This is a genomic window from Sphingomonas crusticola, from assembly GCF_003391115.1.
Taxonomy (GTDB): domain Bacteria; phylum Pseudomonadota; class Alphaproteobacteria; order Sphingomonadales; family Sphingomonadaceae; genus Sphingomonas_I; species Sphingomonas_I crusticola.
This window is the reverse complement of record NZ_QTJP01000001.1, coordinates 1-57242: the sequence shown is the minus strand read 5'-3', so window position 1 is coordinate 57242 and position 57242 is coordinate 1. Positions and strand designations below refer to the sequence as shown.

The 57242-nt window shown below is 65.3% G+C and carries 53 protein-coding genes, 1 tRNA gene and 1 other RNA gene (1 of these 55 running past the window's edge); 31 read left to right on the top strand and 24 right to left on the bottom strand.

The genetic code is table 11. From position 1 onward, the window contains the following. The 3 genes from DX905_RS00270 to rpoH form a co-directional block, all read left to right on the top strand. On the top strand, positions 1–265 hold the 3' portion of the coding sequence (locus DX905_RS00270; protein WP_116089545.1) for a serine hydrolase domain-containing protein. It extends 1019 nt beyond the left edge of the window; 265 of the gene's 1284 nt are visible here — the last part of the coding sequence; its start codon lies off the left edge, out of view; its stop codon occupies positions 263–265. 31 nt (positions 266–296) lie between these two features. Continuing rightward, positions 297–1250: an RluA family pseudouridine synthase gene (locus DX905_RS00265; protein ID WP_420822146.1), complete on the top strand. Its 954-nt coding sequence runs from the start codon at positions 297–299 to the stop codon at positions 1248–1250. 69 nt (positions 1251–1319) lie between these two features. Beyond that, positions 1320–2228 carry an RNA polymerase sigma factor RpoH gene (rpoH, locus tag DX905_RS00260; protein ID WP_116089544.1) on the top strand — a complete coding sequence of 303 codons (909 nt, stop codon included), beginning with the start codon at positions 1320–1322 and terminating at the stop codon, positions 2226–2228. A gap of 130 nt (positions 2229–2358) precedes the next feature. On the opposite strand, the gene DX905_RS00255 is transcribed toward rpoH, so the two are convergent. Beyond that, positions 2359–3156 carry a transporter gene (locus tag DX905_RS00255; RefSeq protein WP_116092212.1) on the bottom strand — a complete coding sequence of 266 codons (798 nt, stop codon included), beginning with the start codon at positions 3154–3156 and terminating at the stop codon, positions 2359–2361. Between the two features lie 85 nt (positions 3157–3241). On the opposite strand from DX905_RS00255, the gene mtgA reads away from it, so the two are divergent. After that, on the top strand, positions 3242–3964 hold the full coding sequence (gene mtgA / locus DX905_RS00250; RefSeq protein ID WP_116089543.1) for a monofunctional biosynthetic peptidoglycan transglycosylase: 723 nt from the start codon (positions 3242–3244) through the stop codon (positions 3962–3964). Between the two features lie 133 nt (positions 3965–4097). Here the strand turns inward: mtgA and DX905_RS00245 are convergent, their stop codons facing one another. From DX905_RS00245 to ffs, 5 genes are all read right to left on the bottom strand, one after another. Next, positions 4098–4430 (bottom strand): YbaB/EbfC family nucleoid-associated protein, encoded by a 333-nt coding sequence (locus DX905_RS00245; protein ID WP_116089542.1) that lies wholly within the window; start codon positions 4428–4430, stop codon positions 4098–4100. Next, entirely contained in the window at positions 4430–6061 is a 1632-nt protein-coding gene (locus tag DX905_RS00240) for a DNA polymerase III subunit gamma/tau (protein WP_116089541.1), read from the bottom strand. Before DX905_RS00240 ends, DX905_RS00245 begins: the two co-directional genes overlap by 1 nt. A gap of 84 nt (positions 6062–6145) precedes the next feature. After that, complete coding sequence (locus DX905_RS00235) at positions 6146–7009, bottom strand: sigma-70 family RNA polymerase sigma factor (RefSeq protein WP_205412168.1); 864 nt, start codon at positions 7007–7009, stop codon at positions 6146–6148. Beyond that, complete coding sequence (locus DX905_RS15870; RefSeq protein WP_205412166.1) at positions 7006–7470, bottom strand: carboxymuconolactone decarboxylase family protein; 465 nt, start codon at positions 7468–7470, stop codon at positions 7006–7008. Before DX905_RS15870 ends, DX905_RS00235 begins: the two co-directional genes overlap by 4 nt. 306 nt (positions 7471–7776) lie before the next feature. Beyond that, an RNA gene (ffs, locus tag DX905_RS00225) (signal recognition particle sRNA small type) lies at positions 7777–7874 on the bottom strand. A gap of 298 nt (positions 7875–8172) precedes the next feature. Between ffs and DX905_RS00220 the strand changes: the two genes are divergently transcribed. Further along, positions 8173–9114 carry a TonB family protein gene (locus tag DX905_RS00220; RefSeq protein WP_162875390.1) on the top strand — a complete coding sequence of 314 codons (942 nt, stop codon included), beginning with the start codon at positions 8173–8175 and terminating at the stop codon, positions 9112–9114. A gap of 95 nt (positions 9115–9209) precedes the next feature. Here DX905_RS00220 and infC read toward each other — a convergent pair whose 3' ends face one another. From infC to lptF, 3 genes are all read right to left on the bottom strand, one after another. Beyond that, positions 9210–9752 (bottom strand): translation initiation factor IF-3, encoded by a 543-nt coding sequence (gene infC, locus DX905_RS00215; protein ID WP_116089538.1) that lies wholly within the window; start codon positions 9750–9752, stop codon positions 9210–9212. A 142-nt stretch (positions 9753–9894) separates the two neighbouring features. Then, on the bottom strand, positions 9895–10989 hold the full coding sequence (gene lptG, locus DX905_RS00210) for an LPS export ABC transporter permease LptG (protein ID WP_116092211.1): 1095 nt from the start codon (positions 10987–10989) through the stop codon (positions 9895–9897). 2 nt (positions 10990–10991) lie between these two features. Beyond that, positions 10992–12191 carry an LPS export ABC transporter permease LptF gene (gene lptF, locus DX905_RS00205; protein ID WP_116089537.1) on the bottom strand — a complete coding sequence of 400 codons (1200 nt, stop codon included), beginning with the start codon at positions 12189–12191 and terminating at the stop codon, positions 10992–10994. A gap of 119 nt (positions 12192–12310) precedes the next feature. Here lptF and DX905_RS00200 point away from each other — a divergent pair, with 119 nt between their 5' ends. Genes DX905_RS00200 through DX905_RS00190 form a run of 3 tightly spaced genes read left to right on the top strand, consistent with a single transcriptional unit; the run spans position 12311 to position 14765 of the window. After that, positions 12311–12829 carry a DUF2141 domain-containing protein gene (locus DX905_RS00200; protein WP_116092210.1) on the top strand — a complete coding sequence of 173 codons (519 nt, stop codon included), beginning with the start codon at positions 12311–12313 and terminating at the stop codon, positions 12827–12829. Positions 12830–12837: 8 nt separating this feature from the next. Beyond that, complete coding sequence (locus DX905_RS00195) at positions 12838–13818, top strand: diacylglycerol/lipid kinase family protein (protein WP_116089536.1); 981 nt, start codon at positions 12838–12840, stop codon at positions 13816–13818. After that, positions 13815–14765 (top strand): hypothetical protein, encoded by a 951-nt coding sequence (locus DX905_RS00190; protein ID WP_240320660.1) that lies wholly within the window; start codon positions 13815–13817, stop codon positions 14763–14765. The genes DX905_RS00195 and DX905_RS00190 overlap by 4 nt, the downstream gene beginning before the upstream one ends. 3 nt (positions 14766–14768) lie before the next feature. Here DX905_RS00190 and DX905_RS00185 read toward each other — a convergent pair whose 3' ends face one another. Next, positions 14769–15611 (bottom strand): hypothetical protein, encoded by an 843-nt coding sequence (locus DX905_RS00185; protein ID WP_205412164.1) that lies wholly within the window; start codon positions 15609–15611, stop codon positions 14769–14771. 127 nt (positions 15612–15738) lie between these two features. Between DX905_RS00185 and DX905_RS00180 the strand changes: the two genes are divergently transcribed. Together DX905_RS00180 and DX905_RS00175 are read left to right on the top strand one after the other, a co-directional pair. Continuing rightward, complete coding sequence (locus DX905_RS00180; protein ID WP_116089534.1) at positions 15739–17910, top strand: primosomal protein N'; 2172 nt, start codon at positions 15739–15741, stop codon at positions 17908–17910. Positions 17911–18189: 279 nt separating this feature from the next. Beyond that, the gene (locus tag DX905_RS00175; RefSeq protein WP_116089533.1) at positions 18190–18876 is read left to right on the top strand and encodes a TMEM175 family protein; all 687 of its coding nucleotides are present in this window, start codon (positions 18190–18192) and stop codon (positions 18874–18876) included. A gap of 1 nt (position 18877) precedes the next feature. On the opposite strand, the gene DX905_RS00170 is transcribed toward DX905_RS00175, so the two are convergent. The 3 genes from DX905_RS00170 to DX905_RS00160 are packed head-to-tail and all read right to left on the bottom strand — an operon-like array spanning position 18878 to position 22669. Continuing rightward, positions 18878–21421 (bottom strand): excinuclease ABC subunit UvrA, encoded by a 2544-nt coding sequence (locus DX905_RS00170; RefSeq protein ID WP_116089532.1) that lies wholly within the window; start codon positions 21419–21421, stop codon positions 18878–18880. A gap of 49 nt (positions 21422–21470) precedes the next feature. Further along, positions 21471–22268 carry an aldo/keto reductase gene (locus tag DX905_RS00165; protein WP_275896084.1) on the bottom strand — a complete coding sequence of 266 codons (798 nt, stop codon included), beginning with the start codon at positions 22266–22268 and terminating at the stop codon, positions 21471–21473. A gap of 56 nt (positions 22269–22324) precedes the next feature. Beyond that, positions 22325–22669, bottom strand: coding sequence for a putative quinol monooxygenase (locus DX905_RS00160; RefSeq protein WP_116089531.1), 345 nt, complete (start codon positions 22667–22669; stop codon positions 22325–22327). A gap of 431 nt (positions 22670–23100) precedes the next feature. On the opposite strand from DX905_RS00160, the gene DX905_RS00155 reads away from it, so the two are divergent. From DX905_RS00155 to DX905_RS00140, 4 genes are read left to right on the top strand one after another with little or no spacing between them, the layout of a single operon-like run. Next, the gene (locus tag DX905_RS00155; RefSeq protein ID WP_116089530.1) at positions 23101–24009 is read left to right on the top strand and encodes an ABC transporter ATP-binding protein; all 909 of its coding nucleotides are present in this window, start codon (positions 23101–23103) and stop codon (positions 24007–24009) included. Next, positions 24009–24761, top strand: coding sequence for an ABC transporter permease (locus tag DX905_RS00150; protein WP_240320659.1), 753 nt, complete (start codon positions 24009–24011; stop codon positions 24759–24761). Before DX905_RS00155 ends, DX905_RS00150 begins: the two co-directional genes overlap by 1 nt. Positions 24762–24793: 32 nt before the next feature. Beyond that, on the top strand, positions 24794–25897 hold the full coding sequence (locus DX905_RS00145; RefSeq protein WP_162875389.1) for a sensor histidine kinase: 1104 nt from the start codon (positions 24794–24796) through the stop codon (positions 25895–25897). Next, the gene (locus tag DX905_RS00140; RefSeq protein ID WP_116089527.1) at positions 25894–26499 is read left to right on the top strand and encodes a response regulator transcription factor; all 606 of its coding nucleotides are present in this window, start codon (positions 25894–25896) and stop codon (positions 26497–26499) included. Before DX905_RS00145 ends, DX905_RS00140 begins: the two co-directional genes overlap by 4 nt. A gap of 241 nt (positions 26500–26740) precedes the next feature. Here DX905_RS00140 and DX905_RS00135 read toward each other — a convergent pair whose 3' ends face one another. Then, entirely contained in the window at positions 26741–28801 is a 2061-nt protein-coding gene (locus tag DX905_RS00135) for an alkaline phosphatase D family protein (protein ID WP_116089526.1), read from the bottom strand. Positions 28802–29141: 340 nt separating this feature from the next. Then, a complete protein-coding gene (locus DX905_RS00130) occupies positions 29142–30368 on the bottom strand; it encodes a chymotrypsin family serine protease (protein ID WP_116092207.1) in 1227 nt (408 codons plus the stop codon). Between the two features lie 197 nt (positions 30369–30565). Here DX905_RS00130 and DX905_RS00125 point away from each other — a divergent pair, with 197 nt between their 5' ends. From DX905_RS00125 to DX905_RS00110, 4 genes are all read left to right on the top strand, one after another. Beyond that, a complete protein-coding gene (locus DX905_RS00125) occupies positions 30566–31654 on the top strand; it encodes a radical SAM/SPASM domain-containing protein (protein WP_162875388.1) in 1089 nt (362 codons plus the stop codon). Between the two features lie 56 nt (positions 31655–31710). Beyond that, on the top strand, positions 31711–33246 hold the full coding sequence (locus DX905_RS00120) for a hypothetical protein (RefSeq protein ID WP_116089524.1): 1536 nt from the start codon (positions 31711–31713) through the stop codon (positions 33244–33246). Between the two features lie 118 nt (positions 33247–33364). Beyond that, positions 33365–33727, top strand: coding sequence for an RcnB family protein (locus DX905_RS00115; protein ID WP_420822126.1), 363 nt, complete (start codon positions 33365–33367; stop codon positions 33725–33727). A gap of 153 nt (positions 33728–33880) precedes the next feature. Next, positions 33881–34585 (top strand): hypothetical protein, encoded by a 705-nt coding sequence (locus DX905_RS00110; RefSeq protein WP_116089522.1) that lies wholly within the window; start codon positions 33881–33883, stop codon positions 34583–34585. A 27-nt stretch (positions 34586–34612) separates the two neighbouring features. Here the strand turns inward: DX905_RS00110 and ada are convergent, their stop codons facing one another. Beyond that, positions 34613–35641, bottom strand: a complete 1029-nt coding sequence (gene ada, locus DX905_RS00105; protein WP_116092206.1) for a bifunctional DNA-binding transcriptional regulator/O6-methylguanine-DNA methyltransferase Ada — start codon at positions 35639–35641, stop codon at positions 34613–34615. Between the two features lie 413 nt (positions 35642–36054). Between ada and DX905_RS00100 the strand changes: the two genes are divergently transcribed. The 5 genes from DX905_RS00100 (at position 36055) to DX905_RS00080 (ending at position 40911) form a co-directional block, all read left to right on the top strand. Continuing rightward, positions 36055–36609 carry a F0F1 ATP synthase subunit delta gene (locus DX905_RS00100; protein ID WP_116092205.1) on the top strand — a complete coding sequence of 185 codons (555 nt, stop codon included), beginning with the start codon at positions 36055–36057 and terminating at the stop codon, positions 36607–36609. A 2-nt stretch (positions 36610–36611) separates the two neighbouring features. Beyond that, positions 36612–38141 (top strand): F0F1 ATP synthase subunit alpha, encoded by a 1530-nt coding sequence (gene atpA, locus DX905_RS00095; protein ID WP_116089521.1) that lies wholly within the window; start codon positions 36612–36614, stop codon positions 38139–38141. Between the two features lie 13 nt (positions 38142–38154). Beyond that, complete coding sequence (locus DX905_RS00090; protein ID WP_116089520.1) at positions 38155–39039, top strand: F0F1 ATP synthase subunit gamma; 885 nt, start codon at positions 38155–38157, stop codon at positions 39037–39039. Positions 39040–39064: 25 nt separating this feature from the next. Beyond that, the gene (gene atpD, locus DX905_RS00085) at positions 39065–40528 is read left to right on the top strand and encodes a F0F1 ATP synthase subunit beta (RefSeq protein ID WP_116089519.1); all 1464 of its coding nucleotides are present in this window, start codon (positions 39065–39067) and stop codon (positions 40526–40528) included. A 122-nt stretch (positions 40529–40650) separates the two neighbouring features. Continuing rightward, complete coding sequence (locus DX905_RS00080) at positions 40651–40911, top strand: ATP synthase F1 subunit epsilon (protein ID WP_116089518.1); 261 nt, start codon at positions 40651–40653, stop codon at positions 40909–40911. 45 nt (positions 40912–40956) lie between these two features. Here the strand turns inward: DX905_RS00080 and phaR are convergent, their stop codons facing one another. Next, on the bottom strand, positions 40957–41523 hold the full coding sequence (phaR, locus tag DX905_RS00075) for a polyhydroxyalkanoate synthesis repressor PhaR (RefSeq protein ID WP_116089517.1): 567 nt from the start codon (positions 41521–41523) through the stop codon (positions 40957–40959). 193 nt (positions 41524–41716) lie between these two features. Here phaR and DX905_RS00070 point away from each other — a divergent pair, with 193 nt between their 5' ends. Together DX905_RS00070 and DX905_RS00065 are read left to right on the top strand one after the other, a co-directional pair. Beyond that, positions 41717–42610 (top strand): alpha/beta fold hydrolase, encoded by an 894-nt coding sequence (locus DX905_RS00070; RefSeq protein WP_338053745.1) that lies wholly within the window; start codon positions 41717–41719, stop codon positions 42608–42610. A gap of 30 nt (positions 42611–42640) precedes the next feature. Continuing rightward, positions 42641–43816, top strand: coding sequence for an acetyl-CoA C-acetyltransferase (locus tag DX905_RS00065; protein ID WP_116089515.1), 1176 nt, complete (start codon positions 42641–42643; stop codon positions 43814–43816). Positions 43817–44063: 247 nt separating this feature from the next. Here DX905_RS00065 and DX905_RS00060 read toward each other — a convergent pair whose 3' ends face one another. Beyond that, positions 44064–45653: an MFS transporter gene (locus tag DX905_RS00060; protein ID WP_240320658.1), complete on the bottom strand. Its 1590-nt coding sequence runs from the start codon at positions 45651–45653 to the stop codon at positions 44064–44066. A gap of 171 nt (positions 45654–45824) precedes the next feature. Here DX905_RS00060 and DX905_RS00055 point away from each other — a divergent pair, with 171 nt between their 5' ends. Together DX905_RS00055 and DX905_RS00050 are read left to right on the top strand one after the other, a co-directional pair. Beyond that, a complete protein-coding gene (locus DX905_RS00055) occupies positions 45825–46103 on the top strand; it encodes a GNAT family N-acetyltransferase (protein ID WP_116089514.1) in 279 nt (92 codons plus the stop codon). Positions 46104–46221: 118 nt separating this feature from the next. Continuing rightward, positions 46222–46947, top strand: a complete 726-nt coding sequence (locus tag DX905_RS00050) for a prolyl hydroxylase family protein (protein ID WP_116089513.1) — start codon at positions 46222–46224, stop codon at positions 46945–46947. Between the two features lie 37 nt (positions 46948–46984). On the opposite strand, the gene DX905_RS00045 is transcribed toward DX905_RS00050, so the two are convergent. From DX905_RS00045 to DX905_RS00025, 5 genes are all read right to left on the bottom strand, one after another. Next, positions 46985–47542: a L,D-transpeptidase gene (locus DX905_RS00045; RefSeq protein ID WP_240320657.1), complete on the bottom strand. Its 558-nt coding sequence runs from the start codon at positions 47540–47542 to the stop codon at positions 46985–46987. Positions 47543–47719: 177 nt separating this feature from the next. Continuing rightward, positions 47720–50374: a two-partner secretion domain-containing protein gene (locus tag DX905_RS00040; RefSeq protein WP_240320656.1), complete on the bottom strand. Its 2655-nt coding sequence runs from the start codon at positions 50372–50374 to the stop codon at positions 47720–47722. Next, positions 50374–52035, bottom strand: coding sequence for a ShlB/FhaC/HecB family hemolysin secretion/activation protein (locus DX905_RS00035; RefSeq protein ID WP_116089511.1), 1662 nt, complete (start codon positions 52033–52035; stop codon positions 50374–50376). The genes DX905_RS00040 and DX905_RS00035 overlap by 1 nt, the downstream gene beginning before the upstream one ends. A 533-nt stretch (positions 52036–52568) precedes the next feature. Next, positions 52569–52644: transfer RNA gene (locus tag DX905_RS00030), tRNA-Ala, on the bottom strand. A 105-nt stretch (positions 52645–52749) separates the two neighbouring features. Then, entirely contained in the window at positions 52750–53175 is a 426-nt protein-coding gene (locus DX905_RS00025; RefSeq protein WP_338053744.1) for a TIGR02300 family protein, read from the bottom strand. On the opposite strand from DX905_RS00025, the gene aroA reads away from it, so the two are divergent. Genes aroA through DX905_RS00005 form a run of 4 tightly spaced genes read left to right on the top strand, consistent with a single transcriptional unit; the run spans position 53175 to position 56002 of the window. Further along, entirely contained in the window at positions 53175–54518 is a 1344-nt protein-coding gene (gene aroA / locus DX905_RS00020; protein ID WP_116092202.1) for a 3-phosphoshikimate 1-carboxyvinyltransferase, read from the top strand. The two genes, DX905_RS00025 and aroA, sit on opposite strands and share 1 nt — an antisense overlap. Further along, the gene (locus tag DX905_RS00015) at positions 54515–54769 is read left to right on the top strand and encodes a CBU_0592 family membrane protein (RefSeq protein WP_116089509.1); all 255 of its coding nucleotides are present in this window, start codon (positions 54515–54517) and stop codon (positions 54767–54769) included. Before aroA ends, DX905_RS00015 begins: the two co-directional genes overlap by 4 nt. After that, entirely contained in the window at positions 54766–55401 is a 636-nt protein-coding gene (gene cmk / locus DX905_RS00010) for a (d)CMP kinase (RefSeq protein ID WP_116089508.1), read from the top strand. The genes DX905_RS00015 and cmk overlap by 4 nt, the downstream gene beginning before the upstream one ends. A gap of 16 nt (positions 55402–55417) precedes the next feature. After that, positions 55418–56002: a peptidylprolyl isomerase gene (locus DX905_RS00005; RefSeq protein ID WP_116089507.1), complete on the top strand. Its 585-nt coding sequence runs from the start codon at positions 55418–55420 to the stop codon at positions 56000–56002. Between the two features lie 514 nt (positions 56003–56516). Here the strand turns inward: DX905_RS00005 and DX905_RS15865 are convergent. After that, complete coding sequence (locus tag DX905_RS15865) at positions 56517–56678, bottom strand: hypothetical protein (protein WP_162875386.1); 162 nt, start codon at positions 56676–56678, stop codon at positions 56517–56519. Between the last annotated feature and the right edge of the window lie 564 nt (positions 56679–57242).

Below are 57242 nucleotides of genomic sequence, written 5' to 3'. Positions count from 1 at the left end.
AGGCAATGTCGGTTTTGGGCTCGACTTCGCGGTCCGCGTTGGGCCTGCCCTTGCGCCCGCGGAAAATCGCGGCACGACCGGCGAATTCTTCTGGGACGGCGCCGCATCGACCTTGTTCTGGGTCGACCCGGCCAACCGGCTTGCCGCGGTCTTTTTCGCCCAGACCAGGCCCAATGACGAACGGCTGCATCGCGATTTCAGACGCGCCGTCTATGGCGACGATTATAATCAAGCGGTGGAAGGGGGCGGCGTCGCGCGCCCTTGAAAATACGCCGCAACGCACCATATCGGGTACAGTGGACGCGGGGGTGTCAATCAAACATGCGGCAATGCCGCCCGAAATGGCCGGTTGGCGTCTCGACCGGGCGCTGGCGGTGGCCATTCCCACTCTGTCGCGCGAGCGGCTGAAAAGCCTGATCTCGGCGGGCGCGGTCACGGTTGGGGACCGGGTCGTACGCGATCCGGCGGCCAAGGTGATCGGCGGCAGCGCCGCGATCGTGGCCGTCCCCGATCCGACGCCGGCCCATAATCTGGCGCAGGACATTCCGCTCGTCGTCGCGTTCGAGGATGAACATCTGATCGTCGTCGACAAACCGGCGGGGCTGGTCGTCCATCCGGCCTGTGGCAATCTCGACGGGACGCTGGTCAACGCGCTGCTGCACCATTGCAAAGGCTCCTTGTCGGGCATTGGCGGGGTCGAGCGCCCCGGCATCGTCCATCGCATTGACAAGGATACGTCGGGGCTGATGGTCGCCGCTAAGACGGATCGCGCGCATGCCGGCCTTGCCGCGCAATTCGCGGACCATTCGATCGACCGGCGCTACAAGGCGATCGTCTCGGGCCGGCCGAACCCTGCACAGGGCCGGATCGAAGGCAATCTCGGCCGCAGCCCGTCCAATCGCAAGAAGATGGCGATCGTCGGCCCGGGGCAAGGCAAACATGCTATAACCCACTATAGGACGCTCCAGGCGCTTGACGCGGCCGCCTTGGTGGAATGCCGGTTGGAGACCGGGCGCACCCATCAGGTGCGCGTGCATATGGCCTCGATCGGCCACGCTTTGCTGGGCGACCAATTTTACGGCGGGGCTGCGCGCCGCCATCGTGACCTGCTAGCGCGGCTTGGCTTCGCGCGTCAGGCGCTCCACGCGGCGCGGCTCGGCTTTCGCCATCCGGTGACAAGCCAGGCTTTGTCGTTCGAAAGCAACATGCCGGCAGACATGCAGGAACTGTTCAGCCATCTTTTGGTATAAATCACTGAGACGATAGGTCAGGGCTGACGACCTATCGGGACCCAAGCGGTCCAGGGAGAATTGAGTATCATGGCCAGCGGCAAAAATTCGGTGGCAACCATCCCGGCACTGGGCGGCGAGGCGAGCCTCAACCGCTATCTGTCGGAAATCCGCAAATTTCCGCTCCTCCAGCCGGAGGAGGAATATATGCTCGCCAAGCGCTTCCAGGAACATGGCGATCCTGAAGCGGCGGCGAAGCTCGTCACGTCGCACCTGCGACTCGTAGCCAAGATCGCGATGGGCTATCGTGGTTATGGCTTGCCCGCGTCCGAGCTCATCTCGGAAGGCAATATTGGCCTGATGCAGGGCGTGAAGAAGTTTGAGCCCGATCGCGGCTTCCGCCTCGCGACCTATGCGATGTGGTGGATCCGCGCCTCGATCCAGGAATATATCCTGCGCTCGTGGAGCCTGGTGAAGATGGGCACGACGGCTGCGCAGAAGAAGCTGTTCTTCAACCTGCGCCGCATGAAGAGCCAGATCGACGCCTTCGAAGACGGCGATCTCAAGCCTGAGCATGTCACCAAGATCGCGACCGATCTCGGCGTCAGCGAGGAGGACGTCACCTCCATGAACCGCCGCATGGCGATGGGCGGCGATACGTCGCTCAACGTCATGGTCGGCGAGGATGGCGACGCGCAGTGGCAGGATTGGCTGGTCGACACCGATCCGCTGCAGGACGAACGCCTCGCCGATGCGCAGGAAAAGGATGTCCGCCACGACATGCTGAGCCAGGCGATGGATGCGCTCAACGATCGCGAGAAGCATATCCTCGCCGAACGACGTCTGGCCGACGATCCCAAGACGCTGGAGGAACTCTCCCAGGTCTATGGCGTCAGCCGCGAACGCGTCCGCCAGATCGAGGTCCGCGCTTTCGACAAGCTGCAAAAGGCGATGATGCGCATCGCCGGCGAGAAGCGCTTGCTGCCGGCGATGGCCTGAGTAGCCTTACCGAAGTACCGAAGTCCTGCCGTCACCCCAGCGAAGGCTGGGGTCCATGACTATTGCCCAGAGAATTGTCGGGATGGATCAGATAGATGGATGCCAGCCTACGCTGGCATGACGGCAAGGCTTAAAACTTCTCAGTAACTCCAAAATATAATTCCACGTCCGGCGAGGCATGGTTCAGACCAGCCTGCGCGCCGGCGTCGAACTGCAGCCTGTCTTTCGGCTGATAGGCGACGTAAACCCCTCCCAGCGCCTGACTCGAATGACCGGACGGATCGCGATCGCGAATGACCTGCGCCTCCACCGACATATTCCATTTCTCGCTGAGCTTGACGCCCAGCCCGGCGGCGCTGCCATAGGCGGTGTGGCGGCCGTTGCCATCTTCGTCGACGGCGGCATCCACCTCCGGTGTGATCTCCAGCTTGAGCTGATCGGAAAGATCGTAATTGACCGGGATCAGCAGGCCCGCGCTCCAGTCGCCCGCGCCTACCTGATGGCGGCCGGTCGGCAGTGTCGCATAAGGAAGCAGCGCCACGGAAAAGCCGTCCCCGTCAGGATGCGTCACACTCTGCTTCAACCCCAGCGTTACGTCACCGATTCCCGACGATTTGCTGACCGAACCGCTAATCCGATCCCGGATGCGCACATGGCCGTAAGCAGTCCACTCAAGCCTGAGCTCGGTGGTGTCGCCGATGCCGTAGCGAGCGAGAACGTCGCCCGCGAGCAGCGTGTCGGTGCGAGTGTCGGGCTGCTTGTCGAGCGTCCAGTCGCCCACGCCCGCCTCGATCTGCAAATGTCCCTGATCGACGATGCAGGGCGGAGTATCGAGCCCGGGCCGTTCGGAGCAAAGCTCGCGCAACTGATCCGCCGCCGAGGCGGGCGCGCCGGCGAGGAGTGCGGCGACGGCAAGCAATGCTTTCATGAGGATCGTCCCGATGATGTCGGCGCTGCAACGAGCCGCGTCATCGCCCGTTCCAGCACGCGATTCCATTCGCTAGAGCGAGCCCATGGCCCCTATCGCGCGCTCGCGCCGTCCCGCCCGTCGTCGCTCCTGGCTCCGCCGCATCCTCGGCTGGATCGTGCGGCTCGTCCTCGGCTTCATCCTGCTGTCGCTGCTGATGGTCGCGATCTACCGCTTCGTGCCGCCGCCGATCACGCTGACGCAGATCGGCGACATCACCGAAGGCCATTCGCTGCACAAGGACTGGATGCCTCTATCGGCGATGGATCCCGATATGGCCCGCGCCGCGATCGCGGCCGAAGACGGCAATTTCTGCACCCATCACGGCTTCGATCTCAAGGCGATCGAGAAAGCCTTCAAGGCCAACGAGGCGGGTCGCAGGCTGCGCGGCGGCTCCACCATCAGCCAGCAAACCGCCAAGAATGTCTTCCTGTGGCAAGGGCGCTCTTACCTGCGCAAAGGCCTGGAAGCGTGGTTCACCGTGCTGATCGAGCATCTGTGGGGCAAGAAAAGGATCATGGAAGTCTATCTCAACGTCGCCGAGACCGGCATCGGCACCTACGGCGCCAATGCGGGATCGCAGCGTTACTTCCATCACGATGCCAGCCGCCTCAGTCCAACCGAAGCGGCGCGGATCGCGGCGATATTGCCGCAGCCTGCCGAACGTGCGGCAATCGCCCCGCAAGGGCGGGTGCTGCGCTACGGCAACCGTCTGGTACGGCGCGTCGGCATCGTCCAGCGGGGCGGCTATGATCGCTGCCTGCGCTGAGGCAGTTTGTTCTGCCTCGGCGGGATGACGCTCGCAGAAACTTCCGTCATTGCGAGCGAAGCGAAGCAATCCAGTTATGCGTGCCTGGATCGCCGCGGCGCCTCTGGCGCCTCGCGATGACGGCTTCCTAGTCTTAAAACGGCAGCTTGAAACCCGGCGGCAGCGGCAGACCTGCGGTCATCTTGCTCATCTCGGCATTGCCGGCGGCATCGGCCTTGGCGCGCGCATCGTTGATCGCAGCGGCAACCAGATCTTCCAGCATCTGCTTCTCGGATGGCTGCAGCAGGCTGTCGTCGATCTCCACGCCAAGGATACGACCCTTGGCGGTCGCCTTGATCTTGACCAGCCCGCCGCCGGCGGCGCCCTCGACCTCGATCTTGTCGAGGCCTGCCTGCGCATCGCTCATCTGCGACTGGATGTTCGCAGCCGCTTCCTGCGCGGCTTTCATCAGTTCGTTCATGTCCATTATGATCCGCTCCGTACCTCTTCGATCAATTCTGCATCCGGGAAAACCGAACGCACCGCGGCGACCATCGGCGCATTGAGTATCTCGTCGCGCGCCGCCTGGGCCGCCGCCTGCTCCTTTTCACGCATGCTCGGCCGCCCGATGCCTTGCGAGACGGTGATCGTCCACCGCACGCCTTCCTCGCCGAAGCGCGGATTGAGGCAATTCTGCAGCTCCTGCGCGAAGGCGGCATTGATGGCATTATGCTCCATCAGCATGATCTCGGGCGGCTCGAAGCGGATCACCCGGGCATCCTCGAAGCAGGCGGCCAGCCGGCGCGCGCCCTTGGCGACGAGCATGTCGTGAAATTCCTGTGGCGTTGCCGGCAAGACCAGCAGCGGCGCCTGAGGCGAGGGAGCGGCAGGCGCAGGCGTCGCGGCCGCGGCAATGGTTTCCCCGCTTTGCAGCCGCCGCGCCAGCTCGCCGGGATCGGGCAATTGGCTGGCATGCACCACGCGCAGCAGCGCCATCTCCGCGGCCTCGCGCGGCTGCGGTGCGGCCAGCACCTCGCCATGCCCCTTGAGCAGCAGCTGCCACAGGCGGTGGAGCGTGGCGTAGCCCATCCGGCTTGCCCAATCGGCATAGGCTTCGCGCTCTTCATGACTGAGCGCGGGATCCTCCGATCCGCCCGCCTTGGAACGCGTGATCCCGTGCACCACTTCCAGCAGGCCGCGCAGCAAGGCGGTCGGCTCGACGCCCAGCGAATCCTGCTGCTCGACCGCGGCAAGTACGCCGGGCACATCGGAAGCCAACATCGCGGCGAACAGCCGCCGGATCGCGCCGCGATCGGACAGGCCGAGCATGTCGCGGACCTGATCCGCCCGGACGCCGCTACCGTCCATCCCGGCATGCGCGATCGCCTGATCGAGGATCGAGAGGCCGTCGCGCGCCGATCCTTCCGCCGCGCGCGCGATCAGCGCCAGTGCCTCGGGCTCCGCTTCGACATGCTCCGCCTGCGCGACGTGCGCGAAGTGCGTAGCCAGCAGATTGGCGGGAATACGTTTGAGATCGAAACGCTGGCAGCGCGACAATACCGTCACCGGCACCTTGTTCACCTCGGTGGTGGCAAACAGGAATTTCACGTGCGCCGGCGGTTCCTCCAGCGTCTTGAGCAGCCCGTTGAAGGCCGCCTTCGACAGCATGTGGACCTCGTCGATGATGTAGACTTTGTAGCGCGCCGACACCGCCGAATAGCGCACGGCCTCGATGATCTCGCGGACGTCGTCGATGCCGGTATGGCTCGCGGCGTCCATCTCGACCACGTCGATATGGCGACCCTCGGCGATGGCGACGCATGGCTCGCATATTCCGCATGGATCGATGGTCGGGCCGCCCTGCCCGTCCGGGCCGATGCAGTTCAATGCCTTGGCGATCAGCCGCGCGGTCGATGTCTTGCCGACGCCGCGCACGCCGGTGAGCAGGAAGGCATGCGCCAGCCGGTCCCGCTGGATCGCATTGCCCAGCGTCTGGACCATCGCGTCCTGCCCGATCAGCTCGGAAAAACGCTGCGGCCGGTATTTGCGCGCGAGCACGCGATAGGCGGCGGATGGCTGCGGCTGCGGCGGTTCGTCGAGGTTGAGGGAGTCGGCCATTGTCTCCCTATTTAGGGGGCGGCGGCCGCTTTGTCGAAGCGCGAGTGGCGATGCGCCGAAGCGCGACACATCGATCATTATCGATCATTGCAGGCGCGTCCGTTCCAGATGACCAAGCTTGTCGGGATTGCGCATGACGTAGATCGCACGAATCTGGTCGCCCTCGATCAGCAGGGCGGTGGTTTGCAGAATACCGTCGGCTTCGCGTGTTACGAAGCCCGGCAGGCCATTGACGAAACCATAGCTGACGACCGCTGACATGCCTTTAGCGTAGAAGCGCACCAGTGACCCATGCAGCTTCATGACGGCGCTGATACCGTGGATCGGCTTGATCCCGGCGACACGTTTGCCGCCGCCGTCGGAATAGACCGCCACGTCACGCGCGAGCATGGTTTGCAGCGTCCCCATATCGCCGGTCCGCGACGCACTGAAGAAAGCTGCCGCGATCTCCAGGCCGTGCTTCTTTTCGATCGGGAAGCGCGGCCGCTCTGCGCGCACATGGTCCCGCGCCCGGGCTGCAAGCTGGCGACAAGCGGCGGGATCGCGGTCGATCGACCGCGAAACCTCGTCGAAGCCGAGCCCGAATACGTCGTGGAGCAGAAACGCCGCGCGCTCCAACGGCGACAGGCGATCCAGCGCTACCAATAACGGCAAGGTCACGTCTTCGGCCGGATCGTCCTCGACGACCGGTTCGGGCAGCCATTCGCCGACATAATGTTCGCGTCGCACGCGTGCCGATTTCAGTTGGTCCAGGCAGAGGCGCGTGACGACGCGGCGCAGGAATGCCTCGGGCTCGCGCACGGCGTCCCGGTCGGCATCCAGCCAGCGTAGGAAAGCGTCCTGTACCACGTCTTCCGCATCCGCGACCGAACCCAGCATGCGATAGGCGACGCGGATCAGGCGCGGGCGCAGCGGATCGAACGTCTCCGCTGCGCCCGCGTCGGTCATGCCGCCGCTTTCCGGGGGTGCGGTAGGGCGTGCACGGCACGAAAGCCGACGCCGAAGCGGTTCCAGGCGTTGATGATCCCGATCAGCATGGTGAGCTTGACCTGCTCCTCCGGCGTGAAATTTGCCTGCAACTCGGCATAGACGCTGTCCGGCGCTGCTGTCTCCGGCAGAAGCGTCAGCGCCTCGGTCCACGCCAGCGCGGCGCGCTCGCGATCGGTATAAAGCGGCGATTCCTGCCATGCCGCGAGCATGGTGAGCCGGAGCTCGTTCTCGCCCGCCTCGAGGGCTTCACGTGTGTGCATGTGCAGGCAGAAGGCGCAGTGGTTGATCTGCGATGCGCGGATCTTGACCAGCTCGGCCAATGAGGGCTCGACGCCGTCCTTGGCCATCGCGGTGCTGAAATCGACGAATGCCTGCATCTGCTGTGGCGCTGCGACGAAGGGGATCAAACGCGGTTTCATGTCGGTCTCCTGTGTTGGACGGAGACCTGACGAGGTACCGCGGCACGATGTGACATGCTGCGCGAATTTTTTGCTAGATCCTCCCCCGCCAGGGGGAGGTGGCGCCGCAGGCGACGGAGGGGGCGGCAGCGCTCCAGGCGCAGGCGGCGCGGTGAGCTCTTTGTCGAACGTCGAGGGACACCGATGCCCTCCCCCTCCGTCAGGCTGCGCCTGCCACCTCCCCCTGGCGGGGGAGGATTGTGGAGGACGCATGTCCTTTCGAACTGTCGGATTTTCGGGCCACTCGCTACGCGGGCGTCGCTGCAAAATGGTGGGAGCCGGAACGACCCGACGAGAAATCGTTGTGGCTGCTTCCTTCCGGATCTGACCAGGTTGGCGACGACGCCGTCCGCCCGACTCCCGCGCGCCATATGGTGGAGCCGTGGCATCATGGCAAGCCGCCAAGAAGCCGCCGGTATGGAGCGTTTCGCCTGGACATATATGGACGTTACGCGACTGATCGCACACACTTGCCCAGCGAAAATCAGAGTCGGACGCTGAGGAGGATATATGTCCGTTCTACCCCCACCTCCTCCGATAGTGGTCAGGGCGGACGCGCCCCCGGGGCCGGCGCGCATCGCGGAAATCGTTTCGTTTCAATCGAGTGCGGCCAGCTGCGAAGGTCAGCCTGTAACGGCTATGCGGCTCGAGAAGCCGTTCCCGATGGGGAATATACGCTTCGACGCCGGTGCGCCTTTGGCGCCCTCCGCATATCGCCTGACATTCGATATCCAGGCGGACGGTCGACCGCACGGCATCCGCATCAGTGGGGCCACCGCTTACTCGCGCTACGACACCAACGGGCAGGATGTGGCGGCAGCCCTCGCGGCGTCGCGCTTCGCGGCGGCCGAGCGCCGGGGCTGCTCCGTCACCTATACCAAAAGCCACGTGCCGATCGCGGATGCACCGATCGCCCTGGTTTACGAGACGGCAAGCATGCCAACCCAGGGTGCGGCGGCGCGCGACCTGTTCGCCCGCGCACGCCCGGCCGCAACGAATTGCCCATCCAATCCAGGCGCTCCCTTGCGACTCAATTATCCCGACTTCGATGCCATCGCGCAGGAACCCGCGACCCGTTCCTGGACCTTCCTTGCTTTCGACGTGGACGCGCGCGGGCGCACAAGAAACGTGCGGGTGCTGGGATCGTCGGGAAAAGCCGAACTCGACCGGGCCGGCGTCCAGGCCATCAGGGAGAATCGCTACGCGCGCGGCAGCAGCTATCGGGGCTGCATATTCTATTTCTTTCGAAACGGCCCGTCGCTGCCCTCACCTGACTTTCCGCCCGATACGCCCGCAGAGACCGACGACCTGGCCGCCTGTTCGATCGATCGAAAGACGATCGCGGGCCTTGCGAACGGCAGCGCCTTTCCACCCGCATTCCTGCAGCGAAAGATCGAGGGGGTAGCGGCCTTGCGCTACGACACCGCCCCTTGGGGCGCGATCGGCAACATCAGGATATTGGAGGCGGAGCCGGCGGACGCATTCGGCGAGGCCGCGCGCGACTCGCTGGTCAACGCCAAGGTCAACGAGAACGACGTCGGACATCGCGGCTGCGTCACCCGTTTCCGCTTCAAGCTGCCATCGTCCGCCGGCCATACTGGATAAAGGACGCTGTATCGGCCGCTCCGCTGCCGCTGTGCCAAACAAAAGGGCGGCAGGACCAGGTCCGCCGCCCTTCGCTATCTTCGTTGAGACCGTGCTTACTTGGGCGCGAGCACCATCAGCATCTGACGGCCTTCCATGCGCGGGAATTGCTCGACCTTGGCGACCTCGGCGGTATCCGCCTGGACGCGCTGGAGCACCTGCATGCCGAGCTGGCCATGTGCCATCTCGCGGCCGCGGAAGCGCAACGTGCACTTCACCTTGTCGCCCTCGCCGATGAACTCGAACACCTTCTTCATCTTGGTGTCATAGTCGTGATCATCGATGTTCGGACGCATCTTGATCTCCTTGATCTCCTGCGTCTTCTGGCTCTTGCGGGCGATGTTGGCCTTTTTCTGGGTCTCGTATTTGAACTTGCCGACATCGAGGAACTTGGCGACCGGCGGATCGGCGTTCGGGGACACCTCGACCAGATCGAGCCCGATCTCCTGCGCCTGCGCCATGGCTTCGCGCGTATACATCACGCCCAGATTTTCGCCGTTCTCATCGATCACCCGGACCTTCTGGCTCTGGATGAACTCGTTGAAACGGGGGCCGTTAAGCGGCAGCGGCGGCGCACCCAGCGGGCGGCGCGGCGTCATGGGCGGTGGTATAACGCATTCTCCTTTGGCGGCGGGATGCCGGCACCTCTCCAATATAGAGGCGTTGGCGGCTTTTTGAAAGACGTGCGCTTCAAGGCTCGATCCGCGTCGCGAGCGGGCGACACTGCCGCGCGGCGCTTGATCATTCCTCGGTACGGATAAGTACCGCCTCGCCGATCAGCAGGAACAGCAGGAATGGCGCCCAGGCGGCCAGCAACGGCGGATAAGCGCCGATATTGCCCATCGCGAGCGCGAAATTATCCGCCACGAAATAGGTGAAGCCGAGCGCCATGCCGATGACCGCGCGCACGAACAGCGCGCCGGATCGGGCCAGGCCAAAGCCCGCGACCGCCGCCAGCAGCGGCATCAGCACGACCGACAAGGCGCCGGAAATCTTGTGCCACAACACCGTGTCGAGCGCGACGGTGGGGCGGCCAGCGGCACGCAGATCGCCGATGGCCTGCGCCAGCGCACGGAAGGAGAGGCCGTCCGGGTTGACGGTCGCAAGCGTGAAGCGATCCGGAGAAACGCCGCGCCCGATCGTCACATTCTGTCGATTGACAACGCGCCCGCTGGCAACGTCGAAAATACGCGCCTCGCGCAGCTGCCATCCGCCGCCACCATAGGTCGCGCGGGGGGCGCTGACGATCGCGCCCAGCCGGTCTCCCTGGCGGTCATAGAGCCGTACGTCGCGTAGCACCGTTGCGGAGCCGCGTCCGCTGGCCTGGGCGGCATGGATCAGGTCCTCGCCCGCCCGCACCCAGACATTGCTGACCACGCCGTGCGACTGCGGGATCGGGCCGTAATCGACGTCCTGCCAGGCGGACAGGACGTTGGTGGCGCGGGCGACGACATGATCATTGAACCAGAAGGAGATGCCCGCGATCGCCAGACTCGCCACGATCAGCGGGGCGAGGATCTGATGCGCCGAAATGCCGGCCGCCTTCATCGAGATGATCTCGCTATTCTGGTTGAGCGTCGCGAGCGTGATCAGGGTGCCGAGCAGCACCGAGAATGGCAGGAAGCGCGACACGATCTGCGGCAGCCGCAGCGAGACATAATACCATAATTGCGCATCGCCGTTACCCGGCACGGCCAGGATATCGCCCGATTCGCCGAGCAGATCGAGCGCCAGCAGGATCACGGCCAGCGCGGCAAGCACCGCGAAAGACCGCACCACGAACAGCCGCGCCATATACCAGCTGATGGTGCGCGATGCGAAGAAGTTGACGTTGATCTTCACGCGGCGGCCTTCTTGCGGTTGGCGCGCGCCAGCCAGCGTTTGGCGACCGTTCCGAGCTTGGCGAATTGCCGCTCGAGCGCGCCGATCGGCTGCCCGCCCGGCACCATCGCCAGCGTGCGATACATCCACCAGATCAATGCCGCGAAGATCAGGAACGGGGTCCACAAGGCGATCACCGGATTGATGTGCCCGCGACCGCCCAACGCTTCGGCATATTCGTTGATCTTATAATAGGTCACGATCATCACGATCGACAGGAAGACGCCCAGCGCGGAGGTCGAGCGCTTGGGCGGGACCGCCAGCGCCACCGCCAGCAATGGCAGCAGCAACATGGTCGCGACTTCGGTCAGCCGGAAATGGAACTCGGCGCGGCTCTTGGCGCGATCGGCTTTTTCGCCGGCGGCCTTTCCCGACTTCACCAGTTCGGGAATGGTCAATTCGTCGCGCCCGCCGCGCTGCCGGAAGGCTTCCTCCTTGGGCAGATCGATCGGCAGATCGTGACTCTCGAAGCCCAGCACGCGCGGCACCGGGAAACCTGGGGCATTGTGCACCAACGTGCCGTTGTGGAGGCGGAAGATGATCGTGTTGGGATCGTCGGTCGCCATGAAGCGGCCCTGCTCCGCGGTCACCGCCAGCTCCTTGCCCTGCTGGCCTTGTGCCATCACGAAAATCCCGGACAGCTGGCGCCCATTCTCCTGGCTGCGCTCGATGCGAACCGTCATATTCTTGCCGAGCTTGGTGAACTCGCCGACCTTGATCGAGGCGCCGAGCGCGCCCGTGCGCAATTCGTAGCGCAGCCCTTCATAAGCATAGCGCGAATAAGGCTGGAGGAAGCCCACGATCGCCAGGTTGATCAGCGCCGCCACGATCGCATAAGCGTAAGGCACGCGCAGCAGCCGGCGATAGCTGAACCCGCAGGCCAGCAATACGTCGAGCTCGGACGATGTCGCCAGCCGCCGGAAGGCGAGCAGGATGCCCAGCATCAGCCCGATCGGGATGCCGAGCGACAGATATTCCGGGATGAGGTTGGCGAGCATCCGCCACACCACGCTCACGGGTCCGCCTTCCTGCGCGACGAAGTCGAACAGGCGCAGCATCTTCTCGAGCAGCAGCAGCATGGCCGCGATCACCAGACTTGAGATCAGCGGCACGGCGATCAGGCGCGCGAGATAGCGATCGACGAGACCCGAATTCAAATTGCCGACGCTCCGTCACCATGTTCTGGCCGCATTCACGACCGATCTGCCATCGCATGGAGGCGAATATCGCCCGGCGCCAGCTGGCCGGGCCTATAGCTTCCAGGAGTATCGAGGTCATGTTGAAATTCGTACCCCTTGTTGCGGGCATGATCGCCGCCACCGCGCCCTTGGCACCGGTCGGCGCAAATGTGCTCGGGCCGCATGCGCAGGATTGCACGGGCGGCAAGCCGGCCATGCTCGTCCATGTGCAGGGGCTGAAATCGCGCGGCGGCACCATCCGGGTACAATCCTATGGCGGCGACCCCGCCAGCTATTTCGAGAAGCATGCCTATCTGGAGCGGGTCGAGGTGCGCGTGCCGGCCACCGGAGCGATCGACGTCTGCATGCCGGTCCCCCGCCCGGGCCTCTATGCCGTGTCGGTACGCCACGACGCCAATGGCAATGGCGGCGCCGACATCCGCCAGGACGGGGGCGGCTTCTCGGGCAATCCGAGCATTTCGCTGTTCGACGCGATGTTCAAGCGCAAGCCCAACCCCAGCCAGGTGCAGGTGCGCGTCGCGGGCTTGACCAAGGTGCCGGTGACCCTGAACTACGTGCGCGGCGCCAGCGTCGGCCCGGTCGGCGGCGGCCAGTAAGGAAATCGATGATCCGGATCGCGCTTCTCTCCAATCCGCGCTCGACGGGCAATCGTGCCATGCTGCCGCGCGTCCGCAGCTTCTGCGCGCAGCATCCGGAAATCTTCCATTACGAGGTCGAGCATGTCGATCAGATCGGCGCCGCGCTCGAGACCATCTCGCGCGTCGATCCGGTCGTGCTGGTCATCAACGGCGGCGACGGCACCGTCCAGGCGACATTGACCGAACTCTATCATGGCGACCATTTCAACTGCGCGCCGCCGCCGGTGGCGGTGCTGCCCAACGGCAAGACCAATCTGATCGCGCTCGATCTGGGCGCGACCGGCGACCCGATCGTGGCATTGGAGCGCGTGCTCGAGATCGCGCATGACGATATCGCCAGCCACATCATCACGCGCGAGCTGATCGCGCTGACGCACGAGGTCGATGGCGTCAGCGACGGATTGAAGCCGGTGCTCGGCATGTTCCTCGGCGGCGCCGGGCTGACCGACGTGCTGCTCTATTGCCGCAACAAGGTCTATCCGCTCGGCCTGCCCAATTGGCTGAGCCACATATTGACCGCCTTCGCGCTGATGGCGTCGGTGATCTTCGGCATCCGCGCCGCCTTCCTGCCCGAGCGGCCAAGCTCGGTGAAGGTGTCGCTGATCCGCCAGGGCGCCATCCAGGGCCGTTTCTCGGTGCTGATCGTGACGACGCTCAAGAAATTGCTCATCGGCGCCGGCGTGTCGGGCGGCCATAGCGGCGCCCTCCAGCTGATGGCGATCGATCAGAATCCGATGGCGCTGATGCGCGCGTTGGTCGCCGGTCTGCTCGGCAAGCTCGGCAGCGGCATCCTGACCGGCGTGCATGTTCGGCGCGGCGACGAGATCCGCATCGAAGGCGATCGTTCGAGCGTGATCCTCGATGGCGAGATCTTCCAGGCCGGTGTCGGCCGTTCGATCGTGCTGCGTCCGACCGATCCCCTGCCGTTCCTCCGCCTGGCGGCGTGACCCAGCCGACGCGATCTTCGTCCCTGCCCGAGCTCAGGCAACTCGTTGCCGACGAGCTGTCCCTTCCGGTCGATCCGGCGGTCGCGAGGATGGCGGCGGCGATCGCGGCGAAACATCCCGGCGCCCGGGCAATCCTCTATTACGGCTCTACCCTGCGTGAGGCGCGGCTCGACGGGCTGATGCTCGATTTCTACCTGATCGTGCGCGACTATGCGCAAGCGTTCGGCGCCAGATGGCTGGCCGCGGCCAACCGCCTGCTGCCGCCCAATGTCTTCCCGTTCGAGCATGAAGGGCTGATCGCGAAATATGCGGTCCTGTCGGAGGCCGATTTCGCCCGCCTCGCCTCGCCCAGGACCCGCAGCGTCTCGGTCTGGGCGCGCTTCGCCCAGCCTGCCCGCCTGGCGTGGTCCGCGGATGAGGCGGCCCGCAACACGGCGACCGATGCGGTCGCGCGCGCGGCGCCGACCTTGCTCGGCGCGGCACGGCCGTGCGTCGCCGACAGCCTCGACCCGCTCGATTTGTGGCGCGAGGCGTTCGCGCTGACCTACGCCGCCGAACTGCGCGCCGAACGCCGCGGGCGCGCCGGATCGGTGGTGGATGCCGACGCCGATCGCTACCGCGCCTTCACCTTTCCCACGCTCGCGGCCGCACGCCTCGAAGCGCACATGGCGGACGGGCGCATCGTCTTCGATCGCCCGATGTCCGCGTGCGAGCGCAGCCAGGGCAAGCGCGCCTGGGCGCGCCGCCGCCGCGAGGGCAAGGCGCTGACGCTGCTGCGCCTCGCCAAGGCGAGCGCCACTTATGCCGGCGGGATCGACTATCTCGCTTGGAAGATCAGCCGCCATTCCGGGCAGCCGGTGGCTATCAAGCCATGGCAGCGGCGATGGCCGATCATGGGGGCGATTACCTTATTGCCCAGGCTGATCGCCCGCGGCGCGGTGCGCTAGCGCTCAGTTCGCGGCCTTGGCGAGATCCGCCTTCACGTGGCGGCGAATATCCTGCTGCTGATGCTCGGCCGTCTGCCGCGCCTGCGTCTTGTAAAGATTGGTCAGAAAGCTGCTGTCGAGCGCGGTCAGGCCCGCCGGGATCGGCTTGCCCAGATCGCGCGCGGTGAACAGCGACAGGACCGTGCCGGGATCCGAATAGACATGATCGAAGCGCGGCCGCGACAGGCTCACGAAGCCGAGGAAGTCGGCGAGCTGCCCCCAATTTATTCCGTCTAGCTTGGTGAGATCGACCACCGACACGGTGGTGGAAATGACCCGGAGGCTATTGGTCTTGATGCGGCTCGCGCTCGTGAGGTCCACCACCTTGTTCCAGTCCTGACCGAACCAGCGCACCGGATGCGGCGCCAGATAGGCCGCCTTCGTCCGCGCGGTGACCTCGCCGAAATCGATGTCCCCCACCAGTTCGGGGTGGCGCTTGATCAAGCCGGCCGTCACGGCGTCGGCATCCAGCGTGAACGCGATGACGATATCGGGAACGCAGTGCGGCGATTTGGCCGCGCCGAGCCCCACCTGGTCCGCCAATGCATCGATCCGCTCCTTGACGAACGCGGCGTGGACCGGCTCGAGCCCATAGATGCGCGTGCAGACCCGGCGGTCCCAACGCGCCATCTGATGTCCCGAACGCGACGGCGCGAATGTTTGCAGCATCTGATCGAGCTGTTTCTCGGCACGCCCCTCGACCACGACTTCATCGACGGGCTTGTCCTGCGCATCAGCCCCGGCAGGCCAGCCGGCCGCAAGGATGGCGGCCAAACACAGCAACGTCCGTCGAATCCGTATCCGCATGTGCGCGATATTATGATGCCGCTTTGCTTCTCGCCAGACGTTCGCACCCTTCCGGATAATTTTTCGCCAATTGCCGCAAGTCCGCCGCCATTTCACTTTTGCCGGAGGAATCCCTACCTGAGCGGCGATGAACAAGCGCGCCCGCGTCCTCCTGCTCAATGCCGCGCTCGGCCCGCTCGATTACCGCGTCGATCCGCAGCACGACGTCCAGCCGGGCTCGATCGTGCTCGCGCCGCTCGGGCCGCGCCAATTGGCCGGCGTGGTGTGGGAGCCGGAGCGAATGCCGTCCGACGCGGAGGTCGGCGACAACCGGCTGCGGCCGCTGGCGGGCGTCTACGATCTGCCGCCGCTCAAGGAGTCGCTGCGCCGCCTGATCGAATGGACCGCCGATTATTATCTCGCGCCGCCCGCCGCCGTGTTGCGCATGGCGCTCGCCTCCGCCTCGGCGCTCGACGGTGCGCGCACGATCATCGAATATCGCCCGACCGGCCACATTCCGCCCCGCCTCACCCCGCAGCGCGAACAGGCGCTCGAACGGCTGGAGAACCGCCAGGGCATCGTGCGCGAGCTGGCGACGATCGCCGACGTTTCGGACGCGGTGATCCGCGGCCTGGTCAAGGCCGGCGCGATCGAGCCGGTCGAGGTCCATGTCGACGACCCCTTCCCGATCCCCGATCCCGGCCATGCGCGACCCGATCTGTCGTCGGAGCAGGCCGCCGCCGCCGCGCGCCTGACCCACGCGGTGGAGGCACGGGAGTTCGCGCCGATCCTGCTCGACGGCGTCACCGGCTCCGGCAAGACCGAAGTCTATTTCGAAGCGGTCGCCGCCGCGATCCGCGCCGGCCGCCAGACGCTCGTCCTGCTCCCCGAAATCGCTTTGACCGAACCCTTCCTCAAGCGCTTCGCCGAACGCTTCGGCTGCGCGCCGGTGGCGTGGCATTCGGACCTGCGCCAGTCGCAGCGCCGCCGCGCATGGCGCGCCATCGCCAGCGGCGAGGCTTTGGTGACGGTCGGCGCGCGCTCCGCCTTGTTCCTGCCCTATCGCGATCTCGGCCTGATCGTCGTCGACGAGGCGCACGAGGCCAGCTTCAAGCAGGAGGACGGCGTGATGTATCACGCCCGCGACGTCGCCGTGATGCGCGGCAGCTTCGAAAGCGTGCCCGTCATCCTCGCCTCGGCCACGCCGGCGATCGAGACGCGCCAGCAAGTCGCGCAGGGCCGCTATGAGGAGGTAAAATTGCCGGTCCGCTTCGGCGGCGCGACCATGCCGGACATCGCCGCGATCGACCTGACGCAGGACCGGCCCGATCGCGGACGCTGGCTCGCGCCGACGCTCGTCAGCGCCGTCCACGAGACGCTGGAGCGCGGCGAGCAGGCTTTGCTGTTCCTCAACCGCCGCGGCTATGCGCCGCTCACCCTGTGCCGCCATTGCGGGCACCGCTTCAAATGCCCCAATTGCACCGCCTGGATGGTCGAGCACCGCCTGACCGCGCGGCTCGCCTGCCACCATTGCGGCCATGTCATGCCGCCGCCGCGCGCCTGCCCCGAGTGCAAGGAGGAGGATGCTCTCGTCGCCTGCGGACCCGGCGTCGAGCGCATCGCCGACGAGGTCGCCCTGCTCTTCCCCGACGCGCGCACCGCGATCGTCACCTCGGACACCTTATGGTCGCCCGCCAAGGCCGCCGAGTTCGTCCACAAGATGGAAGCGGGCGAGATCGACATCGTCATCGGCACGCAATTGGTGACCAAGGGTTATCATTTCCCCAACCTCACTTTGGTGGGCGTGATCGACGCCGATCTCGGCCTGTCGGGCGGCGATCTGCGCGCCGCCGAGCGCAGCTTCCAGCAGATCGCCCAGGTCGCCGGCCGCGCCGGCCGCGGCGCCAAGCCGGGGCGCGTGCTGGTCCAGACGTTCGAACCGGGCGCGCCGGTGATTCAGGCGCTCGTATCGGGCGATGCCGACAGCTTCTACGAAGCCGAGACCGATGCCCGCCGCCACGCCGGCGCGCCGCCCTTCGGCCGCTTCGCCGGCATCATCGTCAGCTCGGAAAATCTGGACGAGGCGGTCGCCACCGCCAAGGCGATCGGCCGCGCCGCGCCGCGCGTCGACGGCATGCAGGTCTACGGCCCCGCCCCCGCCCCGCTCGCCATGCTCCGCGGCCGCCACCGGCAGCGCCTGCTGGTCCACGCGCGGCGGGCGCTGGATGTGCAGGATGTGATCCGCGACTGGCTCGGCCCGATCGAAAAGCCGCGCGGCGTGCGCGTCGCCGTGGATGTGGATCCCTATTCGTTTTTGTGAACGGGCCAGGTGTGTGCGCAGCATTGGCCGCTTTTGGGCCGCAGGCTGCCGGTCCGGTGCTGGTTCTCAACCCGGCCAAAGCGGACACTGGGGAAGCGACGCAATCCTGATCGGAAATGGCGGGTCAGTTTCGGGACGGCGCGAACCCCGATCCAAACGGATCGCTGAAACACGAGCCGATCTGCTGCCACGCCCCCGATGCTCGGTCGTCTCAGGGTGCTGGATCTGACTTGCCTAGGCCTGATGGCAACCTTGCGTGGGGCGCGGCGTTGACAGCGCATGGCTGAGGGCTCCCACGCGAAGACTCACGGCGCCGAGCGTGGACTGAAGCGCTTCGAAGGTTTCAGCGACGCGGTATTTGCCATCGCTCTCACCCTATTGATCGTCGAAATCAAGGTCCCTGGCTCTCCCGACGGCCCGCACGGCTACAGCAATCTGGCGAGGGCCATAGCTGAGCAATGGCGCGAGCATCTCGCGCTGGTGGTCTGCTACGGTGTGATCGGCGCATATTGGCTGCAGCATCATTATTCCGGACGCATCTACGCCAGAAGCGATCACTGGTTTGGCGCGCTCAACCTGCTGTTCCTGCTCGCAATCATTGTCATTCCCTACCCCGTCCGCGCCTGGTGCTTCCACCTCGGCACGCCGTTCGAGTCCACTGGAGCGGTAACCCTGGTCGCCGCGCTGGCGCTCACCGCCTGCACCTGGATGGGCAAATGGTTCTACGGAATGTCGGGGCGCCGGGTGATGGACGAGCGGCTCGCAGACGATTTCCTCCGGCAGATGACACGCCGCTACGGCATTGCGACCTTGGTTCAGATCGCCGCGGTTCCGGTAGCGGTCGCAGAACCGCGTGTCGGGGTGGCGCTGGCTATGCTGTGTCTCGCCTTCTTCCTGCTGCCGCAGCCCAAGCCGCGTTATAAGCCCGGCGAAGAGCCGGATGCCGAAGAGGTAACAGGCGACTAACTCAGCCGGCCGCGGCGACCAGCCCGCCGAGCGCGCGATCGAGATAGGGCGCGGTGCGGCTCGCCCGGCAGGCTGCGACCTCTGCCGGCGGGCCGCTCACGACGATCCGCCCGCCTCCGTCGCCGGCGCCGGGACCGATGTCGATTACCCAGTCGCTAGCCGCCGCCACCTTCATGTCGTGATCGACAAGGACGACGCTGTTGCCGGCGTCGACCAGCGCGTTCAGTTGGCCGAGCAGACGCTCGACGTCCGTTGGGTGAAGGCCGGTGGTCGGCTCGTCGAGCACATAGAGCGCGCCGCCGTGCTGGGCGCGCTGAAGCTCGGTGGCGAGCTTCACCCTCTGCGCCTCGCCGCCCGAAAACTCGGTCGCGGGCTGTCCGAGGCGGAGATAATTGAGCCCCACCTCGCGCAGCACCTTGAGCGACCGGCAGACATTGGGCGCGTCGTCGAAGAACGCCCAGGCGCCCTCGACAGTCAGCGCGAGCACGTCGGCGACGGTCTTGCCGCGATAGCGGATCTCGAGCGTCTGGGGGTTGTAGCGGGTGCCTTGGCAGGTCGGGCACGGGGCGTAGACGCTCGGCAGGAAGAGTAGTTCGACCATGACGAAGCCTTCCCCCTCGCAGCGCGGGCAGCGGCCCTTGGCGACGTTGAACGAAAAGCGGCCGGCATCGTAGCGGCGTTTGCGGGCCTCGGGCGTCGCGGCGAACAGCGCGCGGACATGGTCGAACAGGCCGGTATAGGTGGCGAGGTTTGAGCGCGGGGTGCGGCCGATCGGCTTCTGGTCGACTTCGATCAGCCGCCTGATCCCCTCCAGGCCGCCGACGATTCGGCCCTCGGTAGCACTGGCGGGCACGCCCTCCAGGGCGGCTTCGGCATCCGCCTCATCTTCGGCGCCAACCGGGGCGCCTAGCGCACTGGCGATCAGCTCGACCAGCGCCTGGCTGACCAAGCTTGATTTTCCCGATCCGGAGATTCCGGTGACTGTGGTGATCACGCCGAGCGGGATCGCGCAATCGACCTGCTTCAAATTGTTCCGCGAGACCCCTTCTAGCCTGAGCCAGCCGGCAGGCTCGCGCTTTCGGCTCGGCATCCCGCCGCCTTCGTCGAACAGATGGCGCCTTGTCTCGGACGCGGCGACCTTGCGCAGGCCCTCGATCGGCCCGCTATAGAGGATCTCACCGCCATGTTCGCCCGCGGCCGGGCCGACATCCACGATCCAGTCCGCGCGGCGGACGACGTCCATCTCATGCTCGACGACGAACAGCGAATTGCCGACCGCTTTCAGGCCGTCGAGCGCGCGCAGCAGCGCCTCGGTATCGGCGGGATGGAGCCCGGCGGACGGCTCGTCCATGACATAGACGACCCCGAACAGGTTGGAGACGACCTGGGTGGCAAGCCGCAACCGCTGCAGCTCGCCGGGCGACAGCGTCGGGGTGCTGCGCTCCAGCGTCAGATAGCCGAGGCCGAGGTCGAGCAGCACCGACAGCCGGCGGCACAGATCGCCGGCGATCCGCTCGACCACCAGCGCCTTTTCGGGGTGGGCCTTGCGCAGCGCCCTGAGCTTGCCGGCCTTAGCTTCGGCATAAGGCGCGAAGATCATCGAGAAACGCGCCATGGGCAGGCGGCTCATCTCGGCGAGGTCGAGGCCCTCGAAGCGCACCGACAGGGATTCGCGGCGCAATCTCTTGCCGTCGCAGACCGGGCAGAGCCGGGAGATCATGAAGCGCGCCGCGCGCTTCTTCATCATCGCGCTCTGGGTGGTCGCGTAGCTGTGGGTGACATGGCGCTTCGCGCTCGAGAAGGTGCCCATATAGGCCGGCTCGATCTTGCGGCGGAGCGCGCGCTGGATCTCGTCATGACTCCAGCCCGGATAGACCGGGACCTGAGGCTGTTCTTCGGTGAACAATATCCAGTCGCGCACCTTCTTCGGCAGGTTCCGCCACGGCGTGTCGACGTCGATGCCGCGGCTGATAAGGATGTCGCGTAGATTCTGGCCACCCCAGGCCATCGGCCAGGCGGCGACCGCCCGCTCGCGGATGGTCTTCGACGGGTCGGGCACCATCGAGGCTTCGGTGACCTCGTGGATCCGGCCGAGGCCGTGGCAGCGCGGGCACGCCCCCTCGACCGTGTTTGGCGAAAAGGACTCGGCATCGAGATGGGCTTGGCCCGGCGGATAGTCGCCAGCGCGCGAATAGAGCATCCGCAGCAGGTTGGAGAGCGTGGTGACGCTGCCCACCGACGAGCGCGTAGTCGGCGATCCGCGCTGCTGCTGCAGCGCCACCGCCGGCGGCAGCCCCTCTATCTCGTCGACCTCGGGCACTTCCATCTGGTGGAACAGGCGGCGCGCATAAGGCGAGACCGATTCGAGATAGCGGCGCTGGGCCTCGGCATAGAGGGTGGAGAAAGCGAGCGACGACTTGCCCGATCCCGACACGCCGGTGAACACCACCAGCGCGTCGCGCGGTATGTCAACATCGACATTCTTGAGATTGTGCTCGCGCGCGCCGCGAACGCGGACGAAGCCGGAGGCCTTGGTATCTCGCATGCGAACCTCCTGCACTCTGATACGCCCAAGCGTTCGCTTCGTTGCACGCCTACAGCATCGGAAGCCGGGACGGTCGCGGGCCGAGCGGGAACGCCGCGTCAATCCGGGCGAGTTCGGCGTCCGTCAGCCGCAGCGCGCCAGTACCGGCATTTTCGGCGGCGTGCTCGACGCTGGAGGCCTTGGGGATTGCGAACACCGATGGGTGCCGCACGAGGAAGCGCAGCGCCACCTGGCGCGCGGTCGCGCCATGGCTTGCCGCTATGTCCTCCATCACGAGGCCCCCCGGCGTACGCGGGCCCGGGAAGTCGCCATGGCCGAACGGGCTGTAGGCAACCACCGCGACGCCGTGTTCCACGCACCAGGGCAGCACGGCGTGCTCGATCGCCCGCTCACCGAGGTGATAGAGCACCTGATTGCAGGCAATCCGGCCCTTACCGCCGACTTTCCATGCGGCCTCCAGGTCGGCCACGTCGAAGTTACTGACACCCCAGGACAGGATCTTGCCCTGTTCGCGGAGCCGCTCGAAACCGGCAAAGGTTTCCTCGAGCGGATGCGAGCCGGGCCAGTGCAGGAGGTAGCAATCGAGCCTGTCCGTCCCAAGGCGTGCGAGCGAGCGCTCGCAGGCGGCAATCGTCCCGTTGCGGGAGGCATTGCTGGGGAGCACTTTCGAGACCAGGAAAACCTCGTCTCGCCGCCGCGCGATGGCCTCTCCGACCACGAGTTCGGCGTCCCCGTACATCTCGGCCGTGTCGATATGAGTCATGCCGAGATCGAGGCCGCGGCGAAGCGCAGCCACAGCCCTTGGACGGTTCGCGTCGTCAATGTACCAGGTACCCTGGCCGATCACAGCGACGTCGCGTTGCACGGTACCGAATGGGCGACGCTCTGTCAGCGCCGCGTTCCTCACTCTGGCACCTGCCCGCTGTCCCCGGGCAGCTTGTAGGCGAGGACATGGCCGTGCTCGATCTTGGGCATGCTCTCAAGCAGCTCGGGGGTGCGCAGGACCAGGGCGCGGCCGACCTTTCCTGCGAGATGAGCGAGACGTCCTGCATTGTCCGGGAAGGTGTCGAAGATCGCGAAGTCGTGATCGCCGAAGCGAAGCGCGTACCAAGTGGTTGTATCCGGTTCCTCCATCACCGCGGCTAGTCCGTCGCGGAGGAATGCTTCGACCTCGTCGCCCTTTCCGCCCTGCGCGGTGAGACGAACAAAAAGCGCTTTCACCACCGATGCCAGTTGTTCTTCGGCCATGGATCATCTCCTAAGGAGCTAGGCGGGCTAGCGCAGCCCAAGCGCGCGAAACCCAAGCATCTGGCTCGGCCGATCGTGACGGGTACGTGGGGAACGCCTCAGGTCTCGTCCTGGGGGCAGCTAAATCATCTGGACCTCCGACTCAGGTGAAAGGGATCCAGATAGCGCCCTGCCTGGGCATGACGTAGGCACAGCGGACAAATGGCTGCTTCCAGCTACGCGCCTCAATTCCGGTCGTTAGTGCCAACTTTCGGGAGCAGTCGCGGGCAGCAAAGTGACAGTCTACCGACGCAGGAAAGCTGCCTTATCGATCACGCAATATCCTTACCTGCGTCGGAATTGATGACATCTGTCACCCCTTTTCCCTGACGACGCGCACTGGTGCGCACCGTCCCTCTCCTCGATGAGCACGTGATCGAAGGAGCGAAAATATGGGCAGAGATCACATGCAGATCGTCGGGCAGCTCGAAGCTGTCTCTAAGAAGTTCGGCAGCTACACGGTGCTCGACGGCATCGACCTCGCGATCCGCGCCGGCGAAGTCACCGCCTTGCTCGGCCCTAACGGCGCCGGCAAAACCACAACCGTCGGCCTGCTCACCGGGCGGCTGACCGCGGACAGCGGCAAGGTCGACCTATTCGGGCTCGATCCATCGCGACCGCTCGCCCGCGCCCGGATGGGGGTCATGCTCCAGAGCGCCGGCCTACCCGACGTGCTCACCGTGCGCGAATTGGTGACGCTGCAATCGGGCTATTACCGCCGTCCCCGCGAAGTGTCCGAGACGATCGCCCTCGCCGGCCTCGAAGGCCTCGAAAAACGCGCCGCCGGTAGGCTCTCGGGCGGGCAGCAGCGTCGCCTTCATTATGCCCTCGCCATCTGCGGCCAGCCGGACCTGCTCGTCCTCGACGAGCCCACTACCGGCCTTGACCACGAAGCCCGCCGCCACCTTTGGACCACGGTCCGTGGGGAGGCCGACAGCGGCGCCGCGGTGCTGCTGACCACGCATTATCTGGAAGAGGCCGACGCCCTCGCCGACCGCATCGTCGTCATCGCCGAAGGCCGGATCATCGCCGACGACGCCCCGGCCGGGATCAAGGCCAGCGTCGGCGGCTCGACGGTTCGCTGCCGCACCACGCTCACCGATCCGCACCTTGCCGCGCTCCCCGGCGTACGCTCGGTCGCCCGCAGCGGCGCGGCCGCCACCCTTCTCGTCGCCGATGCCGCCGCCAGCGCCCGCGCTTTGCTCGCCGCCGATCCGTCGCTCACCGATCTGACGATCAGCGCCGCTTCCCTCGAGGAAGCCCTGGCCAATCTCTCCACCACCACGCGAAAGGCAGCATGATGGCTAGTGCACTTGCCAATCCGGTCGGCGTCTTTGCGCGCGAAAGCGTCTCCGAGCTCCGCAAGAATCTGCGACTGCCGCAATTCGCGCTACCGACGATCATCACCCCCGCGGTCTTCTATGGCCTATTCGCGATCGCGCTTAACAAGGGCGGGGCTGACGCGGCGGCCTATTCGCTCGCCACCTTCGGGGTGTTCGCCGCGACCGGCCCGGCCTTGTTCGGCTTCGGCGCCGGCGTTGCGGTCGAGCGCGAAAGCGGGCTCATCGAGCTCAAGCGCGTCTCGCCGCTCCCCGGTGGCGCCTATGTCGTCGCCAAATTGGTGTCGGCCGGTGCGATGGCGGCGCTCGCGCTGGTGCTGATCTACAGCCTGTCGCTGGTCGGCGGTGTCCGGTTGCCGGCGGAGAAATGGGCACTGCTTGCCGCGGTCCACCTCGCCGCGGTCATCCCCTTCGCTCTGGTCGGATTTTCGATCGGCATGCGGATCGGCGCCAAGGGCGCGATCGCCGCCGCCAACGCCTGCTATCTCGGCTTCTCGATCCTCGGCGGGCTGTGGATGCCGATCACGATCCTGCCGCCGTGGATGCAGCATCTCGCCTGGGTCACGCCCTCCTTCCATCTCGGCCAGCTCGCGCTCTCGATAATCGGAGTGCCACCGCAAGGCTCGATCCTCGCCCATATCGCCGCGCTGATGGGTATCACCATCCTCGCCGCGTGGTTTGCGGTCGGCGGCTGGCGGCGCAGCCCGGCTTGACCGCCGGACTGATGCGGAACAGCATAAGGGTCATGCAAGAAACTGCGGCACCCCCGTCGGACCAAAGCTGGTACCAGCGTGTATTCGACGTCCGTCGTCCGTGGGTGTGGCTTGCCTATCTGCCTTTGTACGGCATGACCTGGCTGTACCATACGCCCAATACGTTCGACCTCGTCGTCTCGATCGCCGGGCTGTTCGTCTTCCTCGCGCTCTATCTCTATGCGGCGCGATGCTCTGGCCGGGCGGTAATCCTGCCCGCGGTGCTGATCCTGCTGCTGGCACTGGTGATGATCCCGTTCGGCGGAAATTGGACCGTGTTGGCGGTCTATGCTTGCTCGGCAGCAGCCGAGCTGCCGCCGGCCCGCGATGGCGTGCGGCTAGTCGCGGCGTTCATCGCGGTTTCGGTGATTGCAACGATCCTTCAGGGCATGCCTTGGTACGTCGTGGCGATGATCGCGCTTTTCGAAGCCATGGTCGTCTACAGCAAAATGGCGGGCATCGCGCTCGGCGAAAAGCACGGCGCACTGCTCAAGGCGCAGGAGGAAGTCCGCTTGCTTGCGCAGGAAGCCGAGCGCGAGCGTATCGCCCGCGATCTCCACGACCTGCTTGGCCGCACGCTGACGCTGATCGCGCTCAAGAGCGACCTCGCCGTCCGCCTGATCGCCTCGGACCCACAGGCCGCCGAGCGCGAGATGCGCGAAGCGGGCCAAGCCGCGCGCAGCGGACTCGCTGAAGTTCGCGCCACGGTAGCCGGCATGAGCGAGGCTGGCTTAGCCCGCGAGATCGAGGCGTCCCGCGCCGCGCTAGCCACCGCCGGTGTTGCCTGCGAGATCACCGGCGAAAACGTGGTCATCCCCGCCGCCAACGGCGCGGTGCTGGCAATGGCGCTGCGCGAGGCGGTCACCAACGTTATCCGCCACGCCGCCGCGACGCGCTGCGAGATCATGCTCGAGCAGGACGCAGACGGGATGCGGCTCACCGTCTCGGATGACGGTCAGGGCGGTCGCTTTGCCGAAGGCTCGGGTCTGCGCGGCATGCGCGCGCGGCTGTCGGCGGCGGGCGGGCGCCTCCGCGTCCAGCCGGGCAAAAGCGGCACCGAGGTAATGGCGGCGGTCCCGGCGGCCGCCGCTGCATGATCCGCGTCGTCATTGCCGAGGATCAGGGCATGGTGCTCGGCGCGCTGGCATCGCTGCTCGCGCTTGAGCCCGATATCGACGTGGTCGGGCGCGCCCCCGATGGCCTGGCCGCGCTCGACAGCGTCCGGTCGCTCGCACCGGATGTCTTGCTGTCGGATATCGAGATGCCCGGCCTCACCGGGATCGAAGTGGCCGCCCGCCTCACCGAGGAGCGCTCGCCCACCCGTGTGCTGATCGTCACCACCTTCGGCCGCGCCGGCTATCTGCGCCGCGCCATCGGCGCCGGCGTATGCGGCTACCTTCTCAAAGACAGCCCGGCCGATAAACTCGCCGATGCGATCCGCCAGGTCGCCCGCGGCGGTCGCGTCATCGATTCGTCGCTCGCCGCCACCGCCGCCTTCGCGCCGCCCGATCCGCTCACCGATCGCGAGCGCGCCGTCCTCCGCCTTGCGCAGGACGGCCAGTCGAACAAGGAAATCGCGCGCACGCTCGAACTGTCCCCCGGTACCGTGCGCAACTATTTGTCCGAGGCCGCCGCCAAGCTCGGCGCATCCAATCGCATCGAAGCAAGTCGCATCGCCCGCGAGCAGGGCTGGCTGTGACCGCTGCGCTTAACGTTCCTTGCCGTCCGCGCAGCATGCACGGAGTCCGCGCGATACGCACCCGGGGCAGCGCTCAGGGTTGTCGGGACTCTGTGTGAACGACCGGAGGTGGGCGCTTAGCTCCCCTTATTTGTCGGAAATTCGGGAACACAAGGATTTCGGGATTCCGGGACACAATACCTAATTGCGTTTCGGCAGACGCAACCACCCAGCTTCGATAGGACTTACATCAAATCCCAACTCAAACCGACAACTCAGCCTGCCCCTCAACCATCCGCTGCTCCAGCTTCGGCACGCCCCCCGCCTCCCACAACCGCGCCTCATGCGCCACCCGATACCGCAACGGCCCACCGTCCGCCGTGGTGGCCCGCGTAATCGGCCGAACGATGCACACAAACTCGGTCTCGATCGTGTCCGGTCCGGCGCTGACCACCGAATAACCGTGCCCGGCCATGTCGACGAACTCCAGATGCGGCGCGACGTCGGGATTGGTCAGCGCCCGCGCCTTCGCGATGTCGCCGCTCGCCGCATATTCCAGTGCCGCGCGCACCCCGCGCTTCAACGTCAGGTTGATCACCGCCTCGGGCGCGGCGCCCGCCGGCTTGCGCACGAACAACGGCAGTAGCGGCGTATCCGCCTTCTTATATTCCATCGCTTCGGCGAGGCCCGGTGCGGAGATCGAGCCGGTGATGAAGCTGATCCCCACCGGCGCGAACCCGGCGGGCGGCAGCGCCGGCGCGGCATAGCCGGCCCAGAAGCTGTGGCGATCGCCCGAGACGGTGACGAAGCCCGATATTTTCCGGTCGCGGACCAGGTCGTAAATCTCCGCGCGCTCGGCGAACGCGCCGCTGAAATCGCCGCCGCCGAACGTGCCGTAGCCCTTGCCCGGCCATGGCGCCTTGACCATCCCGGCGGGCAGATTCTGCGGATCGGTCCGCATGTCGAGCGTGCCGTTGGTCGCGCCCCAGATCTTCCAGGTCGCGGTCGATCGGGTCAGCCGTTCCTTAAGCCACGCTTTCTGCTCCCGGCCGAGCATCGTGAATGGCGGCTCGCCCTTGCGAAAATTGGAAATGGTCTTGTCACCGATCGCGATGGTCGCGGGCGGGTTGCCGCCGGCATAATCGCTGCCCCCGTCGACGATCTCCATCCACTCCTGCGGCACCACCGGATAGTCGCCCGAGTCGAGCGCCGCCGCCTCGGGCCGATCGGTCGGGTCCGCCATCTTATAGCTGTGGAAATCGGTCAGGATCAGCTCGACATGCTTGCCGTAGCGCAGCGCGCGATAGGCGGTCATGCTGCCGACGGCGACGCGGTTATTGGCCTCGATGCCGAAGCCATGATCGTCAAACGTCTCGATCGCCGCCTTCGCCACCTGCGGCGGGCGGAACTGGTCGAGCCCGTCGCCCGATGCCTTGCGCACGCGCGACGGGATATATTCCCACCAGGCCTGGTTGGCGGCGACGCGCAGCGGCTGCGCGGGCTCGGGTTCGCTGCCGGGATATTTGATGAAGCTTTGCCAGCCTTGCCACGAGAATTCGTGATTGTCGCCGATGCAGACGAACGGAAAATGTGCCCGCGCATCCTGGATGTCGGGGTCGTCGATATGCGCGCGATAGACGTGGCGGTAGCCGGCGAGGTTGGTCGGCACGTGGAAATTGGCGACCTTGCGCGCGTCGGGGATGCGCCCGAGATCGTACACCGTGCGCCCATAGCGATGCGGCACCTCGTCGGGATATTCGACCACCTCGTAGATGAAGTCGCCCAGATGGAGCACGAAGCCGAGCTTGCCGCCGGCGGGCGCGTTTTCGTCCTCCCAGATCATCCGGCGGAAGGCATTCTGGGCGCCTTCGTTGACGCTCTGGCATGACACGAAGGCGAAGCGGACCGGACGCGGATCGGTGACGCGCGGGGCGGTGATCGTGCGTCCGATCCGGCTGCCGGCGCCCGTCTCGTCCGTGAAACGGTAATGATAGACCGTCGCGGGCGCCAGACCGCCGATCATCGCCCGGCACGTATGGTCGGCCGCCGCCAGCACCGGCGCCCGCGCCGTGGCGACCACGCGGCGGAACTCCGCATCCAGCGCCACTTCCACCGTCAGCATGTGCCGTTCGCCGCGATCGAACGGGCGCCGGGTCCACAGCACCACGCTATGCTCGTCCGGATCGCCCGAGGCGACGCCCTGCGGGTATAGCGCACGCTCCTCGCGCCACGCGACCCGCGATGGCGATGCGGCCGATCCCTTCACCCAGATGCCAGTCACCCCGATGGCCGCCGCGCTTGCCAGAAACTGTCGTCGATCCATTCCACCCTCCGGGGTCGTGCAAACCGATAGTTTCGAGGCGCTGACCTAGGGTCAAGTCGGCTGCGCCTCGATCGGCATGGATCAAGGCAACGACCTCGTCGCTGCAACAAACGGCATCGGAGCGGAAGCTGTTCTCAGCCTCGTGGGCACGCCGCGCCCGGCGCGACTGGCTCCACATCTATCCAGGCGTTTCCACCTGGACAAAACAGGAACAAAGATGTATGACGCTAGCCAGCGGGTTGGTTGCCGCCTGCTTTCCCAGGCTGTTTGAAATTGTCAGTTAACCAACACGGTTCGCGAATATTCGCCTTTTCCTGCGAAACGAACCATATCGGTGAAATCATCTAGTTCGAATCTGGTGTTTTTTATTTTGCGGTGCCGCGCCTCCGCTCTGGTAAGCCAGCGTCCAGCCTGGCGGCAGATAGTCGGTCGACATATAATAATAGAGCCGGCAGCGGCCGTCGGCGGTATAGCTCGATCCCTTGACGAGCCCGAAGGCGATGGTGGCGCTGAACACCGGGCCGCCGCTGTCGCCGCCCTTGCAGTCGGGCCCGCGCACCGCCACCCAGCTCGGCTCGCACGGGCCGGCGCACAGGTCGCCGGGCGGGGCATAATCGACATATTGGACCTCGGCACAGCTATAGCCCGTGCGCTCGCCGCGATGGCAGACGACGTCGCCGGAGCGCGTGCTGGTGCGATTGCGCCAGCTCGTCACCGGCCGCGAGACGGTCTTGCCCTTGTCCGCATAGAAAAGCGGCGCCAGCGGACCCGCCCCGGTGTGGATCTGCACGTCCTGATAGAAAGCGCCCCAGGCGCCGATCATAGTCAATGGCACCTCGCCGCCGCCGGGCTCGACATAGTCGATCTGGTCCGGGCAATGGGCGGCGGTGGCGATGCCGCTCTGCGCGCCGTCGGTCACGACGAAGCCGCTGGTGCAGACGCCGCGCCGGCCGATCGCCGGATCGAAGCCGATCACGCGCCCCCCGCCCTCGGCCATCAAATTGGTATCGGCGTCGCCCCAGCTCACCACCCGCACCGGAACCGTCGCAATTTCGCTCAGCCGCGCCGCCAGCGCCTCCGGCCCGTCCGCGCCGACATCGGCCGCCTTGACCATCACCGCCAGCATCCCGCTACGCGGATCGACGCCCATGCCGGGCGGGTTGCGCAGGGCCGCCCGGATCTCCGCCTGATGCGCGGCGATCGCGGCCAGGATCCGGTCGCGCGTGGCGGGCGCGCCGGTCTGAAAGGTGACGGGGATAGTCAGGCCGGCGGCGGTGATCGCCTGATCGGGAACGGCTTCGCTGCCGGTCAGCAGCACGACGATCCGCAAGCCGCCGTCATGCGCAATCGCAAGACCGGCGAGGCGGTCGCGATATGTCTGTTGGAGGGCGTCGGTCGCGGCAACGCTGTCCTGCTGGGCCTGCAGCTCGCGCATCGCCTGATCGAGGGGGACGCTATAGAGGCGCGCATATTCCCGCGCGTCCTGCGCCAATGCCTCGATCGCGCTCTGGACGACGGGCGCGGCGAGCGCCGCCTTGTCCGGCACGGCCGGGGCGGCACGCGACATGGGCGGCGCCGGGTTCGTCGGCGAAGGGATGGTCGGCGAAACGATGGCCGGCGATTGGGCAAGCACGGCCGGTCCGCTCGAAAGCGCCGCACACAACGCTATCGCTAACCGCCACCGCACGCAGCCCTTCTGCCCGGCCCGGCGATATGACGCCAGCGGCTTTCAACCGGCGCCTCAATTCTGGTAAGGGGATGGACGTGCCCGACCAGACCCTCCCGACCGGCCCGGTCCGGAACTTCGCGTTGCTGCTCCAGAAATGGGGCGGCATGGCCAAATATCGGCATCGGCCGCGCCTGGCGGGGCTGTTCTTTCGTGCGGCGCTGGTCTTTGCCCCGACCCTGCCGCTTGCCCGGCGCGAATTGGCCAAGGCCCGGCCGCGCTCCGCCGGCGGCGTCCCGCATCTGAATTCGGTCGGTATCGGCACGACCGGCACCTGCAACGCCTCGTGCGTCCATTGCCCAACCGGCAAGGCCAGCACCGCCGCCTCGCCGCGCGGCACCATCCCGATGGATCTGTTCCGCAAGATCATCGACGGCATCGTTGACGAGGGCGTCGCGGTCGACAGCCATATCGGCTTCGGGCTGTTCGGCGACGGGCTGGTCGACCCGCTGGTGGTCGAACGCGCGCGCTATGTGCACGAACGGCTTCCCGACGTGATCTTCTCGGTCAACACCAATGGCGCCGCCTATAACAGCGCCAGGCACAAGGTGCTGTACCCTTACGTGACGTTGCTCTCGCTACATTGTGAATCGCTGACGCCGGAGACCTACAATTACCTGATGACGCCGCTGCGGGCCAAGAACGTCTTCCCCAAATATGAGCAGATCCTGCGCGACTTCCCGGGCAAGGTCCGCGTCAGCGTGCCCGTCAGCCGCGCCAATCGCGACGAGCTCGTGATGATCCGCGAATGGTTCATGTCGCGCGGCGCGCGGGAGGTGGTGTTCGATCCGATGGCGAGCCGCTGCATGGAAGATCGCAGCCTGTTCGACAAATTGTCGCTCGCGCCCGTCCGCATCCGCTGCGATGCCGAGGTGGCGCGCGACCTGATCGTCGATTGCGACGGCGCGGTGCTCACCTGCTGCCAGGATTTCGTGCGCGAACATCCGCTCGGCAATCTGACGGTCGAGACGTTCCGCGAGACCCTCACCAATCTCGCCCGCAATTCGTTCGCGCAGAAGATGACCGACGGCAGGCATGACGAAATCTCGACCTGCAGCCGTTGCTATGGCGATGTGCGCACGCCGCAATTCCCGTTCGATCATCCAGTCCTGATGGAGGCACGTTGAGGGGCGCCCGCCCCGCCCCGTCTTTAATCGCGAGCGCGCCCTCGAAGGCCGGCCGGTTGCGCAGTGCGCTGCTTTTCCTTGCAGCCTGCGCCGCCTGGGCCGCCCCGCTCCATGCCGAATGGCGCCGCGCCACGTCGCGCCACTTCATTCTCTATTCGCAGGGGCCCGCCAGCGAAATCCAGAAATCGGTGGTCGCGCTGGAACGCTACGATCAGTTGCTGCGGCTGATGTCGATCAGCAAACCCGATGAGGATTCCGCGCCCCTCACCGTCTTCCTCGTCGCCAATGCCGCCCAGGTCGGCGATCTCATCGGCCAGAGCAACGCGGCGGGTTTCTATACGGTGGGGCCACAGGGCCCGATCGCCGTTGGCCCGCGCATCGCCAGCTATGATGCTTCCAACGACGATTTCTCGCCGCAAGTCGTGCTGTTCCACGAATATGCGCATCATTACATGTTGCAGAACTACACCGCCGCCTATCCGGGCTGGTTCGTCGAAGGCTATGCCGAGCTGCTCGGCGCCACCGGCTTCGCGAGCGACGGATCGGCGAATGTCGGCCAGGCCGCGACCTACCGTTTCGCCGGATTGCATACCAGCAATCCCATTCCGATCCGGGCGCTGCTGGCGGACGACCCGGACAACCGCAAGCGCGATGTCTTTGCCTTTTACAGCGAAGCCTGGCTGCTGACCCATTATCTCGTCTTCAACGACAAGCGCTCGCCGCAGCTGCGCCGATATCTGGGCCTGGTCAGCGGGGGAACGAAACCGATAGACGCGGCGACGCAGGCGTTCGGTGATCTTTCCAAGCTGGTCGGCGAATATGAGGCCTATCGCAACGCCCCCTCCATCCCCGGCCTGCACATTACGCAGCAGAATGCGCCCGCGATAGAAAACATCCGGGTAGAAACGCTGGATGCGGCCGGCCAGGCTTTGGTGTGGGACCGCCTCCTCTACATGCGCGGATTGCGGCCGGGCGAGCCGGCAAAGATCGCCGCCGACCTGATGAAGCGCGCGGTCGCCGCGCCCAGGGATCCAGCCACGCTCGACTTGCTGTGGCGGGTCCAGCTTGCCGCCGACGACACGGATGCCGCGGAACGTACCGCCGACGCCCTGCTTGCGATCAAGCCGTCCGATCCTTCCGCGCTGCTCGGCAAAGGCCTGATCGCGATGAAGAAGCTGGAGGACGCGAAGGACTTTGCCGTGGCGAAATGGGTGAGTGCGCGCCAGCTCCTGGTCGATGCCAATAAAGGCGACGCCAGCAGTCCTGAAATCCTGTTCGCTTATTACCAGTCGTTCGTGAGGGCGCACCAGACGCCCTCGGCGAATGCCAGGCTCGCGCTGATGCGGGCGTTCGAGTTGCAACCGCAAGCCTCCTGGCTGCGCCTAACGCTGGCAGGATCGCTGATCGACGAACGCCGCTATACGGAAGCGCGGGTAGCGCTCAAGCCGGCGGCCTTCTCCGTGCACGACCCCGGCTCGGCCGCCGTGGCGCAGAAGATGCTGGCGACGATCGACACGCTGAAAGACGGCGATGCGCCGCCGATGACTTTGCCCGAGATCGATAGGATCGGGGACGGTGCCAGGAAAAACTAGCGGCTGTGAACTGCGACAACTTGCGACAATTTCGTGCGTGGGACGCGACATGGTTGAGACAAGGGACGCTTAGATAGGTCTCGACGCCAGCGACGGCGCCAAATGTCGGAGAAAGATTATGAAGAAGCTCATCCTCGCCGCGCTTACCGCGTCCGTTGCCTTCAGTCCGCTGGTGGCTTCCGCCGCCGATGCGCAGGGCCACCGCGAAGCGCGCCAGACCACGATCGTGAAGCGCAACGGCAACGTCGTGCATAAGACGGTGGTGCGCCAAACGGCGCGGCAATATCGCAGCGACTGGCGCAAGGGCCAGCGCTTCGACCAGCGCCAGGCACGCAATTATCGCCAGATCGACTATCGCAACTATCGCGGCCTGCGCGCCCCGCCGCGCGGCTATCATTACGTCCAGTCGGGCAACGACGCGGTGCTGGTCGGCATCACGAGCGGCATCATAGCCGCCGTGGTCACGAACGCGATCCGGTAACCACCCGGCGATCCTGCAATGAAATACCAGCGGCGGTGCCTTCGGGCGCCGCCGCTTCGTTTGGGCAGGCCATCAGCGCTGCCGCCTCATATCCGCGAAGTGGACACGTTGCCGCGCGGTGCGCGTTGGCACAGCGCGATTGAAGGAAGATCATTGCGGAACCTGGATTTCAGCTCGTGGCAGAGCCTGCTCGTCACCGTCTTGGGCCTCGCACTTGTCACGCTTCTGGGCGTCGGCATCCGCCTGCTCACGATGATGACGTTCCAGCAGCGGCGCGAGCGCACGAACCGGCAGATCAACGAGCGGCTCCGCACCCTGATCGCGGCCTACAAGACGCTGGGCGGCTCGTTCACGGGCAATCTGGCTGTCGATCCCACTCACAAGCGCGATCTGCGGCCGCGCGAGCAGGCCGAGCGGCAGCAAGAGCCCATGGCGGCGCTCGATCTCACCGCCGAGACCGCATCGCGATCCGATCGCACTCGCCGCATCCGTGACGCGGTGGAGGCGGCGCTCTCCAACATCATTCTGCTCGGAACGGAGGAGCAGGTGCGCCTGGCGGATAAGGCCGTGCGTGAACTTGTTGCGGGCCACCCCGTCCACACCCACCAACTGGTGGTGTCGCTGCGCGCCTTTGTTCGCGAAGCGCTCGACCTCGATCCGATCCCTTTCGACCTGGAAATCCCGATGCAGGGACCTGCCCGCCCTTCTGGCTCGGGGGGCGGCAGGACCGCCGCTGGTAAGAGCGATGGCGGAGAGCGCAGCGGTAGTGGCGGCGGCGGTGGGGCGATGGGTGGAGGGGGTGGCATGGGTGTCGGCGCTTCCGATGCTGACGAGCCGCACATCACTCATCAGGCTTGAGGCTCCATTGTTCGAATATACCCCGCCCTACCCCTCAGCTTTTTCCCGCTCCAGCAATGCCTGCTTGATCGGTAACCCGTAAGCATAGCCGCCAAGGCTGCCGTCGCCGCGCTGGGCGCGGTGGCACGGGATCAGAAGAGCCACCGGATTGGCTCCGCACGCCGATCCCGCTGCCCGGGCTGCGCCGGGCTTACCCGCGCGCGCAGCGAGTGCGGCATAGCTTAATGTCTCCCCCGCCGGCACGCGCGCGAGTTCGCGCCACACCGCCTGCTGGAAGGCGGTGCCGCGCACGTCGAGCGGCAGCGTCATCGCCCGTCCCGGCCTAGCAACGAATGCCACCGCTTCGGCGATCAGCGCCTCCAGCGCGGCACCGCCGGGTTCGATGGCTGCATTGGGGAAATGTTCCCGTAGCTCCGTATCGTCCGGTTCGAACGCCACCCGGCAAATGCCGCGCTCAGTGGCGGCGACGAGCAGCGGCCCGAGATCCGTTTCGGCCACGCCCCAGCGGATTGTCTCGCCGCGTCCGCCGTCGCGCCAGCGCGACGGCGTCATACCGAGCCGGTCGGGCACTTCGGCGTAAAAACGGGCGGGTGCCGCATAGCCGGCGTCATAGAGGGCCGCGGTCACGGTATCGGACTCCTTCAAGGCCTGCTCCGCGCGTTTGGCACGGTGCGCGCGGACGTAGGCAGCGGGCGTAACCCCAGTCGCGCGGCGGAACAGGCGGTGGAAATGATAAGGGCTGTATCCGGCGACGGCAGCCATCCGCTCGAGCGACGGCGGCTCCTCCGCCTCCAGAATAAGCGCTACGGCGCGTGCGATCCCGGCTTCGTCGGCGGCAATTTCGTCCGGTCGGCAACGCATGCAGGCGCGCAGCCCGAAGTCGCGCGCCTCTGCACCGCTGGAGAAGAAACGCACATTTTCCCGCCGGGGATGACGCGCGGCGCAGGACGGACGGCAATAGATGCCGGTTGACAGCACGCCGGTCACGAACCGGCCGTCCGCTGCGCGGTCGCGGTGCAACACCGCATTCCAGCGGGAATCGTCCGGATCAGGCATCGGTAGCGGCGAAGGCGGCTGGATCGAGCCCGCAATATCGTAATCCATGATCAACGTCCTCGGTGTCTAACCCGATCCATCTATGCCCGCTCCGCCCGTCCCGCATCCCGCGTCTTGCTGTCAAACCCGATAGGCTGGAGCAGCAACACACCACCTTGGCGGATCGTCGTGGTTCGGATCAGGCAGACGTCGCCCGCTTATCCTCCGGCTCGCTCGGCCGGCTTCACGACTTCCCGCATGCCGTTATGGCAGGGATGGCATGCAGATAACCGACATTTGGCGGTTGCTTGCCTTGCATTCCGCGGCGCCCGTTGCTAGTCGGCGCGCGACCGAAGTGGGTGGCCATCCGGCGCGCCCGCTTTCGCCTTGCCCAGTTGGCGCGGGGCACCACGAAATCAGGGGACGACGAGCGCGTGGAGTATTCCGGCGGCATACAGGCAAGTCTTAGCGGCCGCTACGCGACTGCCTTGTTCGAGCTCGCCCGCGACGAGGGCAAGCTCGAGCAGGTTGGCGCCAGCCTCGCGACGCTCAAGCAGGCTTTGGCCGATTCGGACGATCTGAAGGCTCTGGTCGCCAGTCCGCTGGTGAGCCGCACCGATGCTGCCAAGGCGGTCGCGCAACTGGCCGGCCCGCTTCAGCTCGATCCGCTCACTGCCAATTTCCTCGGCGTGCTGGCGCACAATCGCCGGCTCGGCGCGCTCGGCGCGATCATCCGCGACTTCAATTTGTTGTCGGCGCGGCATCGCGGCGAAACGAACGCTCAGGTGATCACCGCCCACCCGCTCGACTCGGGGCAGATGGCGGCGCTTACCGCGCGCCTCAAGTCGATCGTCGGCAGCGAAGTCGCGGTCGACGCGACCGTCGACCCCAAAATTCTTGGCGGACTGATCGTCCGCCTCGGCAGCCGTCAGATCGACGGCTCGATCCGCACTAAATTGAACGCACTCGCGACTGCGATGAAAGGTTGAACATGGAAATCCGCGCGGCAGAAATCTCCAAGGTCATCCGCGACCAGATTGCGGGCTTCGGCACCGACGCCGAGGTGTCCGAGGTAGGCTCGGTCCTGTCGGTCGGTGACGGCATCGCGCGCATCCACGGCCTCGATAATGTCCAGGCCGGCGAGATGGTCGAGTTCGCCAACGGCGTGCAGGGCATGGCGCTCAACCTTGAAGCCGACAATGTCGGCGTCGTGATCTTCGGCTCGGACGCCGAGATCAAGGAAGGCGATGTCGTCAAGCGCACGCAGACAATCGTCGACGTTCCGGTCGGCAAGGCGCTGCTCGGCCGCGTGGTCGACGGCCTCGGGAATCCGATCGACGGCAAGGGCCCGATCGCGACGACCGAGCGCAGCCGCGTCGAGGTCAAGGCGCCCGGCATCATCCCGCGTACGTCGGTCCATGAGCCGGTCCAGACAGGTCTCAAGGCACTCGACGCGCTGGTTCCCGTGGGCCGTGGCCAGCGCGAGCTCATCATCGGCGACCGCCAGACCGGCAAGTCCGCCGTCGCGATCGACACGTTCATCAATCAGAAGGCTGCCAACGCTGGCGATGACGAGAGCAAGAAGCTTTATTGCATCTACGTCGCGGTCGGCCAGAAGCGCTCGACCGTCGCCCAGTTGGTGCGCACGCTCGAAGAGAATGGCGCGATGGAATATTCCATCGTCGTCGCCGCGACCGCGTCCGAGCCTGCCCCGCTGCAGTTCCTCGCGCCCTATACGGGCTGCGCGATGGGCGAATATTTCCGCGACAACGGCATGCACGCCGTCATCGTCTATGACGATCTGTCCAAGCAGGCAGTGGCCTATCGCCAGATGTCGCTGCTGTTGCGCCGTCCGCCGGGCCGCGAGGCCTATCCGGGCGACGTCTTCTACATCCACTCGCGTCTGCTCGAGCGCTCCGCCAAGATGAACGAGGCCAACGGCTCGGGCTCGCTGACCGCACTGCCGATCATCGAGACGCAGGCCGGTGACGTGTCCGCTTATATTCCGACCAACGTGATTTCGATCACCGACGGCCAGATCTTCCTGGAGACCGATCTGTTCTACCAGGGTGTGCGTCCGGCGATCAACGTCGGCCTCTCGGTCAGCCGCGTCGGCTCGGCCGCGCAGACCAAGGCGATGAAGAAGGTCGCCGGCTCGATCAAGCTGGAGCTGGCGCAATATCGCGAAATGGCGGCGTTCGCGCAGTTCGGCTCGGATCTCGATGCTTCCACCCAGAAGCTGCTGAATCGTGGCGCGCGGCTGACTGAGCTGCTCAAGCAGCCGCAATTCCAGCCGCTGCCGTTCGAGGAGCAGGTGGCCTCGATCTTCGCCGGCACCAACGGCTATATCGACACGATCCCGGTGACCGATGTCGTGCGCTACGAGGCCGGCTTGCTGGCCGACCTGCGCGCCAATCATGCCGATGTGCTCGGCGCGATCCGCGACAGCAAGGATTTGAGCGACGATACCAAGGCGAAGCTCAAGGGCGCGCTCGACCAGTTCGCCAAGACGTTCGCGTAAGGCATAAGCTCCGATGGCCAGCCTCAAGGCACTTAAAAACCGGATCAGCTCGGTCAAATCGACCCAGAAGATCACCAAGGCGATGAAGATGGTCGCCGCCGCCAAGCTGCGCCGTGCGCAGCAGGCGGCCGAGGCTGGGCGCCCTTATGCCGAGCGGCTCAATGCCGTGATGGCGAGCCTCGCTTCGAAGGTGACAGTGGGCCCGAACAGCCCCAAGCTGCTCGCCGGAACCGGATCCGATCGCAAGCACCTGCTGGTGGTCGCAACGTCCGAGCGCGGCCTTGCGGGTGCGTTCAATACCAACATCGTCCGCGCCGCCCGCCGCACCGCCGACACCCTGATCTCTCAGGGCAAGGACGTGCGCTTCTATCTGATCGGCAAGAAGGGGCGCGCCGTCCTCCAGCGCCTCTACCCGGGCAAGATCGTCCATCAGGTCGACCAGACCCACATCAAGAACGTCGCGTTCACCGACGCGCTCGAAGTGGCCAAGGACCTGACCGCGCGGTTTGAGGCTGGCGAGTTCGACGTCGCGCACCTGTTCTACGCCAAGTTCCAGTCGGCGTTGGTTCAGATCCCAACCGAGCAGCAGATCATCCCGGTTCCGCTGCCGGCGAACGATCCGGCCCCGGCCAACGCCGCGACCGCAGCGGTTGAATATGAGCCCGACGAGGAGGAAATCCTCGCCGCCTTGCTGCCGCGCAATATCGCGATCCAATTGTTCCGCGCGATGCTGGAAAATGCCGCATCCGAGCAGGGCAGCCGCATGAACGCGATGGACAATGCAACGCGCAATGCGGGCGACATGATCAATCGTCTCACCATTCAGTATAACCGCACCCGCCAGGCCGCGATCACGACCGAACTGGTGGAAATCATCTCGGGCGCCGAAGCGCTCTAAGTATCCGACAAGGCAAGGAAAGATAATGGCAACCGCCCCCGCAATCTCCGTCGGCACGAACAATGTCGGCCGCATCGCCCAGGTGATCGGCGCCGTCGTCGACGTATCGTTCGACGGCGAGCTGCCGGCGATCCTGTCCGCGCTCGAGACGCGCAACAACGGCAACCGGCTGGTGCTGGAAGTCGCGCAGCATCTCGGCGAGAGCACCGTCCGCACGATTGCGATGGACTCGACCGAGGGCCTGACCCGGGGCCAGGAAGTGACCGACACCGGCAGCCAGATCACGGTGCCGGTCGGCCCGATGACGCTCGGCCGCATCCTCAACGTCATCGGCGAGCCGATTGACGAGCGCGGCCCGGTCAATTCGCAGACCCACTCCCCGATCCACGCCGCGGCGCCCGCTTTCGTCGATCAGTCGACCGAGAGCAGCATCCTCGTCACCGGCATCAAGGTCATCGACCTGCTCGCGCCTTATGCGCGCGGCGGCAAGATCGGCCTGTTCGGCGGCGCCGGCGTGGGCAAGACCGTGCTGATCCAGGAGCTGATCAATAACATCGCCAAAGGCCATGGCGGCGTTTCGGTGTTCGCCGGCGTGGGCGAGCGTACGCGTGAAGGCAACGACCTTTATCACGAATTCCTCGACGCAGGCGTCATCGCCAAGGACGCCGACGGCAATCCGACGCCCGAAGGCTCCAAGGTTGCACTTGTGTTCGGCCAGATGAACGAGCCGCCGGGCGCGCGTGCCCGGGTGGCGCTTTCCGGTCTCGCCAATGCCGAATATTTCCGCGACGTCGAAGGCCAGGACGTTTTGTTCTTCGTCGACAACATCTTCCGCTTCACGCAGGCGGGTTCGGAAGTGTCGGCTTTGCTCGGGCGTATCCCGTCGGCGGTGGGCTATCAGCCGACGCTGTCGACCGACATGGGCGCGCTGCAGGAGCGTATCACCTCGACCAACAAGGGCTCGATCACCTCAGTTCAGGCCATCTACGTGCCCGCGGACGATTTGACCGATCCGGCGCCGGCAACCTCCTTCGCCCACTTGGACGCGACGACGACGCTGAGCCGCGCCATTTCCGAGCTTGGCATCTATCCGGCAGTCGATCCGCTGGATTCGACCAGCCGCGTGCTTACCCCCGCGGTCGTAGGCCAGGAACATTACGAGACGGCGCGCGGCGTGCAGGAAGTGCTGCAGCGTTATAAGTCGCTGCAGGACATCATCGCCATCCTCGGCATGGACGAGCTGTCGGAAGAAGATAAGCTGACCGTGCAGCGTGCACGCAAGATCCAGCGCTTCCTCAGCCAGCCGTTTCACGTCGCCGAAGTGTTCACCGGCATTCCCGGCAAGTTCGTGCAGATCGAAGACACGATCAAATCGTTCAAGGCGGTCGTGAACGGCGAATATGATCACCTGCCCGAATCCGCTTTTTACATGGTTGGCGGAATCGAAGAGGCGGTCGAGAAGGCCAAGAAAATGGCCGACGCCGCATAATATTTAGCTCCCCTCCCGCTTGCGGGAGGGTCGGAGGAGGGGTGGGCCTGCACGGGTCTTCCTCTCCGCCTCGCGCTCCCCTCCCCGACCCCTCCCGCAAACGGGAGGGGGGAGATTTAAAGATGCTGCATTTCGAACTGGTAACGCCTGAAAAACTGCTCCGCTCGGAGGAGGTCTATATGGTGGTCGTCCCCGGCACGGAGGGCGAGTTCGGTGTGCTTGAAGGCCACGCTCCGGTGATGGCGATCATCCGTCCCGGCGACCTGACTATCTTCTCGAGCGTCAATACGGTCGCCGCGCGCATCCATGTCGAAGGCGGCTTTGCCGAGGTCAGCGAGCGCGGCCTTACCGTGCTCGCTGAGGCGGCGAGCGAAGTCGCTTAATCCGGCGCTTTATCAAGGCCGCAGACGTCGCCTGGCGACGCAGGCCTATTTGGCGAGCTTATCGAGCTTGGCCTGCAACGTCGCCAATTGATCCTTCAACGTTGAAAGATCGTCGTCCTTGGCCGGCGCGGGAGCCGCAGGGGCGACATAGTCATCGTCTCCCACCGCAGGCACCTTGAAGGCCTTCGCGGCGGCTTCGAAGATTTCCATGTTGCGCTTGGCGATCTCGGCGAACGGGCCGCCGGCAAAGGTGCCTTCGATCGCCTGGCGAAATTGGCTCTGATTGCGGCGGAACGCCTCCATCGAGGCCTCGAGATATTGCGGCACCATCGACTGCATCGAATCGCCATACAGCGAGATCAGCTGGCGCAGGAAGCTGACCGGCAGCATCGTCTGGCCGCGATTTTCCTCTTCCATGATGATCTGGGTGAGGATGTTGTGCGTGATATCGTCTTCGCTCTTGGCGTCGATCACCTTGAAGTCGCGCCCGTCCCGCGTCATCTGCGCGAGATGCTCCAGCGTGATATAGCTCGATGACTCGGTATTATACAGCCGGCGGTTGGCGTACTTCTTGATTATGACCGTTCCCGAAGCCTCGGACGATTTCGCCATACCCATGCCACCTCCCAATGGTGACATCGTCGTAGCATCGATTCTTGATGCAGCGCAACACAGACCGCGGCCGCTGCCTCTTTTCTTAAGTATGTTGCGCAGCGAAACCACAGGTCAGCCCGACCGCACCGCAGCAGCACTGGCCGGTTTGCGTGCTTATCAGCAGGCTGATCGCACTGCCGCGGCGACACCGATGCCAATAATTGGCCGCGCGGGACGGGCATCATTACGCGATTTCGGCGGCGATGGTCCGGCCGTCTTGTTCATACCATCCCTCATCAATCCGCCCGACGTGCTGGATCTTGACGCCGAACGTTCGCTGCTGCGCTGGCTGGCTACCCAGGGCTTGCGACCCTTGCTGATCGATTGGGGGACGCCTGTACCCGGTGAGCACGACCTTTCCGTCGCCGGTCATGTCGAGACGATGTTGCTGCCGCTCATCGACGGCGTAGGGGCACCGGTGGCATTGGCGGGATATTGCCTGGGCGGGACGATGGCGCTGGCGGCGGCGGCCTTGCGTCCGGTTACGGCGCTGGCACTGCTGGCAACGCCCTGGCGCTTTGCCTGCTATCCCGACAAAACACGAAGAGCACTGAACGAACTGTGGCAGGCGGCCGAACCGGCGACGGACGCGCTCGGACTGTTGGCGATGGAAGTGCTGCAGGCGGCGTTCTGGCGGCTCGACCCCAAGCGCACCATCGCCAAATATGAAGCTCACGGCGGCCGCGACCCCGACGATCCCGCCGCGCGTTCGTTTGTGCGGCTGGAGGATTGGGCCAATGACGGCCCTCCCCTCACCCGTGGCGCGGCGCGCGAATTGTTCATCGATTTGTTCGAGCGGGACCTGCCTGGCAAAGGGGAATGGCAGGTGGACGGGACCGTCATCGACCCGGCAAAATTGGCCATGCCGGTGCTTGAGATAGCCTCGACCACCGACCATATCGTGCCGGCGGCCACCACGCCCGGCATCGGCGAACGGATCGATCTTTCGCTCGGTCATGTTGGGATGATCGTCGGCGGCCGCGCCAGATCCTCTTTGTGGGAGCCGCTCGCCCGGTGGCTTTCGCAATCAACACAGCCGCGCTAGGCGCGTTTTCACATCCGAGCAGGAGCATCCATGACCGAAGTCGTCATCACCGCCGCCAAGCGAACCCCCGTCGGCAGCTTCCTCGGCCATTTCGCCAATACGCCGGCACATGAACTGGGCCGCACCGCCATCGTGGCGGCACTGGCGCAGGCGGGCGTGGACGGCGCGGACGTCGACGAGGTCATCCTTGGCCAGGTGCTGACGGCCGGCCAAGGCCAGAATCCCGCGCGCCAGGCATCGATTGGCGCGGGCGTGCCCAAGGAAGTTCCGGCCTGGAGCGTGCAGCAGGTGTGCGGATCGGGCTTGCGCTCGGTTGCGGTCGCGGCACAATCGATCATTGCCGGCGATGCCACGATCATCGTCGCCGGTGGGCAGGAGAATATGTCGATGAGCCCGCATGCGCAGGCCCTGCGCGGCGGCCAGAAGATGGGCAATCTGGAGTTGGTCGACACGATGATCAAGGATGGCCTGACTGACGTCTTCAACGGCTATCATATGGGTATCACGGCCGAAAATCTGGCCGAGCGCTATCAGATCACGCGCGAGGCGCAGGACGAATTCGCCTGTGCCAGCCAGAATAAGGCGGAGGCCGCGCGCCGCGAGGGCCGCTTCGATGCGGAGATCGCGCCGGTGACGATCAAGGGCCGCAAGGGCGATATTGTCGTCGACAAGGATGAGTTCATCCGCGAAGGCGTCGTCGTCGCGAGCCTTTCCGGTCTCCGCCCCGCTTTCAAGAAAGAGGGATCGGTCACAGCTGCCAATAGCTCGGGCCTCAACGACGGTGCCGCGGCGTTCGTCATGATGTCGTCGGACGAGGCCGCCAAGCGCGGCTCCACCGTGCTCGCCCGCATCAAGAGCTGGGCGTCGACCGGCGTCGATCCCGCGATCATGGGCATCGGCCCGGTCTCGGCGACGAACAAGGCGCTGGAGAAAGCGGGCTGGACGTTCGACCAGCTTGACCTGATCGAGGCTAACGAGGCCTTCGCCGCGCAGGCATTGGCGGTCGGCCAGGAGCTTGGGTGGGATCCGGCCAAGGTCAACGTCAATGGCGGCGCGATCGCGATCGGCCACCCAATCGGCGCGTCCGGCGCCCGCATCCTGACCACGCTAATCTACGAGATGGAGCGCCGCAACGCCAAGAAGGGCCTCGCTACGCTTTGCATCGGCGGCGGCATGGGCATCGCCGTCTGCGTCGAGCGAGACTGATCCGTTAATGTAGCGGCGGGCTCTGCTTTGGCCTGCCTTTGGACTGATCCCCGGCGTTATCGAGTGCGGCTCCAGGATCAGGCTGCGGCGACTTTGACGGCGATCCGACGCGAGCGTCGCGGTTGACGCCGTCGATATCGGAATGGGGTGTGGCTGCGGGTGGCTTGGCCATGGGCTGATCCTTCTTGTCTATTCGACGAACGCGCAAGCCGAAGCTTGGTCGCATTTCAGGCTAACATGCCGCGATCTAAGCGAATTCGGCATGCCCGATTTGGCCGCTATCGGCGTCGAGGTCGCGCAAGTCGCTGCCGCGCGTCTCGCGCCCGAACCAAGAGACCAGGACCATCGACAGCGCCGCCGGGATCATGATCAGCCCGGCAGACAACCCCATCGCCAACGCCACACCGGAGATGGTCAGCGCCTGTGCGATCAGGCCGCCGCCCTTGGTGCAGGCGGCAACCCAGCCGGTCGCACGACCGCGCACGCGCAGTGGGAAGCTCTCCGCCGCATAGGGGAGAACAATCGCGATGATGCCGTTGGACCCTACGATCAGCAAAGCTACCGGCAGCACCGGGCTTCCACCGACCCCGACTTCCAGGCGGAGCACGCCGAGCAGCCCGAGCAAGGTCACGCCGACCATCGCCACCAGTGACCATTTGGTACTCCAGCGGCTGTAGAGGAAGGCGGCCACGAACACCGTGGGAAAAGCGATGAGCGCGGATTCCGCGAGCAGCCTGCTCGACACCCCGACCGAATAGCCTTTCGCCACGAGATCGGCCGGCAGCCACAGCAGCAGCCCGAAATTCACCAGCCCCCATGTCAGCGCGCAAATGCTGAGCGCGGCGAGTTTTCCGATCAGCTTCACGCCCGTCAGCGCCACATGGCTCGTGCGCGCCGCCTCCGTTGTGACCGCGCTCATTTTCTTGGCCACCGAGCCGAAGCGCCGCATCACGGCTTCTGCCTCATGCACGCGGCCGCGCGAGATCAGGAACTTCGCGGATTCCGGGATGAGGCCACCCAGCAGCACCAAAGTCAGGCCAGTCGGCAGGTTGACCAGCCACAAGATGCGCCAGCCGAATATCGGCTGCAGCAGGGCTGAAATGCCGCTTGCCGCAAAATATCCCCCGACCGCGCCGAGGCCGCCGACCAGCACCAGGCTCCAGCCGCGATGACGGTTGGGCATCATCTCGGCGAGCAGGGCGTAAGTGACGGGCAGCATGCCGCCGGCGGCGGCGCCCATCATGAAGCACATGCCGATATTCCAGGCGAGGCTCGGCATCGCGCCGCAGATCGAGGTGCCGACAAACATCACCGCGGACAGCAGGATCGACGCCTTGCGTCCGTAAATGTCGGCAATCACCCCCCACAGGAACGAACCCACGACCGTACCCGTTAGGGCGAAGAACGGCACCAGCGACACGGTCGCCTTCGGCACACCATATTCGCTGATCATTCCGGGAACGGTGAAGCCGAGCGAGGCCGGCTTCATCACGTCGATGACCAAGGCCACCACCAGCACCAGCATCAGCCGCCAATGGGCAGCGCTGAGCGGAGCATCCTCAGGCGCGGCGACGACGATGTCGGCGGCAGCGGCGCGCTGCGCCGCCACGTTGCGTGGCAGCAGCCCGTAGGCCGCGACCAGCACACCTGCGATGATCAGCACCATCCCGCCGATCATCAGGCCGTCCATCGGCATGCCGGCGAGATGATAGTGCATCGAGCGGGCCATCGCGAACATCGGCAGATGCGCCAGCACCCCGGCGGTCACGGCAACGCAGCCGAGCGCGAAGGCCCAAACCGCCTGCCGATCCGACATCGTGCTGCTGTCGCCTGCCACTTTCTGTCCCCTGCCTGCTTATTATCGCGCCAGAAGGTCTGCAAAGGTCACGATAGGCAACGCCAAAGGCTGATGGCAGTTGTGCAATGATGGATTTTGTCACGTCGTCCTGCCAATCTGTGGCGCCCACGCTACAAGGTAGAGATGTGCCTACATTATCAGGAGTGAGGCGTGGCCGAGACGGTGACCAATAACGAAGCGAAAAGCCGGTACGAGCTGCACGCTGAAGGCGGTGTCGCCGTTGCTGCTTACGAACGACGCGGCGACGTCGTCGCCTTCACCCATACGATGGTGCCGGAGCAGCTGCGTGGACGCGGGTTGGCGGGAACGCTGGTCAAAGCGGCCCTGGCCGACGTGCGCGATCGCGGACTCAAGATCCTGCCGGAATGTGCGTTCGTCATCGACTATGTCGATCGCCACCCCGAAACGCAGGATCTTCTCGCGCGTTGATCCCGAGCGGGAAAGCCTCGCACACGTTGACAGTCTGCGTCAGGCCCGCGACCGTCAGGTTTGACTTTGCCCATCCGACGCGGCGCGTCGGTAAACCTCTCGCGGAAGAACGGGCAGCATGAAAGATCATCAGTCCGTAGGCCAAGCCGCCGCAAACGTCCCGGGGGCTAGCCATGCGGGTTTGCGCGATGGCCCCACGGAAGCTGGGCAGCGCGAGGATGCGGCGGTAACCGTTCGCGAGCGGATTGCCGCCTTCCCCAGGTCGACCCGCCTTCCGACGGAGAGGTTCGAACTTTACATTGTCCGCGACTTCCTCACACCCGAGGAGTGCGCGCAGCTGATCGCCCTGATCGATGCCAATCGGATACCTTCGCCAGTCGTCTCGGATGACCCCGTCCCGGCCTATAGGACGAGCGAAACCTGTTATCTTTACCCGGCGGACCCGGTCGCGGCGGTCGAAGCCAGGCTGGATCGACTCACCGGCATAGACGCGGTGCAGGGCGAACTCCTGCAGGGTCAGCGCTACGCCGTCGGCCAGGAGTTCAAGCCTCACCACGATTTCTTTCACACCAACCAGCTCTATTGGCGGGAGCAGGTAATCATTGGCGGCCAGCGAACCTGGACGGCGATGGCGTTCCTCAACGAACCCGAAGCCGGGGGGCAGACGAACTTCCCGTCAGCGGGCATCATGATCGCGCCTAAACCCGGTAATCTGCTCGTGTGGAACAACATGGACGCGCTGGGATCGCCGAACGAGGTTTCCCTGCACCAGGGAATGCCGGTCGAGCTGGGGGTCAAATATATCCTGACGAAATGGTATCGGGAACGCCGCTGGGGCAGCTAGCCTGAAAGCCGCTTTAGCTGCCCGCCCCTGCCAGCCATCACGGTGAATTTGGTGCGCGGCCGGGAACTTTGCCCGCCTGGTGCAGCGCCATCGGGAAGACATCGCGCAGCGGCTTCGTTTCCGGCAGGATATAGACAATGCCGACGGTGGCCTTGAAGGCGGGGGCGACGACATTGTCGTAAAATGCCGCGGGCACATTGACGCAGCCGAATGAAATGCGGTTGTCGCGGGAAGTCGCGGACGCCAGCCGCTGCGCGCGATGATCCTGAAGTCTGCCGACGATCACGCGGTGCAATGAAATCGCGGCATCATAATCGATCCACAATATGTCCTGCTCGAAATCCCGCCCCAGCGCGGCGACGAACCGGCCGGCAGGTGTGGTACGCTCGCCCGGCGTAATGGTCGCTAACTTGCGCTGCCCGATGCCGGGAACGCTCTCGTCACCGCGTGCCATGCCAAGCAGTGCCGGCGCTGCGCCGCGCAACTCGCCCTTCCGATCGAACAGGAACACGCGGGCGTCGACCTTGTCGATGATCACGAACGGCAATCCGTGATTGTCGCCCGAGGCGGTCACCCAGCTGAGGATCTCCCGCACGTCCGCCGACGCCGTCTCCGGGTGGAAGACGGCTTGGCGCGTTGGCGAAGCAGGACGTGCAGGCACAGATCCAGCGCACGCCACATTGAGGGTGAATGCGGAAATCACGAGGAGCATCAATCGCGATGGTCGATTCCCCCCGGCTGGGCGGGCCGCTCGATTTGCCGACACGTGCACCTAATGGCGCGCTTGCTTGCGCGGGTACACCGGAACGACCGGCGCCGGCACGTCCGGAACGGCGGGACTTACCGGCCGCTGCTCTACCACCGGAATGGCCTCGGGCGCGGGCGCCGGCATCCTGACGCCCCCTTCCAGCACGGCGAGCTCCACACCGCCGGGAACTGCGACTGCGACCGGGGCAATGCCAATGAGCGGGACGGTTATCACTTCGAAGGGCACGGGTGCGGGTGCCGGAGCTGGCGCCGGTGCGGGTGCCGGAGCTGGGGCTGGGGCTGGGGCTGGGGCAGGTGCCGGTGCTGGAGCCGGTGCTGGAGCCGGCGCTGGGGCAGGTGCTGGTGCAGGAGCAGGAGCCGGCGCGGGAGCTGGCGCAGGCGCTGGTGCAGGCGCAGGCGCAGGCGCTGGCGCAGGCGCTGGAGCTGGAGCTGGAGCCGGGGCTGGCGCTGGCGCTGGTGCAGGCGCAGGCGCTGGCGCTGGTGCAGGAGCCGGCGCTGGGGCAGGTGCTGGTGCAGGAGCTGGTGCAGGCGCAGGAGCTGGCGCTGGGGCCGGTGCAGGCGCTGGAGCTGGAGCTGGAGCCGGGGCTGGCGCAGGAGCCGGCGCTGGCGCGGGCGGCGCCGCGCTGATGGTACCCGTGGTCCGTGTCGGCAAGCCGCAACAAGAAACGGCCAGCGCATATTGGCTCGCATTGGGGCCGATGAGACTGTAACCGGAATAGGTTATGCCGATGTTGTTGCCCGGGGCAGCGCTGTCGAACGTCGCCGTAGCACCCGGATCTACGGAAAGAAGCACGCCCGCGGGCAGGCCAGAAATACCGTCGGCCTTGAGGCCCGTCAGCGACGTCGCGGTCGTGCCGTCCTCCACCTTGTTCACCGTCGGATATACCAGCATGTGCTGCGTGATCGTGGTGCCGGGAATGAAGTTGAGCGAGTAATCAGTCGGCACCGTATAAGAGACCGGGTTGTAGTTGATCACCACCGGCGCGTTGGTCACGGTAGCTTGTGGACCGGAGAAGGCCAGCGTCCCGCCCGCAAGTCCGGGGCCGGCACCGGCATTGCCGGTGATGATCATCATGCCGGTAGGCAGGCCCAAGCTCTGCGAGGCAATGGCGGCGCCGCGCGTCATCGTCACTGTCCCGCTGATGCGGACGTCGAAGCCTGCGCAGATCATGAGGTTGCCATCGGTGATCGTCAGGACACCGACATTCACGTTGCGGCCCGAACTCAGGAGCACGCTGCCATTGGTCGTCGTAATCGCGGCATTGATATTGGCGTCGCGACCGCAGCACACCACGACATTGCCGTTGGTCGCGCTGATCGGCGCGTTGACGTTGACGTCGCGAACGGCGTTGAAGCGCAAGGTGGTAGTGTTGGACGACGCGGTCCACGCCACCGCGTCATTGACGAAGATGTCGCCATTGCCGACCACCGCGGTGTTGCGCGTCGAGAGCGGCGGAGCACCCGCCACGTCGGTATCGGGGCCAGTGTCGGTGGTGATGGTAACGCTGTTGGTGACCAGCAGCGCGGAGAGCGTCGCCCCCGATATGTTGCCCCCGGCGCCGATGATGAAATCCTGCGGATCGATCAGCCAGGTACCGGTTATGCCCTTAGGCGCGACGGTGGTGATACGGGATTCGCTGGCGATGTTCACGTTGGCCGCGGAGGTCTCGACGAAACCACCATTGCCGCCGGCCGGCGCGCTGGCATCGAGCACGCCGCTCATGTTCATCGTCCCGCTCTGCATATCACCGAGCAACTTGATGACGCCGCTGCGATTCTCGAGCGTCTGGGCCTCGATCACGCCGTTGTTGTTGACGACAGTGTGAAGCAAGGCGCCGGCGGCCTGCGCCGTCATCAGGACGGTGCCGCCGTTGGCGCGGATGAGCCCGCCATTTTGCACGAGCGCGTTTACCGCCCCCTTGTCGATGGCGACGTTGAGCAGCCCGTCACCGGCTACGTCGAGCGTGATCGACTCCCCCGCCGCAAGCACGACCGTGCCCATGTTAGCCTGGATCACGCCCTGGTTGCTGACGGTAGCGCCGAGCAAGGCGACATAGCCGCCGTCTGCCTTGATCGATCCCTCGTTGCGAATCGTCCCGCCCGCGCCCGCGAACTTATAATGGCCCGTCATGAAATCGGCGTCGGAAAGGTTGAGCGTCGAAGCCACCAAACCGCCGACATTCACGTTGGCGCCTTTACCGAACAGGATGCCGTTGGCGTTGACCAGGAATATCTTGCCGTTCGCAGACAGGTTGCCGAGGATCACCGACGGATCGGCACCGGTCACGCGGTTGAGCGCGACGGCATGACTGTTGGGCTGGACGAAGACGACGCTGTTGTCCTTGCCGATCGAGAAACCCTGCCAGTTGATCGCCGCCGACTGGCTCGACTGGGTAACGGTAACGTTGTTCGCGCCGGTGGCGATATTTGCGACACCCGCGCTGACCGAACCGCCGGAGGGCAAATTCTGTGCATGAACGGTCGACGGCAGCGAAGCCGCCAGGCCGAAAGCGGCAAGGCAAGCGAAACGCGCGAGGCCCGTCGAGGCGAATAAGGCACTCGCGTTATGGGGCGAGGCGGGACGCTTGGCGGAGAAGTTGATCATCTTGCTGTCCTTCGATGCGCGAGTAGCTGCGGCCGTGCTGTTGCGGCGGGTCATCAGAACAGCTTCGATATCTGGAACCAGAAACGTCCGGATCTGTCTGGGCCGGACGTCACCTTTTCATCGCCAAGGCGACGGGCATAGCTCGCACGCAGGGCCAGACCATGCGGGCCGAACCAATTCACGCCGCCGCCGAAGCCGCTACGGCTCGCGTGGTTAGATCCGACGAACCACGGATTGTGGGCGTAGCGCACCTCTCCCGTGTCGATGAACCCGATCAGCTGGAAATGACCCGGCAGGCCGGGCGTCCATCGATCGAGATTGAGCCGCGGCTCGATCGTCGCGACATAGCCGGTGTCGCCATAGGCCTCGCCTTCCGGATAGGCCCGCACAGCATAGGCGCCGCCGAGCTCCATCTTTTCCGAACTGTCGAGATTGTTGAAGGCGACCTGACCCCGCACGGCGCCGTAGACGGTGAAGGAGCCACTGATCGTCTGCAGCCGGGCCACCGAAGCCTGGAATTTGCCGAAGCCGCCGCCGCTGCGCGCGGTCAATCTGTCGGCTGCGCGCTCGAGCGGGTCCTTGAAATGAAGGTTGCCGAAGCTCATGCCAGCCGAGAAGCTGTTCCATCCGCTGCTGTCGCGCGTATCGCCGCTGAGGCCGAGCGTGACCGCCCCGCTGTTTCGCCGCGATCGCGTATCGGTGACGCCGATATCGTCCTCGAGCAGTTTATAATCGAGGCTGGCGAGCGCGTAGAGATTGGCATTGCGCGAGCGGATCAGCGGATAGCTGGCAAACACGCTAAAGATGTCGGCCTTGCCTTGCGCATCGAGCGCATTGAATTCGCGACCGAGCTCATAACGCAGATGCGTATAGGCCGCACCGACAGTAAGATTGCCGACCGGAGCCTGATAAGCGACGCGGCCATAGCCGAGCCCGCCGCTCGAACCGAGCACGCGAAGGCTGAGCACGTCGCCAATGCCTGCAGGATTGTTGACATAGAGGCTGCCGCCGAGGCGGTAGGTGCCGGTGTAACGATTGCCGGCATTGTCCGCCTCGACGCTGCCGGTGACACTGCGTGCTGGTGCGATATCGACGATCAAATCGGACGTGCCGACCGCCGCGCCGGGGGCGAGGGTCGATTTCACCCGAACGCCCGGAACGTCCGACAGCAACAACAGCCGTCGCTCGAGCGGCGCGGTGGCGACGATATCGCCGCTGTCCAAGCCGGACAGGATGCTCAGTGCACGCTGATCAGCAAGCCTGGTCGTGTTTCGGACATCGATCTTGCCGTAACGGCCTTCGATCACGGCAATCGTCACCGAGCCTGCGCTGACGTTCTGCTCGGGCACATAGGCCTGAGCGAGAAAATGACCGCGCGCGTTGTAGAAATCCGAAATCCTGGCCGCTGCGTTGCGGAGTTCGCCGAGCGTCATGGTGCGGCCGGGCAGAAAACCGGTAGCCGCGATCAATTCCGCTTCGGGATATAGCGTTTGACCGGTTACGTGCAGGGCATCGACCCGAACAGCCGGCCCCCCCACCTCCGACGCAAGTGACGCGCTCGGCCGATCGAAACTGATATCGGGAGCCGCTTTCGCAGGCACGGGCGGTGGCGGGATCTGCTGAAGCTGAACGCCGACGCCGGGTGGTGCCTGCTGCGCCACAGCGGCCTGAGCGGTAGCGGCAGCCGCCACCGCGAATAGGGATTTCTTGAACATCTTGATCTCGACGCCGCGCGGGTGGGGACGCAGACCTCGTCACGCAGCGGTGAGAGCATCCACGTAGCAAGCCATTGATAACAAGCGCAGCATCGCCCCAGCGCTTGAGGATCTCTCTATCTTAGAAGATCTTCATTAACAAAAACTAAACAAGGATATATATCGTTCCGAGCAAAACTAATTTAGTTGATCCGTGTATATTTAACACACCGTTATTGGTTAATGTTCAATGTTTAGTCGGATCATCATCACGGGGCAGAATAGCTGAATATCGTGTCATTTATTCAGATATACGGCCTCTATGTACATCCGTAATGGATGTAACCGGCCAGCCCGGACGATAAGAAGATGCTTCTACGGAGGCCAAGACCGTGAGCAGCGATACGATTATGCCGCGCGAGGTCTGCTCCGCGATCCGCGAAGCGATGCGCGCGTGGTTGCAGTGCGTGCCGACAGCGGACGCATTTCAGACGACGACGTGACGGTCGACGCAAGCTTCAGCGGAGCTTCGCTCGGAATATGGGAGCAGAGGTTGGTGGAGCCGTGGGGGATCGAACCCCAGACCTTCGCAATGCCATCGCGACGCTCTCCCAGCTGAGCTACGGCCCCATACCTTTTGCCGGCCCTGGGATGGCGCCGGCGGCGTTTGAGGGCCGCGCCTTAGATCAGGCGCGGCGCTCGTGCAAGCGGGCGAAAACGCCCGATACAGCAGATTTAGTGGTCTTCTTCTTTCTCGCCGGTGTCGACGCCGATATCGTCGTCACCGCCCAGATCGACATCGTCGTCCGCGCTCGGCTCTTCATCCTCGTCGACATCCAGATCCTCGGCGAGATCGGCGTCCTCGGTCTCCTTCTGCGCGGCCGGCTTGGGCGCGTCGAAGGGCATGGGCTGCTTCGACTTGAGCACGGTCTCCGCTTCGAAGTTGGTGCCGCATTCGACGCAGGAGATGGGATCGTCCTTGCCGAGATCGTAAAAGCGCGTGCCGCACTTGGGGCAAGAGCGCTTGGTGCCCCATTCAGGTTTCACCACAGGTAAAGCTCCGATAAAAGAGAGGAAGGCGATCCGGCCCCGGTAAGGTGGATCAGCCCGACGCCGCGCGCCTTGCCACGGGCCGGAGCCGCTGGCAAGGACCGCCGCCAATGCACCAGATGGCCCCCTCCCCCGCGGCGTTCAAGAGTGCGGGGCCGCTTTCCGGCCGCGTACGCGTTCCCGGCGACAAATCGATTTCGCATCGATCGCTGATGTTGTCGGCGCTCGCGGTCGGTACCAGCACGGTCGAAGGCCTGCTGGAGGGCGAGGACGTGCTCGCCACGGCCGCGGCAATGCGGGCGATGGGTGCGCAGATCGAACGGGGGGCCGATGGGCGCTGGACGATCCAGGGCGTCGGCGTCGGCGGGCTGCTCCAGCCAAGCCAAGCACTCGACATGGGCAATTCCGGCACCTCGACCCGGTTGCTGATGGGGCTGGTCGCGAGCCATCCGATCGTCGCGACTTTTACCGGCGACGCGTCGCTGTCGAAGCGGCCGATGAACCGGGTGATCGAGCCGCTGTCGCTGATGGGCGCGGAATTCACGTCCAGCCCGGGCGGACGGCTGCCGTTGATGCTGCGCGGGATCGCGCCGGCGGTGCCGATCGAATATCGCCTGCCGGTCGCCTCGGCGCAGGTGAAGTCCGCGATCCTGCTCGCCGGGCTGAACACGCCCGGCATCACCCGCGTGATCGAGCCGGTGCCGACGCGCGACCATAGCGAGCGCATGCTGCGTGGCTTCGGCGCGGAGCTGACGGTCGGGATCGATGCCGGCGGCGCGCGGATCATATCGATCCGGGGCGAGGCGGAATTGAAGCCGCAGCATATCGTCGTACCCGGCGACCCCTCGTCGGCCGCCTTCCCGGTGGTCGCGGCGCTGCTGGTGCCGGGATCGGACGTGGTGATCGAGAATGTCGGGCTCAACCCGACCCGCGCCGGCCTGTTCGAGGTGCTGCGGATGATGGGCGGGCGGATCGACTATCTCGACGAGCGCGAGGTGGGCGGCGAACCGGTCGCGGACCTGCACGTGCGCGGATCGGCGCTGACCGGGATCGAAGTTCCGCCCGAATTCGCCCCGAGCATGATCGATGAGTTTCCGATCCTGTTCGTCGCGGCCGCGCTGGCCAAGGGACGCACCGTCACGCGCGGGCTCGAGGAGCTGCGCGTCAAGGAGAGCGATCGGCTCGCCTTGATGGCGAGCGGCCTCGCCCGGCTCGGTGCGCATGTCAAAGAGAGCGAGGACGGTCTTGTAATCGAGGGCACGGACGGTACGCCGCTTGCCGCGAACGGACCGGTGGAAATCGCGGCGGAGCTCGATCACCGGATCGCGATGAGCTTCGCGGTCGCGGGCCTCGCCGCCGCGAACGACGTGATCGTCGATGACATGGCCCCGGTAGCGACGAGCTTCCCGATCTTTACCGAGCTCATGACGTCGCTTGGCGCGACCGCGTCATGATCTTCGACCTCGCCAATATCATTGGCCTGATCGGCAGTGCGATCATGGTGGTCGCCTTTGCCTATTCCAACCTCGCCAAGTCGATGAACCTCGTCCTGTTCAACCTGTTGAACCTCGTGGGCGCGGTGATGCTGGGCGGATCGCTGATGGTGCATTTCAACCTGGCATCGCTGGCGCTGGAGATCGTGTGGGCGGCAATCGCACTGTTCGGGCTGGTCAAGGCGCTGATGGCGCGGGGGGTGCGGACGTGATCATCGCCGTCGACGGACCCGCCGCCTCGGGCAAGGGCACGATCGCCCGGGCGCTGGCGCGCCATTATGGCCTGCCGCATCTCGATACCGGGTTGCTGTATCGTGCGGTCGGGCTCGCGGTGCTGGAGGCCGGAGGCGACCCCGCTTCGGCCAGCGACGCGCTGGAGGCGGCGCATCATCTCAGCAGCGCGCTCGACGATCCTGGCCTCAAGTCCGAGGCCGCGGGCAAGGCGGCCTCGCTGGTCTCGGTCCACCCCGACGTGCGCGCGGCCTTGCTCGACCGGCAGAAGCGCTTCGCCGACCAGCAGGGCGGCGCCGTGCTCGACGGGCGCGACATCGGCACGGTGATCGCGCCGCACGCCGACGCCAAATTATTCGTGACCGCCAGTCCCGAGGTGCGGGCACGGCGCCGCTGCGACGAACTGCTCGGCATGGGACTGGACGTTCATCTCGAGGCGGTGCTGCACGATATACGATCGCGCGACGAGCGCGATTCCGCGCGATCGGCCGCTCCGCTGCGAATGGCCGACGACGCTGCTTTGCTCGATACGAGCGACCTCACGATCGAGCAGGCGGTAGCGGCCGCCATCGCGCTGGCCGAGAACCGGCCGTTCACCGCCGCCAACGATTGATCTTCGGGATTACATTATGACCCGCCTGTATGTTGCTTTCCTGTCCCTGCTTGCCTGCACCGTCGCCCACGCCGCCCCTGCCCCGTTGCCCAAGGTTGCAATCGTCACCAGCGAGGGCATTATCGTGGCGGTATTGGAAGCGAAGCGGGCGCCGATCACGACCGCCAATTTCCTGCGCTATGTCGATGCCAAGAGGTTCGACAACACGACCTTCTACCGCGCGGCGCGCAGCAAGAGTGTGCCCGGCAACGGCCTGATCCAGGGCGGGATCGACCACGACATCCCGAAGACCTTCCTGCCGATCAAGCATGAGCCGACGACCAAGACCGGGCTGCGCCATGTCGGTGGCACGCTGTCGATGGCGCGCAACGAGGTCGGCTCGGCGATGGGCGATTTCTTCATAACGCTCGGCCCCGCCCCCGATCTCGACGCGCGCGGCTCCTATGCCGGCTACGCGGCGTTCGGCCATGTCGTCAGCGGGATCGAGGTCGCCAAGAAGATCCTCGCCAAGCCGACCTTCCCCGGCGGCTATGACTATCTGACGATCGGCCAGAGCATCCGCCAGCGGGTGAAGATCATCACGGTGAAGCGGGTCAAGTAGGCCGCACCGTTCGTCCGGCGAAAAGCGATGTCTGTTGAACCGGATTTTCCGCGTTGTTGGACCATCAACAGCGTGGCGCAATCCGAACGCACTTGCGTGCTATTGGCGGTATATCCGCAACGTCGCGTCCCTCCGCCGGGATGGACGGTGACCGTCCAGGGCCCCGATCCAAGCGGCGCAAAATAAAAAAACATCAGATTCGAACTAGATGATTTTACCGCTCTGGTTCGTTCGTCAGAAAACGCGCTGTTCCGCGAACCGCTTTGGTTAAGCCAACGATGTCAAAGAGCGTATGCAAATCCGGGACGCGCCGGGGGAGTCTCCCGTCGCGTCACGCCTGATACAGATTTGTTCCTGTTTTGTCCAATGAAATCGGGTATGAACACGCCCCGGGCCGAGCAGCCGGCGTCGCGCGGCGTTAAGATAAGGTGGACGCGCTGCGCATGGACGCTCGGACCAGCCGGACTACGTCGCGCGGCGTAAGGATCCAGTGGACGTGGTTCGGCATCAGGCACTAGGCGAGGCACGCCACCCCGTGCGCAGCGCACGCCTCCGCGACGAGATCGCGATAGGCCGCATAATCTTCGTCGCTGAAGAACAGCGGCTGGCGGCGGTTGCCGCGCTGCGTGACGTGGTGGGGCACGTCGGGGATCACGAGCCCGGAGAGGCGGGCCATTGCCTTACGCTATGCGTCAGCGTAGTCCGGGTCAATTAGGTATTGTGTCCCCGGAATTCTGCTAGCAGGGAATGTGATGTTCCCTGCTATACGGAAAAGTGCTGAGTCCCCGCGATTGCAAACAGCGTCATATCGACGAGTTTGCATTTCCCTAAGAAACCACCCTCTCAACGACGTTGCCTACAACGGCGATCACCACCACCGCACCAACGAAAGCCCAGCCCAGTCCCTTTCTCCTTCGGTTCAGGGCATATGCGATCGCTGGCACGCCAATCAGGATAGCAATCCCGCCAGCCAGTTCGGTTGTAGTGATCGGCATATCCGGCCTCGCTACCGTTTGCGTTGAGCTGCGTCGTAAGCGTCTCTTGTCGGATGCCAAAACGGCGTAATACCAAGCACTATTAGCGGCAATTCCGGGGACACAATACTCAATTCCCCTTCCGCTTGGGTCCCGGCTTCTGACGCTCGAGGATGCGGCCTGTAGCGCGTTCCAGACGGGCGACGCAATTCCGGGGACGCAATACTCAATTCCGCTTCCGCTTGGGTCCCGGCTTCTGGCGCTCG

Bases quoted from the DNA above. Each gene is read 5' to 3' on its own strand.
- rpoH (WP_116089544.1), top strand. From the start codon at position 1,320: ATGGCCAGCGGCAAAAATTCGGTGGCAACCATCCCGGCACTGGGCGGC.
- DX905_RS00255 (WP_116092212.1), bottom strand. From the start codon at position 3,156: ATGAAAGCATTGCTTGCCGTCGCCGCACTCCTCGCCGGCGCGCCCGCC.
- mtgA (WP_116089543.1), top strand. From the start codon at position 3,242: ATGGCCCCTATCGCGCGCTCGCGCCGTCCCGCCCGTCGTCGCTCCTGG.
- DX905_RS00245 (WP_116089542.1), bottom strand. From the start codon at position 4,430: ATGGACATGAACGAACTGATGAAAGCCGCGCAGGAAGCGGCTGCGAAC.
- DX905_RS00240 (WP_116089541.1), bottom strand. From the start codon at position 6,061: ATGGCCGACTCCCTCAACCTCGACGAACCGCCGCAGCCGCAGCCATCC.
- DX905_RS00235 (WP_205412168.1), bottom strand. From the start codon at position 7,009: ATGACCGACGCGGGCGCAGCGGAGACGTTCGATCCGCTGCGCCCGCGC.
- DX905_RS15870 (WP_205412166.1), bottom strand. From the start codon at position 7,470: ATGAAACCGCGTTTGATCCCCTTCGTCGCAGCGCCACAGCAGATGCAG.
- DX905_RS00220 (WP_162875390.1), top strand. From the start codon at position 8,173: ATGGGGAATATACGCTTCGACGCCGGTGCGCCTTTGGCGCCCTCCGCA.
- infC (WP_116089538.1), bottom strand. From the start codon at position 9,752: ATGACGCCGCGCCGCCCGCTGGGTGCGCCGCCGCTGCCGCTTAACGGC.
- DX905_RS00200 (WP_116092210.1), top strand. From the start codon at position 12,311: ATGTTGAAATTCGTACCCCTTGTTGCGGGCATGATCGCCGCCACCGCG.
- DX905_RS00195 (WP_116089536.1), top strand. From the start codon at position 12,838: ATGATCCGGATCGCGCTTCTCTCCAATCCGCGCTCGACGGGCAATCGT.
- DX905_RS00185 (WP_205412164.1), bottom strand. From the start codon at position 15,611: ATGCGGATACGGATTCGACGGACGTTGCTGTGTTTGGCCGCCATCCTT.
- DX905_RS00180 (WP_116089534.1), top strand. From the start codon at position 15,739: ATGAACAAGCGCGCCCGCGTCCTCCTGCTCAATGCCGCGCTCGGCCCG.
- DX905_RS00175 (WP_116089533.1), top strand. From the start codon at position 18,190: ATGGCTGAGGGCTCCCACGCGAAGACTCACGGCGCCGAGCGTGGACTG.
- DX905_RS00170 (WP_116089532.1), bottom strand. From the start codon at position 21,421: ATGCGAGATACCAAGGCCTCCGGCTTCGTCCGCGTTCGCGGCGCGCGC.
- DX905_RS00160 (WP_116089531.1), bottom strand. From the start codon at position 22,669: ATGGCCGAAGAACAACTGGCATCGGTGGTGAAAGCGCTTTTTGTTCGT.
- DX905_RS00155 (WP_116089530.1), top strand. From the start codon at position 23,101: ATGGGCAGAGATCACATGCAGATCGTCGGGCAGCTCGAAGCTGTCTCT.
- DX905_RS00150 (WP_240320659.1), top strand. From the start codon at position 24,009: ATGGCTAGTGCACTTGCCAATCCGGTCGGCGTCTTTGCGCGCGAAAGC.
- DX905_RS00145 (WP_162875389.1), top strand. From the start codon at position 24,794: ATGCAAGAAACTGCGGCACCCCCGTCGGACCAAAGCTGGTACCAGCGT.
- DX905_RS00140 (WP_116089527.1), top strand. From the start codon at position 25,894: ATGATCCGCGTCGTCATTGCCGAGGATCAGGGCATGGTGCTCGGCGCG.
- DX905_RS00135 (WP_116089526.1), bottom strand. From the start codon at position 28,801: ATGGATCGACGACAGTTTCTGGCAAGCGCGGCGGCCATCGGGGTGACT.
- DX905_RS00130 (WP_116092207.1), bottom strand. From the start codon at position 30,368: ATGTCGCGTGCCGCCCCGGCCGTGCCGGACAAGGCGGCGCTCGCCGCG.
- DX905_RS00115 (WP_420822126.1), top strand. From the start codon at position 33,365: ATGAAGAAGCTCATCCTCGCCGCGCTTACCGCGTCCGTTGCCTTCAGT.
- ada (WP_116092206.1), bottom strand. From the start codon at position 35,641: ATGCCTGATCCGGACGATTCCCGCTGGAATGCGGTGTTGCACCGCGAC.
- atpA (WP_116089521.1), top strand. From the start codon at position 36,612: ATGGAAATCCGCGCGGCAGAAATCTCCAAGGTCATCCGCGACCAGATT.
- DX905_RS00090 (WP_116089520.1), top strand. From the start codon at position 38,155: ATGGCCAGCCTCAAGGCACTTAAAAACCGGATCAGCTCGGTCAAATCG.
- atpD (WP_116089519.1), top strand. From the start codon at position 39,065: ATGGCAACCGCCCCCGCAATCTCCGTCGGCACGAACAATGTCGGCCGC.
- DX905_RS00080 (WP_116089518.1), top strand. From the start codon at position 40,651: ATGCTGCATTTCGAACTGGTAACGCCTGAAAAACTGCTCCGCTCGGAG.
- phaR (WP_116089517.1), bottom strand. From the start codon at position 41,523: ATGGCGAAATCGTCCGAGGCTTCGGGAACGGTCATAATCAAGAAGTAC.
- DX905_RS00070 (WP_338053745.1), top strand. From the start codon at position 41,717: ATGCCAATAATTGGCCGCGCGGGACGGGCATCATTACGCGATTTCGGC.
- DX905_RS00065 (WP_116089515.1), top strand. From the start codon at position 42,641: ATGACCGAAGTCGTCATCACCGCCGCCAAGCGAACCCCCGTCGGCAGC.
- DX905_RS00050 (WP_116089513.1), top strand. From the start codon at position 46,222: ATGAAAGATCATCAGTCCGTAGGCCAAGCCGCCGCAAACGTCCCGGGG.
- DX905_RS00040 (WP_240320656.1), bottom strand. From the start codon at position 50,374: ATGACCCGCCGCAACAGCACGGCCGCAGCTACTCGCGCATCGAAGGAC.
- DX905_RS00035 (WP_116089511.1), bottom strand. From the start codon at position 52,035: ATGTTCAAGAAATCCCTATTCGCGGTGGCGGCTGCCGCTACCGCTCAG.
- aroA (WP_116092202.1), top strand. From the start codon at position 53,175: ATGCACCAGATGGCCCCCTCCCCCGCGGCGTTCAAGAGTGCGGGGCCG.
- DX905_RS00015 (WP_116089509.1), top strand. From the start codon at position 54,515: ATGATCTTCGACCTCGCCAATATCATTGGCCTGATCGGCAGTGCGATC.
- DX905_RS00005 (WP_116089507.1), top strand. From the start codon at position 55,418: ATGACCCGCCTGTATGTTGCTTTCCTGTCCCTGCTTGCCTGCACCGTC.
- DX905_RS15865 (WP_162875386.1), bottom strand. From the start codon at position 56,678: ATGGCCCGCCTCTCCGGGCTCGTGATCCCCGACGTGCCCCACCACGTC.